This is a genomic window from Streptomyces sp. YIM 130001, assembly GCF_003574445.1.
Taxonomy (GTDB): Bacteria; Actinomycetota; Actinomycetes; order Streptomycetales; family Streptomycetaceae; genus Streptomyces.
In genome coordinates this window covers 229,469-287,139 of the sequence record NZ_KZ984556.1, presented here as the reverse complement: position 1 = coordinate 287,139, position 57,671 = coordinate 229,469, and the positions used below count along the sequence as shown (strand labels likewise).

The window sequence follows — 57,671 nt, the reverse complement described above, 5'->3', positions numbered from 1 at the left end:
AACGGGTCGCGCAGGCCGAGCGCCACCCGGTAGCCGCGCGCCACGAGCAGTGCGTAGAGCAGGAAGATCGCGCTCAGGCCGGTCAGGCCCAGCTCCTCACCGGCCGTGGCGAGGACGAAGTCCGACTTCGCGGCGAAGCCGATGAGCGTCGAGTGGCCGAGCCCGAGGCCCGTGCCGAGCAGCCCGCCGGAGGCGAACGCGTAGAGGGACTGGGTGAGTTGGTTCGGCCCGAGGCCCGCCTCGACGGAGGCCAGGGGGTGCAGCCAGTCGGAGACCCGGCCGGCCACATGCGGCTCGAACGAGCCGACCACCCACGCCCCGGCCGCGGCGAGCAGCAGCCCCGCGGCGATCCACCCGGCCCGCCCGGTCGCGACGTACAGCAGGATCACGAAGAGCCCGAAGAACAGCATCGAGGTGCCGAGATCCCGCTCGAGGGCCAGGCAGCCGACGCTGAGCAGCCAGATCGTGACGACCGGCCCCAGCACCCGCGCGGTCGGCAGCCGCAGCCGCCACAGCCGGCGTCCCGCGTACGTGAGCGCGCTCCGGTTCGCCGCGAGATAGGCGGCGAAGAACACGGCGAGCAGCACCTTCGAGAACTCGGCTGGCTGCAGCGAGAGTCCGCCGATCCGCACCCAGATCCGCGCACCGTTCACCGCGGGGAAGGCGACCGGCGCGGCGAGCAGCAGCAGGGCCGCGACGACCGAGACGTAGGCGTACCGCTGCAGGGTCCGGTGGTCGCGCAGGAAGAAGACCGTCACGATGAACAGGCCCACCCCCGCCGTGGACCACACCAGTTGGGCGAGCGCCGCCTCCTGCCCCGGTGTCTCCAGGTCGAGGCGGTGGATGAGGACCAGGCCGAGCCCGTTGAGCAGCACCGCGATGGGCAGCAGCAGGGGATCGGCGCAGGGGGCCCGCAGCCGTACGGCCAGATGGGCGACGAGGGCCAGGGCGCCGAGCCCGCCGCCGTAACCGAGGGCGTCGGGCGGAACGGCGCCGTCCCGGGCCAGCCCCAGATAGACGTAGCCGAGGAGGCAGATGAGCACCGCGAGGACGAGCAGGGCGAGTTCGGTGCCGCGGCGATGAGGGACGCGGACCGCCGGGACGGGGGTCTCGGGGCGGTCCGCGACATCCACCATCGTTCCGGTCATACCGGGCAAAGTAGCAAGGCTGTCCCGCCCTGCCTCCCAACCACCACGTCGGGCGCGGGCCCGGTGTGCACGGGCCGTCCGGCGTGCGGGCGGTGACGGTGCCTCAGTCGGGCTCGCGGAACCGCACCACCGACACCGTCGCGTGTCGTGTCGCCAGCCGCCGCACCTCCACGAAGACACCCGACGGCACGGTCAGGTACGGGACGTCGCCGAGCCCCACCGCCGTGATCACGCCCCGGCCGTCAGGCGGCGGCAGCACCCGCTGGGCGCGCGCCCGCACCGGCGGAGTGAGCGGACTCGAGAGCACCGGTGCGTCGTCACCGGGCAGGACGAGTACCAGCGCGCGGGCCCGCACGGCTGTGCCGGTGAACCCGACGACCGCCGCCTCCCGGGTGTCGCTGTGCCGCACCTTCTGCCACGCCCAGGCCGCCGCCGTCGAGTACGGCGAGTCCAGAGCCTTCGCCACCACGCCCTCCACACCGACCGTCCGCATGTCCCGGTACCAGGTCAGGGCCGTCTCGTACGCGGTGGTGGCGAGGACCCGCTGGGCGCCGGGAACGCCCGGCGGCAGCAGCTCGTCGAGCCGGTCCCAGCGCTCGCGCAGCGGCAGTGAGCGCAGGTCGCGGCCGGGGGTGGCGAGTGCGTCGAAGGCGATGAAGTACACCGGCACCCCGTCGCGGTCCCGCGCCGCCGGGGAACGCAGCAGTTCTTGGAAGGCGAGCCGTCCGTCCCGGTAGGCGCACAGTTCCCCGTCGAGTACCGCACCCGGCGTGAGCTGCTCGGTGAGCGCCGCCGTGACCTCGGGGAACTCCGGAGCCAGATCGCGCCCCGAGCGCGACTGCAGCACCACCCGCGACTCCAGACGGAAGGCGACCGCACGGAACCCGTCCAGCTTGATCGAGTACTGCGCCCCGCCGGGCAGCCCCCCGGGCCCCGGCACGCTCGGCACCGCGCGCGGCCGCATCACCGGGACGGGCGGCCTCAGGACCACGGCGGGCGACGGTTTCACGGGCATGTACCAAGGGTCCTCCCGGACGCCGCTCCCCGCAGTTCCGCGCGGGGCCGCCCCCGGGTCTCACGGCAGCCGGCCCGCCCGGTTCGGGTTGAGCAGCGGGGCGAGCAGATCGCCGTGCCGGGCGAGCCGGGCCCCCATGTCGCCCGCCAGGAAGGACAGCTCGGACGGCGCCGTGCAGGACTCCACCTCGTCCCAGGTCACCGGCGCCGAGACGGTCGGCTCCGGACGGGCCCGCAGGGTGTACGGGGTGGCGGTGGTCTTGGCGGCGGCGTTCTGGCTGTGGTCGACGAAGACCTTGCCGGGGCGCAGGCTGCGGGTCATCCGGTGCAGGGCGAGACCGGCGAGCTCGCGCTCCGCCTCCACGGCGAGCTCCTTCGCGTACGCCGACACCTTCTCGGACGGGGTCGGCTCGAGCGGGACCAGCAGGTGCAGGCCCTTGGACCCGGAGGTCTTCGCGTACGCCCGCAGTGCGTCGGCGGCCAGGCGCTCGCGCAGCCAGAGCGCGACCCGGCAGCACTCCACGACGGTGGCCGGAGGCCCCGGATCGAGGTCGAGCACCAGCCGGTCGGCGACGCCCGGACGGTCGGTCTGCCACTGCGGCGTGTGGTACTCCGTCACCAGATTGGCCGACCACATCAGGCTCGCCATGTCCTGCACGAGCACCTGGCGCAGCGGGCCCCCCGTCCTGGATCCGTGCCGCCGCGGAACCTCGGCGGTACGGACCCAGGACGGGGTGCCCGGAGGCACGTTCTTGGCGAAGAACCGCTGGCCGTCGGGCCCGTCGGGGAAGCGCAGGAACGAGACGGGCCGGTTGTACAGGTGGCTGAGCAGCGAGCCGGCGGCGACCGCGTAGTAGTGCAGCACCTCGCCCTTGGTGAAGCCGCTCGCGGGATAGAGCACCTTGTCCAGGTTCGAGAGCGCGATCCGTCGCCCCTCCACCTCTGTGATGGGCGTCATACGATGAGAATCCCACGCAAAGAAGAAATTCCACCACGATTCCACCGCAAACGAGACAGGGCGCGATCCGGCCCCGGGGCACCGGAGCGGCAGCCTCCGCAAAGGGGTAACACGTGCGATCGATATGGAACGGCGCGATCTCGTTCGGTCTGGTCAGCATCCCGATCAAGCTGGTCAACGCCACCGAGAACCACTCGATCTCCTTCCGCCAGATCCACACCGCCGACGGCGGCCGCATCCGGTACCGCAAGGTCTGCGAGCTGGAGGAGAAGGAGGTCCCGTCCGCCGAGATCGGCAAGGGCTACGAGGACGCGGACGGCTCGATCCTCCCGATCACCGACGAGGACCTGGCGGCGCTGCCCATCCCGACGGCCAGGACGATCGACATCGTCTCCTTCGTCCCGGAGAACAGCATCGACCCGCTCCAGATGAGCACCGCCTACTACCTGGCGGCGAACGGCGTGCCGGCCGCCAAGCCGTACACCTTGCTGCGGGAGGCCCTCAAGCGGAGCAAGAAGGTGGCCATCGCCAAGTTCGCGCTGCGCGGGCGCGAGCGGCTCGGCATGCTCCGCGTCGTCGACGACACCATCGCCATGCACGGGCTGCTCTGGCCCGACGAGATCCGCGCGCCCGAGTCCGCCGCGCCCGACGAGCACGTCAGCGTCCGCGACGCCGAACTCGATCTCGCCGACGCGCTGATGGACACCCTCGGCGAGGTCGACATCTCGACCCTGCACGACGACTACCGCGAGGCGGTCGAGGACATGCTGGCCGCCAAGACCGACGGCGTCGAACCGGCCCCCGCCGCCGAGAGGCGGGACTCCGGCGGCAAGGTGATCGACCTCATGGCGGCCCTGGAGAGCAGCGTGCGCGCCGCGCAGGAGGCCCGCGGCGAAGGCGGCGACGCGGAGGCGTCCGGTGATGCCGCCGACTCCGGTGAGACCGCCGAGGTGACACAGCTCGCGGGGCGCAAGAAGACGGCCGCCCGCAAGTCCGCGCCGGCCGCCCCCAAACAGGTCGGTGGCAAGAAGTCGACGTCCGGTGCGCCCCGGAAGACGGCGGCGAAGAAGACCGCGAAGTCCACGTCGTCGGCCTCCGGCAGCGGCTCCAAGGCGTCCACGTCGAAGTCGGCCAAGGCGTCCACGTCGTCGGCCGCGGCCTCCGGGGCCAAGGCCTCCACCGCCAGGTCCTCCGGCGCCAAGTCCACCTCGTCCAAGTCGGCGGCCGGCAGGTCGCAGGGGGCCAAGGCCGCGAAGTCCACCTCGACCGCCAAGAAGACGGCCAAGAAGGCGGCGCCGCGCAAGCGGGCATCGGCCTGAACACCGGGGTGACCGGCGCAGGCGCGTCCACTTCACGGCGGACGGCTCCCGCGCAGCGCAACCGTGGCGCATACTGACGGCAATGACAAAGCGATCCGCGCCCCGGCGCCATCTGGCCACCAGTCCCTTCAAAGCCCCCGCGCTTCCTGTGGTGAAGGAGTTCGCGCTGGGGGACCGCGTCTCGCACGACCGTCACGGCCTGGGCAGGATCATCGGGGTCGAGGAGGGCGTGGCCATGCTGGTCGACTTCGGCGCTCGCCAGGCCCGGATCCCTACGCCGTATACGGGGATGGACAAGCTCTGACCTCGGGCCGGTCGGGGGGCGTGTTCCAGCCTTGGCGCTGTGTCCTCGGGCCGGACGGGGTGCGCTGACGGTCGGCCCGGGCCCGCGCGGTGTCCTTGGGGCGGACCGGAGTGTTCTGCCAGCCCGGCGCTGGGCGCCTTGTCCCCAAGCGCCGGACTGGCTTTTTCTTTGTCCTCAAGCGCCGGACGGGCCCAAGGCAGCGCCGGGCGGGCTCGTCGAGTGAGCGCTGAGCGGGCCGGACGGAGGCGCGTCGGGCGGGCTTGTCGAGGGAGCGCCGGGGTGGGCTTGGCGGGTGGGCGTCGGGCGGGCCGGACGGAGGCGCGTCGGGCGGTCGGCCTGCCGAGGGAGCACCGGGCGGGCTTGTAGGTGGGTGTGGTGGAGTTGCGTGGCGCGGCTGGTCATGGGGCAGTGATCTCCGCCGCTGTCGGGTAGGACGCCTGGGCGCCCCTGCGGACGACTGTGGCTGCGGCGACCCGGGTCGCGTAGGCCGCCGCTTGTGGGAGGGCGTCGGCCCGGGCGAGGCGACAGGCGAGCGCCGCGGTGAAGGCGTCGCCCGCGCCGGTGGTGTCGACCGCGTCGACCTGGGGGCTCGGCACGTGGACCGGCGCCACCGAGCCTTCGGCGACCAGCGCACCCCGCTCGCCCAGCGTGACGACGACCGAGCGCGGGCCGAGCGCGAGCAGCGCCGGTGCCCACTCCTCCGGCTTGCCGCCCGCCCCGTCCCCGAGGACGTACCGGGCCTCGTGCTCGTTGACGACCAGGGGGTCGCAGGCCGCGAGCACCTCCGGCGGCAGGGGAGCGGGCGGCGACGGATTCAGCACGAGGCGGGTGCCCGCGGGCAGTGCGCGGACCACCTCGCCGACCGTCTCCAGCGGAATCTCCAGCTGTACGGACACCACCCGGGCCGACGCGAGGAGCCGGCCCGCCGCACGGACATCCGCAGGGGTGAGGCGGGCGTTCGCTCCCGGGGCCACCACGATGCTGTTGTCGCCCGACGGGTCCACCGTGATCAGCGCGACCCCGGTGGGTGCCCCGCCGACCAGCACACCCGAGGTGTCCACCCCGGCAGCCCGCTGCGAGTCGAGCAGCAACCGCCCGTACGCGTCGTCGCCCACCCGCGCGAGCAGTGCCGTCCGCGCCCCGAGCCGGCCTGCCGCACAGGACTGGTTCGCGCCCTTGCCGCCCGGGAGGACCACCAGGTCGCTGCCGAGCACCGTCTCGCCGGCGCCGGGCCGTCGCTCGACCTCCACCACCAGATCGGCGTTGGCCGAGCCCACCACCACCAAGTCGTACGCACGCGAGTCGTCGGCCCCGGACAGGTCCGTCGCCGTCACGAGAAATCGCCCGCGTTCTCCCGGGTGGCCACCTTCACCGGCACCTTGATCATGTTCTTCACGTCCTTGTCGTCGGCGGCCCGGACGGCGTTGCGTACCGCGATCCGGCCGAGCTGCTCGGGCAGTTGTGCCACCGAGGCATACAGCGTGCCCGCCTTCACGGCCTTGATCCCGTCCGGCGTGCCGTCGAATCCGACCACGGCCACGGACTTGCCGGCCCGGTCGCCCAGCGCCTTCGCCGCGCCGAGCGCCATCTCGTCGTTCTCCGCGAACACACCGTCGACGTCCGGATGGGACTGCATCAGGTTCGTCATCACGTCCAGGCCCTTGGTCCGGTCGAACTCGGCGGGCTGCTTGCTGACCACCTCGATGCCCGGATACGCCTTGATCCCCTCGGCGAAGCCCTTGCCCCGCTCGCGGCTCGCCGACGTACCGGCCACGCCCTGCAGCGTCACGATCTCGCCCTTGCCGTCGAGGTGTTCGGCCAGAGCCTTGGCGGCGAGCCTGCCGCCCTCGACGTTGTCCGAGGCGACGAGCGAGTCCGTGGTGGTGCCGGTCACCGCCCGGTCGGCGGCGATCACCGGGACCTCCGCCTTCTTCGCGGCCCGTACGCCGGGGGCCACCGCATCGGAGTCGACCGGGTTCACGACGATCGCGTCCATGCCTTCACCGCTGAAATTCTGCAACTGGTCGGCCTGAACCGAGGCGTCGTCCTGGGCGTCCGTGACCGTCAGATCGACGCCCAGCGACTTGGCCTCCGCCTCGGCGCCCGCCCTCATCTCGACGAAGAACGCATTGCCCAACGTGGACAGCGACATGCCCACCTTCGTCGTACCGCCGCCCGACGAACCCGAGTTGAACAGCGTCATCGCGCCGAGCACCGCCGCCACACACACCGCGACCAAGCCCAGACGCAGCGCCCCGCGCCGCCCGGAGCCGGGCGCTCCGGCACCTGCCGCACCGGTCCCACCGTCGGCCCGGCGCCGCAGCGTGTCGAACAGGACCGCCAGTGCGATCACCGCCCCGATCACCACCTGCTGCCAGAACGAGGACACCGACAGCAGATTGAGACCGTTGCGCAGGACGGCCAGGATCAGCGCACCCACCAGCGTCCCGGAGGCTTTGCCGACCCCGCCCGCCAGGCTCGCCCCGCCGATCACCACGGCGGCGATCGCGTCGAGTTCGTACCCCTGGGCCGCCTGCGGCTGCGCCGAGGCGAGACGGGAGGCGAGCACGATGCCGGCGACCGCGGCGAACAGGCCCGACAGTGCGTAGATCACCAGCTTCTGCCGCCGCACCCGCAGCCCGGACAGGCGTGCCGCCTCCTCGTTGCCGCCGATCGCGTACATCGACCGCCCCAGGTACGTGCGTCCGAGCACCAGGGCCGTCACCAGACCCGCGACCGCCATCACCAGGACCGGGACCGGCAGCCACCCGCCGATGGTGTCCCCGAGCCGCGCCACCGAGTCCGGGAACGCGATCGGAGTGCCGTCGGAGATCACCAGGGACAGACCGCGTCCCACGGACAGCATGGCGAGCGTCGCGATGAACGGCGGGAGCTTCCCGTACGAGATGAGCGCGCCGCTCACGAAACCGCAGGCCAGGCCGGTGGCGAGGGCGAGCAGGACGGCGATCCACACCGGGACGCCCTCGGTGGTCGCCGTCCAGGCGAGCACGGTCGCCGACAGCGCGGCCACCGAACCGACCGAGAGATCGATGCCGGCCGACACGATGACGAAGGTGACACCGAAGGCCAGGATCGCGGTGACGGCCGCCTGCACACCGACGTTGAGGAGATTCTGGGTGGTCAGGAAGTCGTCCGAGAGCAGGGACAGGGCGAGGAGCAGGACGACCAGGGCGCTGAGCGCGCCGTTGTCGAGAAGGAGGCGCCGGAAGTCGAAGGCGCTGCCCGCCCCGGCCGCCTTCTTCTGCGGGTGGGTGCTGCTGTCAGTGGTCACGGGGCTCTTCCTCCTCCTCGTGGCGGGCGGTGGGCGGTGGCGCGGCCTCGTCGGGTTCCGTGGGCGGTGAAGCGGCCTCCCCGGGCGGGGCGGCCGGTGGCGTGTCGGTCGGGGCCGGGCGCGCGGCGACGGCGAGGGACATCACCGCGTCCTGGGTTGCCTCCTCGGCAGGCAGTTCGCCCGCGACTCGGCCCTCGGCCATCACCAGCACCCGGTCGCTCATGCCGAGCACCTCGGGCAGATCGCTGGAGATCATCAGGACCGCGCGGCCCGCCTCCGTCAACTCGTTGATCAGGCCGTAGATCTCGACCTTGGCGCCCACGTCGATGCCCCGCGTCGGCTCGTCGAGAATCAGCACCTGCGCCTCGGCGAGCAGCCACTTGCCGATCGCGACCTTCTGCTGATTGCCGCCCGACAGCGTCCGCACCGGCTGGCCGAGCCCCGCCATCCGTACGCCCAGCTGCCGCGCCACCCCCTCGGCCGCCGTCCGCTGCCTGCGAACGTCCACGAAACCGGCCCGCGTCGCGGAACGCAGCGTGACCAGCGAGAGGTTGTCCTGCACGGAGGCGTCCGGCACCAGACCCTGACCCTTGCGGTCCTCCGGTACGAGGCCGAGGCCCGCACCGAGCGCCGCCGGCACGTCACGCGGCGGCAGCGGGCTGCCGTGCACCTCCACCGTCCCGGCGTCGTAGGCGTCCGCGCCGAACACGGCCCGTGCGACCTCCGTGCGCCCCGCGCCCACCAGGCCCGCCAGGCCCACGACTTCACCCGCCCGCACCTCGAAACTCACATCGTGGAACACCCCGTCACGGGTCAGTCCCGCCACCTTCAGGAGGGCAGGCCCGGCCGGACCGCGCCGTCGCGGGTACTGCTGCTCGATACTCCGTCCGACCATCAGCCGCACCAGCTCGTCCTCGGACGCGGAGGCAGGCAACCGGCCCACGCTGCGGCCGTCCCGCAGCACCGTCACCCTGTCCCCGACCTCGGCGATCTCCTCGAGATGGTGGGTGATCAGGGCCACCGCCACGCCCTCGTCGCGCAGTTGCCGCACGATGGCGAAGAGCCGGGTGACCTCCTGCGAGGTGAGTACGGCCGTCGGCTCGTCCATCACGAGGATCCGTGCGTCGAGGCTGAGTGCCTTCGCGATCTCCACCATCTGCCGCTGTGCCACGCCCAGTTGACGGACCTTCAGGTGCGGATCGAGAGCGAGGCCGACCCGGGCGAGGAGCGCCTCCGCATCAGCCGCCATACGTCCCCGGTCGATCATCCCGAAACGTCGCGGCTGCCGCCCGAGGAACATGTTCTCCCCGACACTCAACTCCGGTACCAGCGTGAACTCCTGATGCACCGTCGCGATCCCCAGCCGCTCCGCGTCCGCCGTCCCCCGGATCCGCACCTCGCGCCCGTCCATCGTGATGCGTCCGGCGTCGGCGCGATGGGCGCCCGAGAGCACCTTGATCAGGGTGCTCTTGCCCGCACCGTTCTCGCCGAGCAGCGCATGGACCTCGCCGCGCCGCAACTCGAAGTCGACGCCGTCCAGGGCGAGTACACCGGGAAACGCCTTACGGATTCCCTCGGTGCGGAGCAGCGGCGGGTCACCGTCCTCGAGCGACGGGGGCGGGTGCGGGCGTCGCTGCCGGTCCGGATCGTCGTCGGTCACGGGGCCTCCTTCGCGTGAGTCTCGGGGGCGCCCGCGGGCGCGGGGCCGTGAGGACCGGGAGGTGTCTACCCGGTGGACCGCCCGGCATCCCCTTCCCGTCGGCCCCGTCGGCCCCGTCGGCGCGGCCGGATACGCGCCGACATCAATCGGTCAAGTCGGCCTGAAACATGACCTGTTCGCAGCCCGTGGAACCTTCTGCAGGGCTCTCGGCGTGAGTACGTACGCTGAACACGATGCGAACTGCGCGGCCGGAGGACGGACGCGCCACGGGGGAGTGGCTGGATCATGACTACGGCGACACGGGCCGGTACGGAACCGGGCGAGCCGACGGACGCGCGCCCAACGGCAGCGGCGGAGAAGAGGCGGCCCGCTCGGCGCAAGGGCGCCGCCCCGCGGCGGCTGCGCTCCAGCACCGTGATCCTCGGCGGTATGGGTGTGCTCGCCGCGGCGCTCACCGCCTGCGGCTCCGAGCCCGACAAGCGCTGCGTGGACCCGCTGACCAAGAAGAAGCTGCCGAGCTACGAGTGCGAGAGCGGCGGCAGCGGCTCGTACTACTACGGCGGCAAGTCCAAGGGCGGCCGCGTCGACGGCGGCAGCTTCGACAAGGCGTCCGTGGACCGCGGCGGCTTCGGCTGCTCGTCCTCCAGCGGCGGCTGACCCGTGCAGCGCCGCACCATCGAGCCCCGCGACGACTGGCAGCGCATCGTCGAGGACCAGGGCTGCGTCTACCCGCTGACCCGGTACCCGGACGACTCCCTGCGCCCCTACTGGGACGAGAGCGCGCACTATGTCTTCTCGCTGCCCGAGATCGAGGCCCTGGAGGAGGTGGTCGAGGAACTGCACGCCATGTGCCTGACCGCCGCCGCGCACATCGTCGAGCACGACCGCTTCGCCGAACTCGGCATCACCGACCCGCGCCTGGCGTCTCTGATCGCCGAAGCCTGGCGCCGCCGCCCCGAACTCCCCTCCGTCTACGGACGGTTCGACCTCCGCTATGACGGTTCGGGTCCGGCCAAGATGCTGGAGTACAACGCGGACACCCCCACCTCACTGGTGGAAGCCGCGAGCCCGCAGTGGTTCTGGATGGAGGACCGCTTCCCGGGCGCCGACCAGTGGAACTCGCTGCACGAACGCCTCGTCGACGCCTGGAAGAAGCAGGCCGCGCTGCTGCCACCGGGCAGTCCGCTGTACTTCGCGCACTCCACCGGCGACGAGATCGGTGAGGACCTGATGACGGTCGCGTACCTGCGCGAGACCGCCCAGCAGGCGGGCATCGACACCGAGGCCATCGCCGTGGAGGACATCGGCTGGGACCGCATCTCGGGCCGTTTCGTCGACGAGAGGCTCCGCTTCATCCGCAGCTGCTTCAAGCTGTACCCGTGGGAATGGCTGGTCACCGACCCCTTCGCCCCGCAGGTCCTGGACACCCTGGACAACGGCGGCGGCACCGGCACCACCCTGTGGATCGAACCCGCCTGGAAGATGCTCCTGTCCAACAAGGCACTCCTGGCGATCCTCTGGGAACTCGACCCGGGCCATCCGAACCTGCTGCCCGCCTACCTGGACGGACCGCGCGAACTCGCCGCGCACGGCGGGTACGTGGCGAAGCCGCTGCTCGGCCGCGAGGGCGCCGGTGTCACCGTGCACGAGCCCGGTGCCGCACCCGTGCTACGTGAAGACCCTTGCTGTTACCAGAAGTTGGCACCGCTGCCGGACTTCGACGGCAACCGTGTGGTGCTCGGCGCGTGGGTCGTCGAGGACGCGGCGGCGGGGCTCGGCATTCGGGAGTCGTCGGGGCTGATCACGGACGAGTACGCGCGGTTCCTGCCGCATGTGATCCTTTAGTGGGTCCCTATCGGCCGGGGGGCTGCTCTCGAACGGCCGGGGGGGCTTGCGTTCGGTCCGGGCTCGCGTTCGCTCGGGGTCTCGTTCGGTCGGGGTCTCGCGATCGGTCGGTGGCCCTCGAGCGGTGCCGGCCGGGAGCGGAAGAGTGCCGCGTGCAGGAACGGGACGCCGAAGTACGGGGAATCGGCCGGCTCCGCCCGCATCGGCCGCAGCTCGACCTCCGTCAGAGCGTCGAAGATGCCGCGCAGCTCGTCGGCGCTGTAGGCGAGACCGCCGTGCAGCCGGCGCGAGCCGTCGTAGAACTCCGCGTCCGGCAGCTCCGAACCCATGCCGCCGGCCGCGAAGCAGCTCAGACCGAAATGCCCGCCGGGCGCCAGGAGCCGGCCGAGGAACGCGAGGTAGCTGATCCGGCGGTGCGGGGGCAGATGGTGGAAGCATCCGGAGTCGAAGACCAGGTCGTACGGGCCGGTGATCCGGTCCGTGGTGAAGGCGTCGGCGCACACGAAGCGGATGCCGGCGCCCGCCTGCCGCGCACGCTCCTCGGCCCAGCCGATCGCCGCCGGTGAGAGGTCCACGGCGTCGACCTGGTAGCCGCGGGCCGCGAGCAGCAGCGCGTTGCGGCCCGGGCCGCAGCCGAGATCGAGGGCGCGTCCGTGCGGCGGTACGAGGCCCCGGTCGAGGTAAGAGGCGAGGTTCTCGTCGGGCTTCTCCGTGAAGAACGGGACCTCCCGGTCGCGGTCGGCGTAGAACTCGTCCCACCACCCCGCCGCGCCTTCGGTCCACCGGTCGGCCTCGGGCGGGAAGAGGCCGTCGAGGAGGGCCAACACGTCTTCCGCGGTGCGGATGTTGCGGGCGGAGGGAGCTGAGGCGGCGGAGGGAGCGGTGTGGGGGGTCGGGGCGGGCGCGCGGCCGGCGGGGGGTGTCGGTTCGAGGGGTGCGTCCGCGGGCGGCAGCGGCATGCGGGCTCCTTGCGGTGGGTCTCCCAGGGGGCTCAGGTACGTGTCCCGGTGCGTCGAACAGTACGGCGGAGGGCATCGAAAGTGCAGGTGGGAGCGTATCTGCGGACCGTACCCCGAGCCTCGGTGGCGCTGTGTGCCGTGCCCGTACGGGAGGGGCGCAGGGGCAGGGGCCCGGGCCGGGGAACGGGCGCGGACGAGGCCCCCGGGGCGGGTGACGGGGGCGATGTGCGGTGCGCGCGGAGAGGTTTTTCCGGCGGTAGGGGGCGGACGGTGGGCGGACGGACGGCGGGCGTGCGCCCCGTGCCCTGCGCGTGGCGACCCGTGCGAGCCGTGCCGTCGCCGGGCGCCCTTGTGAGCGCCGTCGCGGGACTGTTGCGATGGCGGCCCGGGCCCCCGTACGTGCGTTCGCTCCGAGCGTCCGAGCGTCCGAGCGGCGCGGTGACGCGGCACGCACCGGGACCGCGGGACGGAACGGCATCGGCAACGCAATGTGGGAGGAACGATGAGCGAGCTCCGGGTCACTCAGTGGCAGCGCTTCGGCCATGACCGCTGGTACGTGGGTCTGCCGGACGGCACCGCGGTCGGCTGGCTGGACCGCCCCACGGGCCGCATCACGATCACCGACGCCAGATACGGTCACGCGGCGCTGAACGCCCTCGAGCAGACTCTGGCCGACTACCAGTTACCCGCCACGCGCCCGCCGGACGAAGCACGCTCCGGGTCCCGGCCCGACGCCGCCCCGGCGGAAGCCCCCGCCGCGACGACGGGTTCGCCGGTGACGGCGGCCCTGGCCGCGTCGGGACGGGGAGCGGGATCGGGCGCGGGATCGGGATCGGCGGTTCGCGGAGCCGCGGTCGCCGTCGGACGGTCCGGGGGCGAGAGGTCCGGTGGCGGGGACCCCACGCGGACCGCGGGGCGGCTGGCTCCCGACTCCCGCTGGTGGACCACCGCCACGCAGCGACGTGGCCCGCTGGCGCGCGACGCCGAGCCGGACACGCCGTCCGGGAGGTCGGACGACGGGGTGAACCCCTTCACCACTGCGGGGTCTCCGCTCACCAAGTCCGATCTCTTGCAAGGGACTTCGGACTTCTTGGCGGCCCCGCCCCCGGCTCCGCCGCCGTCCCCGGCCCCGCCTCCCATGCCGTACCTGCCCCCTTCGGTGCCGGACGCGCCCGCCACAGCGACGGCACCCGGGTCCACGACCCCAGGGGCCATTCCGGCCACCTCCGCGGAGACGGCGGCACCCGCGGCACCCCGCACGCCCCGCAACGCCGCCGGCGTCTCCCCGGCGCCGGTGTCCCGGGAGGTCGGTCGTACGGAGTCCGGTCGTACGGAGTCCGGTCGTACCGAGGCGAGTCACGCGGAGTCGACCGGACGAACCACGCCGGGTATCCCCACCTCGCCGACGACCCTCACCGAACCGCCCGCCCCCGCTCGGCGCGCACCCGTCGAGCAGCCGGCCGCACCGCCCGCCGCCCCGGAACCGGACAGCGGCCGCGCCGGCGCACCGAAGGCCCGTCCGGGCACCCCCAGCACCCCGACCATCCACCCCGACGCCGGTACCGGCCCCGCAACCCAACCCGCCACCGTCCCGCCCGAGTTCGACCTCGCCACCGCCCGGCCCGGCGGACGAATCCGGGCGTTGCTCGACCAGGTCCGGCAGGAGCGGTCGGAACGGCTCGGGTCACGGCTGCAGCGGCGTTCCGAACAGGAGAAGTCCTGGCGGGTCGACCTCGCGGGCGAGAAGCGCGTCGGCTCCGAGCTGCACCGGCTGAAGCGCCACGGCTGGTACGTCCTGCACTCCATCCCGCTGTCCGGCACCGAGGACATCGACCATCTCCTCGTCGGCCCCGGCGGCGTCTTCGCCATCGCCACCCGCCACCATCCCGGCCAGGCGGTACGCGTCGACGACGACACGGTCCGCATCGGCAGCGGCACCGCGCAGGCGCACCACCTCGCGGACGACACCGACGCCGCACGGGTCCGCGAAGTCATCGCGCGGCACTGTGAGTTCACCTTCCAGGTGCAGCGCGTCGTGGTCTACGTCGGGGTCACCGAGCTGACCGTGGAGGCCACCAGGCTGCCCGCCCGCCTCTACCAGGAGCGGCAGGTCTCCGCGCTCGGCCCGCTGACCGGCGCCCTCACCCCCGCCCAGGTGGCACACGTCCACCGAGTGGCCCGCGACCGCCGCACCTGGACGGCGGCCTCCTGATCCCCGCTCACGGGCGAGGTACGCACCGCGAGGCTCGCCCGTGAGCGGCCCAACTGCCATGCTCCCGGCGGGTGGTGGTCGACTCCGGACGTACCGGCGAACCGGACGTCCCGCATCCGTGGCTGCCCGATTCCCGGCAGGGGATAGGTTGTCGCACAGGCAACCGGCGAGTGTTGGAGGGGAGACCATCATGTCCGGCGAGGTGCGCACCCAGGGTCCCGGCGAGCAGCGTAAGCGTGCGGGTTTCGACAACGGCAAGGCACACCCGGCCCGGGTCTACGACGTCTTCCTCGGCGGCAAGGACAACTACCCCGTCGACCGTTCGGCTGCGGCCGCCGCACTTGCCGCCAACCCGCGCGGCTATCTCGACGTCCGCCACAACCGTGACTTCCTGCGGCGCGCGGTGCAGCGTCTCACCGGCCGGGACGGCATCCGCCAGTACCTGGACATCGGCACCGGACTGCCCACCCAGGAGAACGTCCACGAGATCGCCCAGCGCCTCGCCCCCGAGTCCAGGGTGGTCTACGTCGACAACGACCCGGTCGTCCTCGCCCACGCCCGCGCGCTGCTGACCAGCGGCCCCGAAGGCGTCACGGACTACATCGACGCCGACTTCAAGAACCCGGACACGATCCTCGAAACCGCCGCCGGCACCCTGGACTTCGAGCAGCCGATCGCCCTCGTCCTGGTCGCGATCCTGCATTTCGTGGAGGACGCCGAAGCACACTCGGTGGTGCGCCGACTCGTCGAAACCCTGCCGTCCGGCAGCCGGCTCGTCCTCAGCCACCTCACCGAGGACCTCAATCCGGAGAACGTCCGCGCCGTCCAACGCACCTACACCGAACGCGGATTCACCTTCGTGCTGCGCTCCCGCGCCGAGGTCGAGGAGTTCCTCACCGCCAACGGCCTCGAGATCGACGACCCCGGCGTGGTGCCGGTGCACCACTGGCACCCCGACCACGCCGCCCCGGTGGCCGAGCGGCCCGACGGCGCCCAGTTCGCCGACCTGGACACCATCGGCCAGGTCAAGTACGCGGACATCAACGACGTGACGGACGCCGACATCAACGTGTACGCGGTCACGGGCCGCAAGCCCTGACCCGACGGTCGCGCCCACGGGCGTCCGCGCACCGGCATTCCCGGCCGTCGACCGCGTCCACCCCGCCCCCTATATGATCGTGCAGATCGTGCAAGCCGTATGCAGATCTGAACGAGGAGTGGGCATGGCCGCCGACGTCGGGACCAATCAGAGCGTGGAGCGCTCCGTGGCCGTACTGCGCGCACTCGGCGCGGGCCGCCCCGAGCTACGGGTGTCCGACGTCGCCGAGCTCACCGGCCTCGGCTCCTCCACCGCCTCCCGCCTGCTCTCCACCCTCGAACGCCTGGACATGGTGGAACGCGATCCGGTGAGCAACCTCTACCGCCTGAGCCTGGGCACCCTGCCCCTCGCCGCCACCGCCGTCAACCGCCACCCCGTGCACCGCGCGGCCCGCATGGTCCTCCAGGAACTGGCCGCCCGCACCGGCCTCGGCGCGAACGTCGCCGTACGCCGCGGCGCCGAGCTGATGTTCCTGTGCAACTTCGAGGGCGCCCGCGCACCCAAGTCGTACACCCAGTCCGGCGACACCGCCCCGCTGCACGCCACCGGCATCGGCAAGTGCCTGCTCTCCGGCCTCACGCCCGAGGAGCGCCGCGAGCTGCTCGGCGAGACCCTCGAGGCGCACACCGAGTTCACCACCGTCCGGCACGACCTCCTCGACAAGGCGATCGACGCCGTCCGCCGCGCCGGTTACGCGACCGAGGCCGAGGAGCGAGCACTCGGCCGCGCCTCCCTCGCCGCCCCCGTGCGGGACGGCTCCGGCGACATCGTGGCCGCCGTCTCGCTGTGGGGCCCGGCATCCGTACTCGGCGACGCGGGAACCAGCGACCCGCACGCCCAGGCCGAGCACCACGCCGCCCTGGCCCGCTCCGTGGTCGAGGCGGCCGACGCGGTCAGCCAGGCACTGGGCGCGCTCTAGCCCCGACGCCCGCGTACGGGAAGGCCGTTCACGCCCCGTACGCCTTGAACGCGGTCACATGCGCGTGCCGTGAGCCGTGTGTCGCGTCGACCCGGAGCCGCAACGCCCGCGTGCGCACCGGGCCCGACCCGTCCAGGCGGTGCACCCGGTGCCGGCGCCGGTTGTCCCGGACGGTCAGCAGCGTGTGCCAGGAACCGTCGGCGTCCAGCGCCTCGACACGGTAGTCCCGCACGAGTTCCGGCATCACCTCGAACGGGGTGCGGTGGCGGTGCAGATTGTTCAGGTATTCGTCCACGTCGTCGTCGAACACCAGCCGCACCTCGGCGAGTCGGTGCTCCTCGTGCCAGTCGAGCCGCAGCCACTCGTCAGCCCGCTCGGGGTCCGCGACCCGCGCCGACGACCACATCCGCGGCCCGCCGAAGGGCCGCTGGAACCCGCCGACGGCCTGCTCCGGCGCGAAGGCCCGGGTGGCGGGGGAGGCGCGGAAGGCGAAGCAGTTCCGGCGCAGCCCCCTGGCCTGCCACTCCAGGACCAACTGGCCGTCCTCCTCCGGGATGTCGTGGTCGACTGCGGCATCGCCCGCCGCCCTGCTGCGCAGCGCGAGCACCCCGTCCGTCCGCTCGGGGACGAGGGTCAGGGCCGCGCCCGGGCACGAACGCACCACCACGATCACGTTCTCCGGCCGTGCCGGACGGTGGTCGAAGTGCGCGGTGACCCAGTGCGGTCCCGCCGCCGGCACCCGCAGCACGGTGGTTGCCAGTTGCTCGGCCGGGACGGCGTTCTCCGCACGGCCCGTGCTCCACAGCTCGACCGCCACCTCCCGCCGCCCACCCTCGGGAGCACCGTGGACGAGCAGGTCGACCGAGTCGAGCCCAGGGTCCACCGGCAGCAGCAGCGCCAGATCTCGGTCGAGCGCGTACGGCTCACCCTCGGCGGCGCCGGACGGTTCGGCGGCGAGGCGATCCTGGTGCGAGGAGGCGGTGGAGCGGGCGGTGAGCGCGAGGTTCGCCGGGTCGTCGTCCGGCAGGCCGATCACCGAGGCGTCCTGCCTCACCAGTGTCCGGCGCACCAATTCCGGTTGCTTCACGGCGAGTTGGCGTGGTGTGAGACTCTCCTGCACGCACAGTGCCGCAGCGGTGCCGGCGGCCTCGCCGAGGGTGGCGCAGGTGGCCATCACGCGGGTGGCGCCGAAGGCGATATGGGTGGCGGAGATGTTGCGGCCGGCGAACAGCAGGTTCGTCACGTTCACCGAGTACAGGCAGCGCAGCGGGATGTGGAAGACGCCGTCCGCGTGCCGCTGCCGGGCGCCCGGCTCGTCGGCGTACATGCCCTGCACCGGGTGCAGATCGACCGACCAGCCGCCGAACGCGACCCGGTCGTCGAAGCGTCGCTGCTCCAGGATGTCCTGCTGGGTGAGTACGTGGTCGCCGAGGAAGCGCCGGTACTCGCGCTTGCCGGGGATGCTGCCGACCCACTCCAGGGTCAGGTTGCCCGCGTCGAACTCGCCCGAGTTCTTGATGTGGTCCCAGATGCCCATGATCGCGGCGTGGAGCTCGTCGCGAATGCGCTCGTTGTCCTCGACGGTGTCGAGTTCACCGCCCCACTCGATCCACCAGTAGTCGCAGCCGTTGTCCCCGGTGCGCAGAACTCGGTTGCGCAGGATGGGGGTCGAGGTCAGGTCGCGGGCGTACGAGGGGGGTACGAACTTGACGGGGCGGCCGGCGTCCTTGGTGTAGAAGAGGATCGTCGAGCCGAGCAGCGCTTCGTCGGCCTCCTCGGGTGCCCAGGGCTCGTCGTGCTCGGCACGTGACTCGCGGCCGATCCGGTGCAGGGCGCCGGCCAGGTGTCCCAGCAGTCCGTCCCCCGTGCAGTCCAGGAACTGCTGTGCACGGAAGGTGATCCGCCGCTCGGAACCCATCATCCAGCCCGTGCAGGAGTGCAACTCGCGTGCATCATCCGGGCCGGAAGCCTCCGCCTCGCGCACGTCAGTGTTCAGATACAGGTCGATCAGCGGTTCGGCGAGCACCGCGTCCAGGACGACCTGATCCCAGTAGTACGGGTTGCCCTCGGGGTTGCGGTACTGGTTCTCGGTGTAGAGCTCGCCCATGATCCCGGTCTCCCGGGCCCAGCGGTGCACGCCGTGTGCGGTGGCACCGCAGACCCAGACCCGGACCTCGCTGCTGGAGTTCCCGCCCAGGACAGGGCGGTTGTGGACCAGGGCGACCCGGCGCCCGAGGCGGGCCGCCGCGATCGCCGCGCACGCCCCCGCCAGCCCGCCGCCGATCACGGCGATGTCGTGTGAAGCCTCTTCTTCCCGCACGTGCGGACTCCTTCGGGTGACGCGAACTGTCGCGGACGGTTGCGCGGACAAGTGCCGGCGCCCCGGGCGCCCCGAGGCCACGTCGAACGTACATCACATGCATATCGTGCAACCACTGTTCAGTCTGTGGGATCTGTTGTAGGTTCCCGGCCCAGTGGGACCCCGCACCGAGGACCCCGTGCACAGCCGCACAGGAGGAGCAGTGGACGACACGACCCGGGGGACGGGCGGCCCCCGCGACGCGGAAGAAGAGAGCCGGAACGTGGCGCTCGCGAAGACCCCCCGAGACCCGCAGGACCCGCCGAACGGCACCCCGCCGAACGGCACCCCGCCGAACGGCACCGCACCCGGCGGCACCGGCGAGATCGAACCGGCCGGCCTGCGCAAGGTCCTGGTCGCCGCCGGACTCGGCCACTTCGTCGAATGGTTCGACTTCGGCATCTACGGCACACTCGCCGTGATCCTCGCCCACAACTTCTTCCCCTCGGACAACCCGGAGGCCGAACTCCTCTCCACCTTCGCGGTGTTCGGCGCCGGATTCGTGATGCGACCGCTCGGCGGACTGTTCTTCGGATCACTCGGCGACCGCATCGGCCGGCAGCGCACCCTGGCCATCGTCGTACTCGCCACCTCCGCCGCGACCCTCGCCATGGGTCTGCTGCCCACCCACTCCTCGGTCGGCGTCCTCGCACCGGTCCTGCTCGTCCTGTGCCGCCTGGTGCAGGGCTTCGCGGCCGGCGGCGAGAGCGCAGGCGCCACCACCCTGCTCGCCGAGTACGCGCCGCCGCGCCGCCGCGGATTCATCACCTCGTGGATCGACGCCTCCGGATTCGCCGCCTTCGTGGCCGGCTCCGGCATCGTGCTGCTGCTCTCCGCCGCGCTGCCCGGTGACGCCATGGACGACTGGGGCTGGCGCCTCCCCTTCCTGCTCGCCGCGCCGCTCGGCATAGCCGGCGTCTACCTGCGCACCCGGCTCGAGGACAGCCCGGAGTTCCGCAGGCTCAAGAGCGAGGGCGGCGAGTCCCGTTCACCGCTCAGGGAGAGCTTCGCCATCGCCCGTACGGCCATGCTCCTGTGCACCGGCTTCATGCTGGTCAAGGCGGTCGGGCACTGGGCACTGCAGACGTTCATGCCGGGCTACCTGCAGACCACCCTGGACTTCGGTCGGGTGCCGGCCTTCGCCATCACCACCGCCGGACTGTTCGTGGTGGCCGTCGCCGTGCCGTTCATGGGCATGCTGTCCGACCGCTGGGGCCGCAAGCCGCTCCTGATCGCCGGGTGCGCGGGCTTCGTCGTGCTGTCCTGGCCGGCCTTCTGGCTGCTGAGTCTGGGCGACGCCGTCCTCGCCGCGCTCGCCATGATCGTGCTCGGCATGTGCATCGCCGCCTTCGACGGCGCGATCTCCGCCGCGCTCGCCGAACTCTTCCCGACCCGGGTGCGCTACGGCGCCATGGCGGTCTCGTACAACGTGGCCACCGCGCTCTTCGGCGGCATGACCCCGTACTTCGCGACCTGGCTGATCGGTGCCAGCGGGTACGACCTGTCGCCCGCGTTCTACCTGATGGCGATCGCGCTGGTCTCCGGCCTGGTCATTCTCCGCGCCCGCGAGACAGCACCGGCGCGCCTGCCCTCGTGACCCCGAGCGGTACGCCCCCCCATGACAAAGGAGTCGACATGCGCCGCCCTCTGCACGCCCGCCCCGGTGTCGCCATCGCCATGGCCCTGCTCGCCGGATCAGCACTCGCCCCGACTGCCTCCGCGAGCCACGCCGCACGATCCGCCGGCCCCGAGCCCGCCGACACGACCGTCGAGCAGGTTCCGTACGCCATGGACTCCTCGAACCAGGCCGCCTGGTGGACACCCGCCGCCACCTACAAGGGCCGCGGCCAGTACACCTACTTCGCCTTCAACGAGCCCGGCTCCACCGAGTCGACCCACCGCCCCGCCGTCGCCCGCCGCGACCCGGACGGCGCCTGGAGCAGGCTGCCATTGCTCGAAAAGAACGGAAAACAGGCCGAGTTCACCGACGACCTCGGCCACAACCAGCCCTCGATCGCGCGCGACGGCAGCGGAAGACTGCACGTCTTCACCTCGATGCACACCGACACCTGGCGCTACTACCGCTCCGACTCCGCCGGCGGCAAGCTGACCGACCACGCAACCGAACTGCCCGACCAGGGCGAACGCATCACCTACCCGGTCCTCACCACCGCCCCGAACGGCGACCTCTACCTCGCCGCCCGCGTCGGCGACGGCAACGACCAGCGCCCCGGCAAGCTCTACCACTGGGACGACGGCGCCGCCGAATGGAGCCTCGCCGGCACCTTCGCCTCCGCCGCGAACCGCGCCGTCTACCCGGACGACCTGCAGGTCGACCCCTCCGGCCGGGTCCACATCCTGTACCAGTGGTCCAAGGCTCCGTCCTCCGCGTACCGCCACGCCCTGTCGTATCTGCGCTACGACCCGGCCACCGGGACCTTCGCCGACAGCACCGGCACCCCCGTCACCACGCCGACCACCCCCGCCGGCGCGGACGTCATCCAGGGCCTGACCGCCGGAGAGGAGTGGAGCAGCGACAACGACGGCTACCGAGGGCCGGCCGTACAGAGCGCCAAACTCGCCCTCGACGGCGCCGTCCCCAAGGTCGCCTACCGCTACCGTTCGGCCGACAGCGAGGGCGACTTCCGCGTGTACTACGCCGCCCCGCGCGACGGCGACTGGTCCCGCCGGACCGTGCACGCGGGCGGCCAGACCCGCGCCGCCCTCGGTATCACCTCGGACGGCACCGTGGGCGAACGCGTCTACTACGTCACCGAGTCGGGCTCCGACCGCGTCTTCGCCGCCACCGAGTCCGCCGGCACGTGGACGGCACGGTCGGCCACCCCGGGCCTGACCCCCGACCGCCTGGCCGTACGCCGCGACTCCGACGGCAACGACGTCCTCTATCTTCCCGACACCGAGCACAACAGGCTGTACTACGCCCGGCGTTGACGGTCCGCGGCTCGCAGGCCGGGGCCGGGGCGCCCCCGGCCCCTCACTCGCTCCCGGCCTCACCCGCCCCCGGAGATGCGCAGGACCCCGGTGATCGTGCCCTGCAGATAGACCCCGTCGCGCTGCACCGTCCCGGCCATCTGCAGGGTGTCGAACACGGCGCCGACACCCACCCGGGTGGAGCGCACCACCTCACCGGTGTCCGGGTCGATCTGTGCATAGCGGAAGGGGTCGAGCAGTCCGGTCGCCCGGCTGCCGGGGATCAGCGGGTCCCGGAGCACGGTGTGGATCAGCCCGTCCGCCGTCGACAGCTTCGGCACCGCGGCCGAACGCAGTGTGTTGTCCCACCGGGGTGAGCAGCCCTCGCCGTCGGCGTCGACGTCGACCCGGGTCAGGCCGCCGGCGAAGTCGGCCTTGGCCGGCACGCTCGGGCCCGCGCCGTCGGGGACGGCCGGGTACGGGTAGCCGTAGGTGCCGGCCACGAACACGCTGCGGCCCACGCCCACCGGCGAGTTCTCACTGGCGGGCCCGCCGGAGGCGGTGAGGACCGGGACGGAGCAGACCTGGGAACCGTCGTCGGTGCGGTGGACCTGGAGGTTCGCGGAGTCGTCGGCGTTGTCGACGAGTGCGACGTACTCGGTGCCGGTACGCGGTCCGAAGAACGTCGGTGTGGAGCCGCTGCCGTGGCTCAGGAGGCCGGGCTTGCGGGCGGATCCGCGGTCGTACTCCTTGCGCCAGGCGATTCGCGGAGTGCCGTCGGCCCGGTCGGTGGTGAGCAGGTAGGTGGCGTGCGTGCTGGTGACGGCGGTGCCTTCGGGGGCCGTCGAGATGCTGTTGGCGACGCGCTCGCCGGCCGGCAGGGTCAGGGTGTGCAGGGCGCCGGTCGTGTCGTCGACCGTGCCGACGATTCCGCCGTCGGTCGCGAACCACACGCGGCCCTCCCAGTCCGGCGCGAGCCCCGTCACGGCGTCCGACTCGGGGATCGCCTCGGCCAGCGACAGGCTCCGGTCGACCCGCAACTCCCAGCCGCCGTCGGCCTTCTTGTGGTGCCCGACGCGCAGGAGGCTGCGGCTGCCGTCGGCGACGACCAGCCGGTCCTGCTGGTCCAGGTACGCGTAGACGCCGCCGAGCAACGAGCCCTTGGTGAGCTGCAGGCTGGTGAGCGAGGAGCCGTCGTCGGGATCCAGGAGATGCACGGTGGGCCGCTGGCCGATGATCGGCGTGCACAGCACGACCGGCAGCCCGTCGCCGCCGACCAGGACGGTGGGGCAGGCCGAGGCGAGCCCGGTACGCGACGAGTCGAGCCCTTCGGGCCCCGGGCCGGCCAGCGGGGTGGTGTCGGAGGATGCCGAGTCCCCGTGCATGGTGGCGTTGCCGTCGGGGCCGGTGTGCGGATTGTGCGGCGGCAGAGGACCGAAGCCGGCGGGGCGTACGGAGTCGGGGCGTACGGAATCGTCGTCCTGCGGCCCCGCCGCCGCGGGGCCTGCACAGGCGAGGAGGAGGGCGGCGAGGAGCACGGCGAGAGGGCGGGATCGCAGGCGGCTTCGGGGCACGGGGGGAGGGGTCCTTTCGGGAACGTCTGGGGGCGTCCGGGCGTGTGGCGCGGTGGCACCGGCGGAGCAGTCCTCGGTCGCGCGCACGCGGCGCGGTGAGCGGGGCACGGGCCGGCACAGGTGCGTGCCGGGAGCGGAGTCCGGGCGCGTGACAGCAGGCCGGGAGGGGCTCTGCGGGAATCGGGGGACTCAGGAGCCAGTACGGCTCCGGAGTCTCAACCCGGCACGCTCACCAGCAGAGTCGGGGCGAGAGCCCTCGCGGAACCGTCGTCCTCGCCGATCGGCGGAAGAGGCCGCGACACAGCGCGCCGGCGGTCCGCGCGAGATCGACGTGCCGTCGTCGCGTGAGATCCGGTCGCCTGTGCATGCGCATGATCAAAGCAGTCCGCCGAATACGGGGTCAAGAGCGCCGCCCGTTGGGCTAGGCGGAGCCCCCGGACGCCGCGACCACCGCCGCGAACCGCTCGGTGAACGCACTCCACGCCGCCGAGGCCGCGGGCTCGGCGGCCGTCGCGGCGCGGTGCAACTCGTCGCGGTCGTAGCCCTGTTCCTGCAGCGGGCCCGGGTCCCAGGCGCGGATGCGCTCGGCCGCCGCCTCCGGGTGGAACTGGACACCCCACGCCGCGTCCCCGACCCGGAAAGCCTGGTACGGGCAGTGCTCGCTGTCCGCCAACCAGACGGCTGCGGGCGGGAGTTCGGTGATCCTGTCCACATGGCGCTCGATGGCGGACGTCACGCCGGGAAGCTCCCCGAACAGGACGTCGCCCCGCGCCTCCGCACGCATCCGGATCGGCGTACTGCCGAACTCGGGCCGACCGCACCGCCCCCGTACGGTCCCGCCCGCAACCTCGGCGAGGAGCTGGCCACCCAGGCAGATGCCCAGCATCGGACGGCCGTGCTCGAGAGCCTGCGCGGCGAGGCGGTGGGTGGCCGGCAGCCACGGCGCACGCTCGTCCTCGCTGGGCAGATAGCCGCCACCGAGCACCAACAGGGCTCGCTCGCCCAGGCGTTGGGGCAGAGCCTCACCGGCGTGGGCCTGCACCACCTCGAGATCGAGCCCCGCTCGCCGCAGCCCGTCACCGACCCGGCCCGGCCCACCGGACGGGGTGTTCTGCACGACGAGCACGGACGGCCGCGATCCACTCCCGGGACCGTCGCCCGCCCGCTTGCCGCCGCCCCCGGCACCCGCACTGCCATCCGCACCACCCGCCACGGCCACACCTCCGCCGACCATGGTGCCGTACCGGCCTCACCCCGCTCGGCTCGTGGGCGGCCCCGCGCCACCGTCGGCTCACTTCGCCGCCGTGTCCGCCGCGGCCGCCGTGGCGATGTCCCAGAAGCCGGCGTACCGGCCGCCGCGTCCCAACAGCTCCTCGTGGGTGCCCTGTTCGACGATCCGGCCGCCGTCCAGGAAGACGACGCGGTCGGCGCGCCGCACGGTACGCATCCGGTGCGCGACCATCACCACCGTGCGGCCCGCCATCAGTCGCTCGATCCCCTCGTGGACGGCCGCTTCGTTCACCGGGTCCAGGGCGGAGGTCACCTCGTCGAGCAGGACGACGGGCGCGTCCTTCAGGAGCGCCCGTGCGATCGAGACGCGCTGGCGCTCGCCGCCCGAGAGCAGGGCTCCGCCCTCACCGACATGAGCCGCCCAGCCGCCGGGCAACCGCTCGATCACGTCGTCGAGCCGCGCGGCGGAGGCCGCCGCCCGCACCTCGCTCGCGTCGGCGCCGGGCCGGCCGAGCCGTACGTTCTCCTCGATGGTGCCGTCGAAGAGATAGACGTCCTGGAAGACGATCGCGATCCGCGCCAGCAGGTCCTCGGTGCGCATCGCGCGCACGTCCACGCCACCCATCCGCACCCGGCCCCCGTCCACGTCGTAGAACCGCGCGACCAGTTGGAGCAGCGTGCTCTTGCCGGCACCGGACGGTCCGACCACGGCGATCCGCTGCCCCTGCGGCACGGACAGCGACAGCCCGTCGAGCACCTGCCGGTCGCCGTGCCGGAACGAGACGGTGTCGAACTCGAGTCCATGGGAGGCAGGCAGGGTCGGCTCGGCAGGCTCGGGCAGCGGTTCCGTGCTCAGTACGGCATCGAGACGGGACAACTCCAGGCGTGCGCCCCGGAGTTTGCCGCCGACCTCCGCCAGCGACAGCAGCGGATCCGCACACCGCGCCGCCAGCACCAGCAGCGCCAGGACCTCCGCCGCACCCACGCCGCCGTCCAGTGCCGAGTACGCGCCGAGCACGAGGATCACGGAGAACGCCGCCTGCACCACCAGGGCCAGGCCCACCGTGCCCGGCAGCGCGGCGAACGTGGAGCGCCGGGACACGTCCTGCACGTTCCGCAGCGAGTCGTCAAGGAGCCGGAAGCGTTCACCGCTGCGGCCGCCGGCCCGTAGCACCGGCTGGGCCTGCAGGTACTCGACGACCCGCCCCGTCGCCTCGTGGTCGCGCCGGTGCCGCTCGGTGTCGGTCGCGGCCATCGCGCGCGCCGTCCACGACTGCACCACCGCCACCAGGGGCGCGGCGGCGAGCGCGACGAGCCCCAACTGCCAGTTGTACGCGAGCAGTACGGCCAGCACGGTGAGCGGGGTGACCAGCGCGGAGATGAACGGCGCAAGCAGATGCGCGATCACCCCCATCGCCTGCAGCACCCCCTGGCTGGCCAGCACCGACACCTCCCCGAGCCGCCCGCCGCGGAACCACCCGATGGGCAGCCGCGCCAGATGGTCCCCGAGCCGGTGATACATGCCGCGCAGCAGGGAGGTACCCGCGCGGAACCCGGACAGATCGCTGACGTACCGCAGCACCGCACAGCCCGTGACCGCCGCCCCGAAACCGGCCAGCCACGGCCATGCAGCGTCCGGCGTGCTCCCGAACAGCTCCCGCAGCACCGGCACCAGCAGGGCGTACGACAGTCCTTCGGCGACCGCCGCCGCCGTCATCAGGGCGACGGTGCGGCGCACCGGCCGGGCGTACTCGTGTCCGAGCACCCGCAGCAGCATCTGGATCATCGGGTGTCCTCCTCTCGCTCCGCGTCCAGGTGTCCGTGCGCCACGTCCGGGGCCCCTCGCGTGACGCCGGGGCCGGCCGCACTTCCCGTCACTCCCGCACCCCGCTCACCGCCGGTCCCGGGCGGCCTCCGCTCCTGCCAGAAACGGGTGAACTTCCCGCCCCGCCGCAGGAGTTCGGACGGTGCGCCCTGCTCGGCGACCACCCCGTCCTCGAGGAGTACGACGTTGTCGGCATCGGCCACCGTCTCCAGGCGATGAGCGATCACCAGGACCGTCCGGTCGCCGCCGAGCGACGTCAGGGCCCGCCGTACCGCCTGCTCGGTCGCCGGGTCGGCGAACGCGGTCGCCTCGTCGAGCACGAGCACCGGGGTGTCCGCGAGCAGCGCCCGCGCCACGGCGACCCGCTGCGCCTCCCCGCCGGACAGGCCGGCGTCCTCGCCGATCACCGAGTCGTAGCCGCGTGGCAGTTCGAGGATCCGCTCGTGGACCCCCGCGAGGCGGGCGGCCCGTACGACGTCGGCGTGGTCGGCACGCGGGACGGCGAGTGCGATGTTCTCCGCGAGCGAGGCGCGCAGCAGCGTCACGTCCTGGAAGACGAACGACACCGTGCGGTACAGCTCCCGGCTGCCGATCTCGCGCAGGTCGACCCCACCGAGCAGGACCGCGCCGTCGGTCGGGTCGAAGAACCGCGGCAGCAGTTGGACCAGGGTGGACTTCCCGCTGCCGGACGGACCGACGACCGCGGTCACCGTGCCCGGCTCCAGGGTGAGGTCGATGCCGCGGAGCACCTCGTGCCCCTCGTCGTAGCCGAAGCGCACGTCGCGCACCTCGATCCGGTGCCCGTCCGGCGTGACCGGCTGCGTGGGCTCCGGCAGCGACGGTACGGCGAGCACCTCCCGGATCCGGCCGATCGCACGGCCCGCGGCCTGCAGATCGTCGAAACCGTGGCCGAGCGCCGCCACCGGCGCGGTCAGGCCGAGGCCCAGCAACAGGAACGGCAGGAGATCGGCGGGCGCGAGACCACCACCGGTGATCAGCACAGTGCCGCCGGTCAGGACGACCAGCAGGACGAACGGCGGCGACAGAGCCAGCTGCATCCCCGCGGCCGGCCGCGACATCCCGTGCACCCACCGATTGAACGTCCCGACGAATTCATCCGCTGCCGACAGGAATCGGTGGTGCGCACGCGCCGAGCCCCCGTACGCCTTGACGACCGAGATGCCCTGGACGAACTCCACGACCGAGTCGGCGATCCGGCCCATCGCCGTGTCGAACCTCTCCTGCTCGCGCAGCCGGGCCGGCGTCATCATCAGCGGGACCTGCGCGACCGCGAGGACCACCGGGATCAGCGTGATCAGCGTGAGCCGCCAGTCGACGGTGAACAGATACGCGAGCGACACCAGCGGCACGACGAACGCCGACACCAGCTCGCCCGGCGCATGCGCGATGAACGGATGCACGGCGCTGACGTCGTCCCCCACCACCTTGGCCAGCTCCCCGCTGCGCCGCCGCGAGAACCAGCCGATCGGCACCCGCCCGAGACGCTCGGCCAGCCGCCTGCGGAACGCCAACTGCACGTGGCTGTCGACCAGATGACCGATCCCGGACGAGGCTGCCGTGAACACCAGCCGTACGAGCAGTCCGGCCACGCCCGCCGCCACCACGAACCAGACGTGACCGCGGTCGACCGGACCGGGCGCGAGCAGGGCCCGGCCCAGCTCCACGACCGCGAGCAGCGGCGCCAGTCCGGCGACCGCGCCGACGATCTGCAGGGCGACGACGGCGGCGAAGGCGGGGAGGTGGGGGCGCAGGAGCTGCGGGACGGTCGGGGGCGGTGAGGTGTCGCAAACGCGGCGGCCGGCGGGGCATGCGTCGGTGGCGGCTGCGGTGGCGTCCGGTGCGGTGTCGGTGGTGGTCATCGGTCCTCTGCGTCCCTCGGGTGGCCGGCCGGGCTGACGGGGGTGCGGGGCGTGCGGGGGACGGCCCCGTCGCGGGCGGGGTCGGCCGCCGCAGGCGCTCCCGCAGGTCCGGCCGCTGCCGCCACCGCGAACTCGGCGAGCAGTCGCCCGGTCGTAGCCGGCTCCTCGAGCATCGGGGTGTGCCCCACTCCGGGCAGCAACTCGACGCGTACGTCGGGTATGTGGCGGTACTCGTCGACCGAGGAGGCGCGCCACCTCCGGTCCTCGGCGCCGAACACGACGAGCACCGGCAGACCGAGCGGCGCCAACCGCTCGGGCAGCGGTTGCTGCGCCAGAAAGCCGACGGTCGCCCGGGCCGTACCCGCCACCGCCCGGTGGGTCATCCCGAGCACGGACCCCACCATCGCGTCCATCGGGACCTCGACCGGTCGTGTGAACCCTGTGCTGAAGGCCTTCAGCACGGTCGCCTCACTGCGCATCCGCCACAGCAGCCGCCCGGGAAAGGGCGCCAGCAGGAGCCGGCTCAGCAGACTCTGCGGAATCTGGGCGGCCATGCTCGGACCCATGTCGAGGACCGCGAGCGCGTTCAGCAGCTCCGGCCGTTGCTGTGCGAGCGCCGTCGCCACGACTCCGCCCGTGGAGTGCCCGATCACCGTCGCCCGCCGCACACCGAGTGCGTCGAGCGCGGCGCCGATCCGACCGGCCTGCGCCACCGTCTCGTACCCCGCGGCCGGGCTCGACGACCGCCCGTGCCCGAGCATGTCCACGCGGATGACGCGATGCTTCTCGGCGAGCGCGTCGACCACCGGGTCCCAGCAGTCGGTCGAGGCCGCGAGACCGTGGATGAGCAGCACGGCGGGCGCATCCGGCGGACCGTCCTCCACGACGTGCAGCCGGCCGCCCTCCACGGGGACGAATCGGCCGCCCGGCCTCGGGGTGTTCCTGACCGGGTCCTTCGATCTTCCTGGTCCGTGACCTGCCATGACGTCGCCTCCTGCGTGCCGTCGTTCCGGCCGCTCCTGCCGGGGCGACTCGCTCGCCACCCCGGTCGGAACGTCCCCTGGTCGGTCACCCGGTGGGCTCGGCTCGGGTCCCGACATGGCAGCAGCATCACCGGCGCACGGCTGTCACGTCTTGGAGAAATGTTCCGCCGAGCGCCGAGCGCCGAGCGCCGAGCGCCGAGCGGGGAGAGGGGGGGGGAGGAGGAGCGCAGGCCGGGTACGCGCCGCGCTCAGCCCGCCCGCCCCCGCCCGGCACGCGACCGCGCCCACGCGACATCGTCGACATCCAGCCACTGCGCCGCCGCAGCAGCCGTCGGCGTCAGACCGGCGAACGACCTCACTTCACGGTGCAGATGAGACTGGTCGGCGTACCCGCCCTCGGCCGCCACCAGCGCCGACGCCTGCCCCTCGGCGAGCCGGTGCACCGCATGGTCGAACCGCACCAGCTGAGCGGCCCGTTTCGGCGTCAGACCGACCTGATCCCGGAACCGCGACCACAGCCGCTTACGGCTCCACCCCGCCTCGTCGGCCAGCCGCTCCACCCGTACCCGCCCCCGACAACGCACCATCTGCCCCCAGACGAAGGCCACTTCGGGATCCACGGCACGGCAGGCCGACCGCCGTTCGAGCACCTCCCGCGCGACGGCGAACCGGTCCTCCCACGACCCGGCCTCCCGAAGCCGCTCCTGCGTACGCCCGGCCTCCCGCCCCCACAGAGCGTCGAGCGACACCATCGCCCCGCTCAGGTCCAGGCCCGCACCGAACGCCGCGTACGCGACCACCGGGGAGAGCCGCACCTGCAGACAGTCGATCGACCGCCCCCGCCCGCGCACTCCGCCCGGCACCAGCCCGACGACACCACCGTTCGCCCACTGGCTGCCCGCATCGTCCACCAGCCGCCCGTCACCGAAGTCGATGAACAGCGTCAACGCGGGGTACGGCACCACCTGCATATCGACGAACCGGTCCGCACGGCTCCGGAACCCGGCCATGCTCACACCGGCCATCCGTCCAGCCCGCGCCGGCAGCGCCACGTCCCACAGCCCCGCCACATCCCGCACCGTCTCACCCGGCCGCATGCCCCCATGGTACGAAGCCCCGCGGCCCGAGCAGCCGGCCGCGGAGACCCTGCGCAGGGCCCCCGCCGCCGGAACCTCACCGGCCACGAGGGCTCCACGGGCTCAGGGCTCGTCGTCCGGGATCGGCGGGCGACCGCACCCGCCCCGAGCCCGCGCGCCTCACCGCACCGAGAGCCGCACCACCCCGGCCTGCCCGGGGGACTTCCCGCGCACCGTCACCGCGACGTAGCGCACGGAATCGTCGCAGTTCAGCCCCCGTACGCGCCCACCGCCGCGCAACGATCCCGCGCGCCGGTACCGCACCCCGTCCTTGCTGAACTCGACCGAGGCATCCGGCGCCCCACCGGAGTTCCACTCGGCCTCGACCCGCCGCACCGACCGCCGGGACCCGAGGTCCACGACCATCCGGCCGTCCGGCCCCGGGCGCCACGCGGTCCCGGGATCGCCGTCCACCGCGGCCGCGGGCCGGGACATCCCGGGCGGCAGCGGCGAGGTGGGGAAGGTGGTCCGGCCGAGCGCGTGGTCGTCCTGCCGGTACGCCTTCGCGCCCCGCAGCGTGACCCGGACCTCGCGCCCGCTGCGCACCGTCGCCACCGTGCTGCGCCCCTGCGCCTCCACCCGGACCCGGCACCCGGGCCCCGACAGATGCAGCGTCGCCCCGTCGGACACCCGCACCCGCAGCCCCGACGGCAGCGAACGGCCCGACAACGAGGTCAGCGTGAACCGCGGCGGAAGCAGCAGCGCCGACGCGGCATCGAGTCGCGCCGCGTACCGCACGCCGCCCCGCGTGACCGTCTGCTCACCCTCGTACACCTGCCGCCGCCGGCCCTCCTGCGGCACGGCGACGCCCGAACGGACCGCGCCCGCCGACAAGTTGAACAAGCCCAGATGCCCGTCGACGAGCGCCGCCCGCACCCGCTCGTCGTCCGCCTCCGGCGCGGCACGATCCGCGAGTGCCCGCAGCTCGTCGGGGGAGGCGCCGCAGTGCCCCTCGACGACGAGCGGCTTCTTCGCCCCGTCGGCCGGCGCGATCGTGTCCCCGTACACCGCGATCGGGCTCTCGCCACCGCGTACGACGAGCCCTGCGCGCCCGTCGATGTCCAGCCAGCCGCCGCGGCTGCGCACCGCCGGGGTCGGTCCGGTCACCAGGTCCGTCCACTGCTTCCCGTCGGCCGACCCCTGCACGCGGTAGAGCCGCCCGGCCGCCGACTCCCAGCGCAGCGTGACCCGGTCGACGTCGTGCGCGGCCCCGAGATCCACCGCCCACCAGCTGTCCGCCCGCTTCCGGTCCTCCTTCGAGACCGCCCAGCGGGTGTCCGCGTCACCGTCCACCGCGAGCTCCGGCTCGCTGCCCGCCGCGTGCGACGAAGCCGTCGCCGCGCCGCCGCGCGCCAGATCGTCGCCGTCGGCCCCGTCGCGGACCTCCACGCCGAACAGCGAGTAGCCGTATGCCGGATCGGGCTGTACGCCGAGCATCCGGACATGCCGCACCGAAGTCCGCCCGAAGGTCAGCGCATCGACGCGCCCGCCGCCCGGCGACCCGGCATCCGAGGCCTCGACCTCGGCCGAGCCCTCCGCGAACCGGTACGTACGGCTGCCGTCCAGGCCGGCCACACCCGGCATGCTGAGGTTGTGCACCTCGAGCCGCGAGGCACCCGCCACCGCCGCGTCCGACGCGTACACCACCGCACCCGAGGGCAGCGTCGCGAACCCGGCGTAGGCGTCGCCGAGCCTCAACACCGTTGCGCTGCCGTCGAATCCGTCCCGTACGGCCGTGTGCACGCGCACCGACCGCCCGGTCACCTTCGCCGCGCTCGACGGCAGGAACATCGGCGTACCGCCGCTGAGCCGGAACAGCCAGTCGTCGTGCCCGGGCTGCCACGCGAACTTGACGAACCCCTCCTTCGTCACCGCCCCCGCCCAGGCCGCGGGCGACTGATGCGCCACCAGGCCGGGGCCGGTGCCGAAGTCCGTGACACCCGAGGCGTGCTCGAAGAGCTCCTCGAGCGACATCGGCCGCACCCGGCCGCCCGCGTCCGGCCAGGTGTGCAGCAGATAGCTGATGGCGACCTCGGCACGCGCCTCCGGCTCGTACTTCGGCTCACCGGAGAACTTCGCAAGGCGGTACTCCGGCGGATACTCCTGGTACGCCTCCAGGCGCGCGGCGAGCTCCAACTCCGCACGTGCGGCGGCCCGGTCACCGGCCACCCGGGACAGGAAGGCCAGCGGGAGGACGTCCCTGCCGTACAGATGCTCGCGGTCGTTCACCATCGGCATCAGCGGCTCACCGGCGTCGGACATCACGGCGAGGAGCGTGCGCCACAGCGGCTCGGCGTTCGGCTGCGCGGTCAGGACCTGCGGCAGCGGCTCACCGGCCGCGAGGAAGTGTGCCGCGTTACGCCCCGAGGTGCGCCACAACTCCTCCTGGTAGTGCGGCCCGAACGACCCGTGGTTCTCGACGATGAAGGTGTCGTACGTGTTGTGCGCGGTGTTGCTCGAGACCCGCACGCCGTCCACGCGGGTGGGGTTGGCCAGGTCGGCGGGCGGCAGACCGGCCTCGTTGCGTGACCACGTCCCGTAGCGGGTGGCCCAGTCGGCGCGGCGCCGGTCGTCCGGGGCCCAGGCGAGCGCGGGAGCCAGGGTCTGCGAGTACAGCCCCATCTCCTCGAGCTTGGTGTCACCGACGTACCCGCCGGCCGACCCGTTCGGCGTCCAGTCCCCGGAGTCCGGGTCGTCTCCCGTGCCCAACGACTCGGTGTACGCGGCCTGTTCGCGCGTGATGGTGTCGACGGCGGAACGCGTGGCGGCGTCGAGGTCGTCCCACAGCAGCCGCGCGGCGAGGACGAAGTAGGACTGGAAGGTGGTGTCGAAGAACAGCTTGCGGCCCCACTGGCTGCCGCCGGCGAGCCGGTTCGAGGCGGCGAAGTGCCGCAGCGTCGCGAGCGTCCGCTGCTTCAGCGTGCGCCGGTCGATACCGGCCAGCTCCTCGTCGTACTCCCCGTGCGTCAGCAGTACCGCATGCCCGAGCACGACGGCGAAGCCGAAGTCCTTGTCGGTGTAGATCCCCTTCGCCTCGTCCCACTGCGACTCCGACCAGCGGGTGTGCCGCAGCAGGACGCGGTAGTACGTGGCGGCCACGTCCTCGGCCGAGCCCCCCGCGGCGCCGGCGCCCAGGTCCACGGCCTGCCCTCCTGCGGCCGCGGCGGCGGGGGAGACCAGGACCGAAGGCAGCACGGCCACAGCGCCGGTCGCACCGATACCTTGCAGCAGCCGACGTCGGCCGACCTGACGGGGCGCAGACCTCACAGCGGTTCTCCTCCACGTACGACAACGTTGTCAAGCGTGGCCGATTCTTGGCGCCCCGAGTGGCCCTGTCAACACCCGTGACATGAGGGGCTGCTGGGGCGGCGCGGTCGGCCGGCCGCCGCGCCGGACCCCCGGCCTTTATATGAGCCCTACGCGGAGGGCGGGACCAAGGACCCTAATGTCCAGGCAAAGGCCGGCCCATGGGTCCGTGGAAACGCGCTGGTGGGCGCCTGTGCGGCGGCTTCGGGACCTTTGGACGCGGCACCGGTCACGACAGGAAAGAGTGAAACCGAAGCTGCAGGATGAACCTCATGAAAGGTGCACCGGGGAACAATTCTCCGGCCCCGCAAGGAGGTTCACTCATGCGCAAGGCACTCACCGTCTCGGCGATCGCCGTAGCCGCCTCGATGGCACTCGCCGTTCCGGCGACTGCTTTCGCCGCGGACGCTTCGTCGTCCCCCTCGTCGACTGCCGCGGCCACCGCCCCCTCGTCGCCGGATCCGGACGCTTCGCCGTCCCCCTCCGCGTCCGACGGGTCCGGTGCACCGGTCGACACGTCGGACAGCAGCACGGACCCGGCGCCCGACAAGGCGCAGGCCGACGTCTCGATCACCTCCTCACCCGACGGCGAGAGCGGCTACAAGGCGGGCGAGAAGGTCACGTTCCAGGTGACCACGTCGGACAAGGCCGATGTGTCGGCCGCCTCGGACGCGCTGAGCGACATCTCGGTCACCTCCCAGGACGACACCACCTACATAGGCACGGGCACCGTCAAGGACGGCTACGGCACCGGCACGGGCACGCTCACCGTCACGGCGAACTACCCGGACACCGGCGCCCGGTCCACCGCCACCTTCCCGATCGACACGAGCGACTCCCCGACGCCCGCGCCCGACCCGGTGGGGCCCGCGCTGTCCCTGTCCACCGACGGCGGCAAGGTCGGCGACAAGGTGTCCGTGACCGTGCAGGACGCCGGTTCGGACTCGGTCGCCACCGTCCGCTCCGACGCGTTCGGCGGCACCGTGACGATGGAGCGCGACCCGCAGCACGAGGGCACCTGGCACGGCACCGCCACCGTCGCGGACAGCGTCAAGTCCGGCACCTACGGGGTGGACGCCCTGCTCGACGGCAAGGTCGTCGACTCCGCGAAGTTCGGTGTCCAGGGCAGCGACAAGCCGGCGCCGGCGCCCGCTCCGGGCAGGTCCACGCTCGCGGTGAGCCCGGGCAGCGGCAAGACCGGCGACAAGATCGCTGTCACCGTGGACGCCCCGTCGATCAACCCGAAGAGCAAGGTGTCGACCGACTCCCGCGCCTTCGGAGGCAAGGTCGCCCTGTCCCCGGGCAAGGACGGCAAGTGGCACGGCACCGCGACCGTGGCGAAGGTCAAGGCCGGCGACTACAAGGTCACCACCGGCACGGGTGCGGACCCGGTCACCTTCACCGTCACCGCGAAGAGCCACGTCAAGCCGCTCGCCCCCTCGGAGCACAAGACCCCGAAGGGTTCCGTGAACACCGGCATGGCACCCGCCTCGCACGACCAGGAAGGCCTGAACTCGGCCGCGGTCGTGGGCTTCGCCGCCCTGGGTGCCGGCTCGCTCGCGGGCGCCGGTCTGCTGCGCGGCCGGAGGAACCATGGCTGAGTCCCGCAACCGCCGCACCTCGGCGGCCGTGCTCACGGTGACGGCAGCGCTGTCCGTCGCGCTCACCGCCGGCTGCGCCTCCGCGCACTCGGACGCCTCGGTGGCATCGGCGAAGCGGGTCGCGCACGCCGCGCCGGCCTCCGTCCTGCGGCCCTCGGTCCCCGACCACCTCACGATCCCCGCGATCAAGGTGGACACGAAACTGGACACCGTAGGCCTCGACGGCAGCGGCGTCATGCAGACGCCGCCGTACGACAAGCCGATGGAGGCCAGCTGGTACAAGCAGGGCCCTACCCCCGGCGAGAAGGGCGCGGCGGTGATCGCCGGCCACATGGACACCCCCGAGGCCCCCGAGGCCGTCTTCCACAACCTCAAGGACCTGAAGAAGCACCAGAAGATCGACATCCGCCGCGAGGACGGCACGACCGCCGTCTTCAAGGTCGACGCGGTGCAGACGTACGCGAAGTCCGCCTTCCCGACCGAGAAGGTCTACGGGAAGACGAACAAGGCGGAGCTCCGCCTGATCACCTGCGGCGGCCACCTCACCAAGGACCGCCACTGGGACTCGAACGTCGTGGTGTTCGCCCACCTCACGGGCGACCGCAAGGCTTGATCCGCGTCTGCATCCGCATCCGCAGTTCTGCGATACGGGGATGGAGCACCCGGCCCCATCCCCGTATCCACCGAAGCCTCGAACGACGTACGCCGGCCAGGCCCCCCAGCGGACCGACCGCCCCTGACCTGGGTGACCGCGCGGAACGAAAACCAGCTGAGGCCCAGTCAGATCTTCCTGACTGGGCCTCAGCTGACGAGATACCTCATTGTGTGCCCTGACCTGCAAAAAACTCCGCAGATAAGTGCCCCCGGCAGGATTCGAACCTGCGCACACGGTTCCGGAGGCCTCGCGCCACCGAATCTCCATTGTGGCCTTGACCTGCGGATACGCCGATCCGGGGTCACGCAACACAAAATCCCACGTGTCACTCACTCGTGCGGTGCGCAGTGTGGCCGCGGGCACAAGGCGACGACTACGGCAAGACGCGGCTGAGGGCGTGCGCCACCCCGCCACTTCATCCCTCCTTCGCCTTTGAGCCGCTTGGCTCGAACAGCGCCCTTTCTCCCCCTTGCGGCCTTCGTCACCCTGTCGGTAGTGACTGGCACGGCAGGGAGCAGAGTGCGGGGGTGCTCGTGGTCTACGTTCCGATACTGAAGGGCAGAGCAGGCGAGTTCTACGCCTTGGAGCACGCTTCGGCGAGCGTGCAGGAGCGAATCCGTCCCGTCATGGAGATCGTGCCAGCCGACAGGGTGCGGGACCTGTTGGAAACCTTCTGCGATCACGCAATGCATCACGTACCGAACAACATGGTCCTCACGGTGGATTGTGGGGCGCTTCCGCATACTCGCGTGCTCGAAGGGGACATCGGAGGCCCTGTGGCGCGTGTCAGTGAGTCATTGGGGTATCGAGACCGCCCAATGTGCCCTGTGTTCCGATGCCTTGACGAGGCGGAACTGCTGAGCGAAGTCGCAGATGCGGCTGCGGATCACGGCCAAGGAGCCTGTCTAAGAGTCTCCACCGCTGTGGATACTGCCGAAGTGATTCCAGACCGGAGACAGATGCGCGAGTTGTTCGCGTCCGTGCGTCTGGAGCCGGAAGAAATTGATCTGCTCGTCGACGCTGGTCCAGTGCTGACGAGCCGCACGCGAGAACGACTCAGGGCCGAGGCAGTCGAAGCTCTGGAATCGCTGTCGCGCTGGCCTTGGAGGAGCATCTGCCTGGCTTCCGGGGCATTTCCTGCCAACCTCACAGGGTTCCCCCGAGGTACGGCAACCCCTGTGGTCCGAGAGGATGCAAGGCTTTGGCTGGACGTAGTAGAGAAGTGGCGAGGTCCGCAACTGGACTTCGGTGACTTTGGCGTGACGAACCCACGGATGCCGGCCAAGAGCCGCGGGACACCTCACCCCAACATGCGCTACACGACGGAAGGTGACTGGCAGGTGTTCGTCTATCGAAAGGTCAGGGAGGGCAGCAACGACGACTTCTTTGATCTGAGCAAGGATCTAGTCAACTCCCCCTACTGGCCTGCGTCCGGAGCTGCCACATCCTGGGGCGACAAGAGCTTGCAAGATTGCGCCCAACGCCGACGCCGGAAGGCGGGTGGCGCGACGGAGTGGCGTGCCTGGGCAACGTCGCACCACTTGGCCGTTGTGACGACCCGTCTTGGTCGCGAGGGACGCCCGTAGCGGCGGCCGACGAGGAGTTGGCTGACCCGGATGCCGTTAGGGGACAGCCACCGCGCGAGTTGACGGCCGGCGTCGCTGATCGGGCTCGACAGGAGACGTCGCTGATCTGGCAACCGAAGTCATCAGCGAGTGCCTGCACGAGTTCGGCGCCGAGTCCTCGGCGTCGGTGCGCTCCTGCGATCCAGATCAAGGCGATACGCGGCCGAAGAGTGTTGTCCTTGGTGTCATCTGTCGACCCGTCGGCTGGATTCGCTCGCATGTGCTCACTGGTGTCGGTTCCCACGAGATATTCGATGACGTAATCGTTCGCCCTCAGTAGAAACGCCCGACCTACTGAGGGCTGACACGGTCAAGGCGGGAGACCGCTTCCCCACGGATTCCCCACGGAGAAGCGAGGAGACGTCTTCGTGAAGTAATTAGCAGGTGAACCGCAGCTTGGGCACGTCCACCATGGCTGCCCCCAGCTGTCGGGTGTCCCTTACGGCACCGGATTTCACCCGCTGAGAAGAGTGCGCGATGCAGCGGAGCGAGCCTCCGGCGCATGCCGGCAGCGCTTGCGTGGCCAGGCATCCGGCTGGCGCGGGCCCACGAGCCGGCGCAGTTGGAAGCGCTCCTGGGCCCACTCGCCGCTCACTCGGGATGCGTGCGTGAGAACGACAAGGAGCCGGACTCAGTGAGACTGAGTCCGGCTCCTTGTATGTGGCACTTCGACTGGTCAGCGACTTGATCGCGCTGTTCCGGCTTCTGTGCCCCCGGCAGGATTCGAACCTGCGCACACGGTTCCGGAGACCGTTGCTCTATCCCCTGAGCTACGGGGGCGGGTCGCCGCTCGTGAGCGGCGACGGGTAGAACCCTACCAGCTCGGAAGCGGTGGACAGGAACGGGTTTTGCCGGGGTCGGACCGGGCCCGTGCCGAGGTCGGAAGGCCCGTCGGGGCGCTCTGCGACACCCCGGCCGGTGCTGCGCCCGAGCCGTTGAATGCCCCTGCGTCCCCTTCGCCCCGCGGCTGGAAATAGCGCCCGTCGCCACGCACGGTCACCGGCCTCCTTCCGGTACCGCACCCGTCCCACAGGTATCGGCCACCGGAAGCCCGCGGGCGGTCCGGTCTCTCCCGGGCCGAGGGAGAAGTGGGCAAAACCCGGACGCGGCGGCGGGACCGGCCCTACTCTCGAGTTGTGTCAGGGGCGTCCGGCCGCGTGCTTGTTGTGGACGACAACAAGGTCATCCGGCAGCTGATCAGGGTCAACCTCGAGCTGGAGGGCTTCGAGGTCGTGACCGCGGCCGATGGCGTCGAGTGTCTGGAAATAATCCATCAGGTGCGGCCTGATGTGGTGACCCTCGACGTGGTCATGCCCCGCCTCGACGGTATGCGGACGGCAGCCCGGCTGCGCGCGGACGCGTTCACCCGCTCCGTGCCCGTCGTGATCGTCAGCGCGTGTACGCAGGCAGAGGTCGAGAGCGGCCTGGAGGCCGGCGTGGACGCGTTCCTCGCCAAGCCCTTCGAGCCCAGCGAACTCGTCGCCCTGGTACGCCAGTTCACGACACGGGGCCGCGGCCCGTCGTGCGGCGGCCGCAGGCACACCCCGGACCGCACCGAACGCGCCTCGTCGACCGGCCGCCACGACACCCGCACCGCCGCCCCCCGCGACGCCTACGCCGACGACTACCGCGCCCCGTAACCGCCACCCCGGCAGCCCAGGCAGCCGCATCCCGCCGAACGGGCCCGCGGCCGAACCTCCAGCCCCGGGCTCCCATACGCTGGTCCCGTGACACCCGTCGAGCTCTCCCGCACCGTGCTGCGCGCGGTGCGCCGTGCTGTGGACGACGGGGAGCTGAGTGTGGCCGTGCCGGCACGTGCCGTGGTGGAGCGGCCGCGGCCCGGTGGATGCGGGGACTACGCCACCAATGTCGCGCTGCAGCTGGCCGGGCCCGCCGGACGTCCGCCCCGCGCCGTCGCCGAGGCCGTACGGTCGGCGCTCGTGCGGGAGCCCGCCGTCGCCGAGGTCACCGTCACCGGCCCCGGTTTCCTGAACATCACGCTCGACCCTGCGCAGGGCGACCCGGAGGCCCTGCGGTCGGCGATCGTCCGCGAGATCCGCGCCCGGACGGCACAGAGCGCGCAGTACGGCCACGTGCCCCTGTCCCGGTACGGGCACGGCGACGTGCTCGCGGGGGAGCAGCTCGAACTCCGGGTCCCCCGTGAACTCCGCGCCGAACTCGTCGCCGAGACGCTGTCCCGTATCGCCGCCACCCAGGGTGCGACGTCCACCGTCACCCACTCCGCCCCGCACAACCTCCGCCCCGTACCGGCCCCGACGGACATCCACACCGCCCTGAGCCCGCGCGCCGGCACCGGGGCGCACTCCTTCCGGCCCGCATCCGCACCGGAGTTCACCCGACTCCCCGCCGCCCCGCTGACCGACGCGATCCGCTGGACGCTCCTGCACCCCGCGCCCCACGACCACCCCCGGCCCCTGCACGAGCACCTCGCGCCGCGGGAGGCCAACCCCCTCTTCCGTGTCCAGTACGCCCACGCCGGCACCCGCGCCCTGACGCGCAACGCCACCGCACTCGGCTTCACGTCCACGCCACCCGACTCCGCGCCCGACAGCAGCACCTCGCCCCCCGAGTCTCACCCCCTGGTGGAAGCCCTGGCCGCCCACCCCCAGGCCCTCGCCTCCGCCGCCCGGCACCGCGCGCCCGACCGGCTCGCCCGCCACCTGCTCGCCGTCGCCGACGCGCTGCTCGCGTACCGGCACACCGTGCTGCCGCTCGGCGACGAGAAACCCTCGGCCGCCCACCGCGACCGGCTCGCGCTCGCCGAAGCCGCCGGTACGGTGCTCGCCGGCGGCCTGTCCCTGCTCGGCATCAGCTCACCCGAGCACCTGTGAACCCCGGCACTCCGGTGACCCACCGCACCAAAGCGGCACCGGGTGCCCCAGAACCTGCGAACTCCTGAAAGAGACACCAAGCCATGAGCCGTTCCGCGCACCCCGCCGGCCCCCGCCACGCCGACGTACTGCCCGAGGGCCACTACCAGGCGCCGCCGACCGACCTCAACGCCCTGGACGAGAAGGTCTGGCCGCGCACCGTGACCCGTGACGCCGACGGCGCGGTACGCGTCGGCGGAATCGAAGTGACCCGTCTCGCCGAGGAGTTCGGTACGCCGGCCTACCTCATGGACGAGGCAGACTTCCGCGCCCGCTGCCGCGCATGGCGCGACGCGTTCGGCGACGGCGCCGACGTCTTCTACGCCGGCAAGGCCTTCCTCTCCCGCGCGGTCGTGAAGTGGCTCTACGAGGAGGGCCTCAACCTCGACGTCTGCTCCGGCGGGGAACTGGCCACCGCGCTCGCCGCGGGCATGCCGGCCGACCGCATCGCCTTCCACGGCAACAACAAGACGCCCGCCGAGATCGAGCGGGCGGTCGAGGTCGGCATCGGCCGCATCGTCCTCGACTCCTTCCAGGAGATCGCCCGGGTCGCGCACATCGCCGACCGGCTCGGCCGCCGCCAGCGGGTGCAGATCCGGGTGACGGTCGGCGTCGAGGCCCACACCCACGAGTTCATCGCCACCGCGCACGAGGACCAGAAGTTCGGCATCGCCCTCGCGGACGGCCAGGCCGCCGAGGCGGTACGCCGCGCCCTATCCCTCGACGGCCTCGAACTCGTCGGCATCCACAGCCACATCGGCTCGCAGATCTTCGACATGGCAGGCTTCGAGGTCTCCGCCCGCCGGGTCGTACAGCTGCTCGCCGAGATCCGCGACGAGCACGGCGTCGAACTCCCCGAGATCGACCTCGGCGGCGGTCTCGGCATCGCGTACACCCCGGACGACGACCCGCGCGAACCGCACGAGATCGCCAAGTCGCTGGGCGAGATCGTGAGCCGCGAATGCGCATCGGCCGGCCTCGCGGCGCCGCGCATCTCCGTCGAGCCGGGCCGCGCGATCGTCGGCCCCACCGCGTTCACGCTCTACGAGGTCGGCACCATCAAGCCCCTCGAGGGCCTGCGGACCTACGTGAGTGTCGACGGCGGCATGTCGGACAACATCAGGACCGCGCTCTACGACGCCGAGTACACGGTGGCCCTGGTGTCGCGCCGCTCGGACGCGCCCTCGATGCTGGTACGGGTCGTCGGCAAGCACTGCGAGAGCGGTGACATCGTGGTGAAGGACGCGTTCCTGCCGGCCGACCTGGCACCGGGCGACCTGATCGCGGTGCCGGCGACCGGTGCGTACTGCCGCTCGATGGCGAGCAACTACAACCATGCGCTGCGCCCGCCCGTCGTCTCCGTGGCGGACGGCGCCGCGCGGGTGATCGTCCGACGGGAGACGGAGGAAGATCTCCTGCGGCTCGATGTCGGATAGCTGGAAAAAGAGATCTCACGATCCGGACGAGGGATAGAAACTGCGTTCCGGTGCGTGAGACTGGTCCCACCACAGATGTACGAGAAGTGAGGTCGGATGATGCGTTCGCGTCCGCTGAAGGTGGCGCTGCTTGGCTGCGGGGTTGTCGGCTCCGAGGTGGCGCGCATCATGACGACGCACGCCGAGGACCTCGCAGCGCGTATCGGCGCCCCGGTCGAGCTCGCCGGGGTGGCCGTGCGGCGCCCGGACCGGGTGCGCGAGGGAATCCCCGCCGAGCTGATCACCACCGACGCCACTGCTCTGGTGAAGCGGGGTGACATCGACGTGGTCGTCGAGGTCATCGGCGGCATCGAGCCGGCCCGAGGCCTGATCACCACGGCCTTCGAGCACGGCGCCTCCGTCGTATCGGCCAACAAGGCGCTGCTCGCCCAGGAGGGCGCGTCCCTGCACGAGGCCGCCGAGGAGCACGGTCGCGACCTGTACTACGAGGCCGCCGTGGCCGGTGCGATCCCGCTGATCAGGCCGTTGCGCGAGTCCCTCGCCGGCGACAAGGTCGACCGCGTGCTCGGCATCGTGAACGGCACCACCAACTTCATCCTCGACAAGATGGACTCGACCGGCGCCGGCTACCAGGAGTCCCTGGACGAGGCGACCGCGCTCGGTTACGCGGAGGCCGACCCGACGGCCGACGTCGAGGGCTTCGACGCTGCGGCGAAGGCCGCGATCCTGGCGGGCATCGCCTTCCACACCCGGGTCCGCCTCGACGACGTGTACCGCGAGGGCATGACCGAGGTGACGGCCGCAGACTTCGCCTCGGCCCGCCGGATGGGCTGCACCATCAAGCTCCTGGCGATCTGCGAGCGCGCCGCGGACGGCGCCTCGGTCACGGCCAGGGTGCACCCGGCGATGCTCCCGCTCACCCACCCGCTGGCCTCCGTCCGCGAGGCGTACAACGCGGTGTTCGTCGAGTCGGAGGCGGCCGGCCGCCTGATGTTCTACGGCCCCGGCGCCGGCGGCGCACCGACCGCGTCCGCGGTACTCGGCGACCTGGTCGCGGTCTGCCGCAACAAACTCGCGGGCGCCACCGGACCAGGCGAATCCGCTTACACCCGCCTGCCGGTGAGCCCGATGGGCGAGGTGGTCACGCGCTACCACATCAGCCTGGACGTGGCCGACAAGCCTGGTGTCCTCGCTCAGGTCGCGACGGTTTTCGCCGAGCACGGTGTCTCCATCGACACGGTGCGCCAGCAGGGGAGGGACCAGGGCGGCGTAGCCGCTTCCGTTGAGGGCGGGGAAGCGTCCCTCGTAGTCGTCACCCATCGAGCGTCCGACGCCGCCCTCACCGGGACCGTCGAGGCACTGCGCCGACTCGACACCGTGCGGGGCGTCGCCAGCATCATGCGCGTTGAAGGAGAGTAGGGAACGATGTCCATCCCCCCGGCCCCTCGGAACGGCGCCCACCAGTGGCGCGGGATCATCGAGGAGTACCGAGACCGGCTGCCTGTCAGCGCCGCGACGCCCGTGGTCACGCTCGGTGAGGGCGGTACGCCGCTCGTGCACGCGGGCGTGCTCTCCGAGCTGACGGGCTGCGAGGTGCACCTCAAGGTCGAGGGCGCCAACCCGACCGGTTCCTTCAAGGACCGCGGTATGACGATGGCGATCTCCAAGGCCAAGGAAGAGGGTGCGCAGGCCGTCATCTGCGCCTCCACCGGCAACACCTCGGCCTCGGCGGCGGCCTACGGCGGCAAGGCCGGCATGGTCAGCGCCGTGCTCGTACCGCAGGGCAAGATCGCGATGGGCAAGCTCGGCCAGGCCCTGGTGCACGGCGCCAAGATCCTCCAGGTCGACGGCAACTTCGACGACTGCCTGGTACTGGCTCGAAACTTGTCCGAGAACTACCCGGTGGCCCTGGTCAATTCGGTCAACCCGGTCCGCATCGAGGGCCAGAAGACCGCCGCCTTCGAGATCGTCGACCGCCTCGGCGACGCTCCCGACCTCCATGTCCTGCCGGTCGGCAACGCGGGCAACATCACCGCGTATTGGAAGGGCTACCGCGAGTACGCGGCGGACGGCCCGGCCACGCACACGCCGCGGATGTGGGGCTTCCAGGCCTCCGGTGCGGCGCCGATCGTGCGCGGTGAGGTGGTCAAGGACCCGTCGACGATCGCCACCGCGATCCGCATCGGCAACCCGGCGTCCTGGTCGCTCGCGGAGGCCGCCCGGGACGAGTCGGGCGGCTTCATCGACGAGGTGACCGACCGTCAGATCCTGCGTGCGTACCGCCTGTTGGCCGCTCGCGAGGGCGTGTTCGTGGAGCCCGCGTCGGCGGCTTCGGTGGCCGGTCTGCTCAAGGCCGTGGAAGAGGGCAAGGTCGACAAGGGGCAGCGCATCGTCTGCACCGTGACGGGCAACGGCCTCAAGGACCCGGACTGGGCCGTCGCGGGCGCTCCGCAGCCGGTCACCGTCCCGGTCGACGCGGCGGCCGCAGCCGAGCGTCTCGGTCTCGCCTGATCCAGGGCGCTCCAGGCATACGGAAGCACTCTCCGGACGGGCCGATTCCGCTCGGCTCGGAGAGTGCTTGCGGTGCCGGCCGGCCCCGGTCGTGGCCGGCGTCCCCGGATTGGCCGAATCCCGTCGGTCACATCCTCTGGAGCGGCCGGAATGGGGTGGTTCTGCACTGCAGGGACGCCGGATGCCGGGCCTACGCGGAAATACTCCAAGGAATTACCGAAGCCCCTGGCCGCGCGAAAAGCGGACATAGGGCGCGTGCCGGACCGGGTAAATCCCCTCAATTCGCAGCAGGGGGTGCACAGGGGGCTTGCGACACGCATCGTGCGCCTCCTGTGCGCCCTATGTCGCCACAGAACCTTCCTTCGATAGGCTGTACCGAATCCGCCCCGCCGCCTTTGCCGCGGTGCCGCAGGCAGCGGCCTTCGGGCATTCGTCACCTCTTGCGAAATCAGTAGATCCTCTTGCGAAACGCTCACGTCTCGCAGTTCAACAAGGAGAGTCATCGAGCGATGGCCGGTCCCGCATTCCGCGCCGCCGCCGTCCGGGTGCGCGTCCCCGCCACCAGCGCCAATCTGGGCCCGGGCTTCGACGCCCTGGGCCTGTCGCTGGGCCTCTACGACGACGTCGTAGTCCGGGTGGCCGATTCCGGTCTGCACATCGACATCGCAGGTGAGGGCTCCGACTCCCTCCCGCGCGACGAGAACCACCTGCTCGTACGCTCCCTGCGCACCACCTTCGACCTGCTCGGCGGGCAGCCCCGCGGCCTCGAGATCGTCTGTGCCAACCGCATCCCGCACGGCAGGGGCCTCGGCTCGTCGTCCGCCGCCATCTGCGCCGGAATTCTCGCCGCGCGCGCGGTGACGATAGGCGGCGACGGCAAGCTCGACGACGCCGCGCTGCTCGAGCTCGCCACCGAGATCGAGGGCCATCCGGACAACGTCGCGGCCTGTCTGCTCGGCGGGTTCACGCTCTCCTGGATGGACGCGGGTGCGGCGCGGGCGATCAGGATGGACCCCGCAGATTCCATCGTTCCGGTGGTTTTCGTACCGGCCAAGGCGGTACTCACCGCGACGGCCCGCGGACTGCTGCCGCGCAGCGTCCCGCACGTCGACGCCGCCACCAACGCCGGTCGAGCCGCGCTCCTCGTCGAGGCCATGACCCGACGCCCCGAGCTGCTGCTTCCGGCCACCGAAGACCGACTGCACCAGGAGTACCGCGCCCCGGCCATGCCGGAGAGCGCCACCCTGGTCGAGCGACTGCGGGCGGACGGCGTCCCCGCGGTGATCTCAGGCGCGGGACCCACGGTCCTCGCGCTTGCCGAGGACAGCGAGGCCGACAAGGTCGCGCAGCTCGCGGGCGAAGGCTGGGCGGCGAACCGCCTGGAACTCGACTCCGCGGGAGCGAGTGTGCTGCCGCTGGCGCAGTAGGACGCTCATGCCGGACGAGAGAGGGGGAATGTTTGTTGGATCCGGTAGTGTTAACCTCAAGTCAGCACCCGACGTCCGAATGGCGTGGTGCTTCTTGTCCCCGATCGGCAGCCAGCAGGGGACAGACTTTCTTCCGGGAGCCCCCCAAACTGTTCGATGCCACGCGTCGAGCGGTGCCGAGCATGCTCCGGAACCGGCGTGACCGAGCCGAGTGACACAGCACCACGGGTGGCACCACATCGGACCTCGTCGTCATCAATGAACTCTTCCGCCGCTGTGGCGGACCACCGCCCCCGGCACGGCCCTGACACACAGGACCACAGCCGGACAGCACAACCGGTCGCCGAGCCAGACAGGCCGACGCCCGCTCCAGGGAAGGACCCTTCGTGAGCGACTCCACCGATCTGATGGGCGCACGTGTCGACGAGACCGCCGCCGCGCCCGCCACGGACGCATCAGCTGCGCCTGCCACCGGTGCATCGGCCGGCACGCGGCGGCGCCGCGGAACCGGCCTCGAGGGCATGGTGCTGGCAGAGCTTCAGCAGGTGGCCTCCGGCCTCGGTATCAGGGGCACCGCGCGGATGCGCAAGAGCCAGCTGATCGAGGTCATCAAGGAAGCGCAGGCAGGTGGCGCCGCGAGCGGCTCCGCGCCGTCGAAGAGCGCCCCCGCCGCCGAGAGCGGCGAGACCAAGCCGAAGCGCCGCACCACCTCCAAGACCCGCACCGGCGAGACGGAGGGCGCGGACGCCGCGCCGGCCGCCGCCGAGAAGGCCGCCAAGACTGCGGACAAGGACGCCAAGTCCCAGGCCCAGCAGCAGATTGACATCCCGGGCCAGCCCGCGAACGACGGTGCACCGACCGCTGAGCGCCGCAGGCGCCGCGCCACCGCCGACGCGGGCAGCCCCGACAGCGCCGGCGCCAAGAACGAGGCCAAGGCGGAGCCCAGGGCCGAGCGCGGCGAGAAGTCCGACCGCAACGACAAGGGCGGCGACAAGTCCGACAACCGCTCCGACGAGGGCCGTTCCGAGGGCCGCTCCGAGGGTGGCGACAACTCCGACGGCAACCGCAACCGCGACCGCGGAGACCGTGGCAACAACAACCGCCGCGGCCGCGACCGTGACCGCCGCAACAAGGGTGACGACCAGGGCAACCAGGGCGGCAACCAGGGCGGTAACCAGCAGGGCCGCAAGGACGGCGGCCGTCAGGACCGTCGCGATGACGACGACGACTTCGAGGGCGGCCGGCGCGGACGCCGTGGCCGCTACCGCGATCGTCGTGGCCGCCGCGGCCGTGACGACGTCGGCGGCGAGCCGCAGATCTCCGAGGACGACGTCCTGATCCCCGTCGCGGGCATCCTCGACATCCTCGACAACTACGCGTTCATCCGGACCTCGGGCTACCTGCCCGGCCCGAACGACGTGTACGTCTCGCTCGCCCAGGTCCGTAAGAACGGCCTGCGCAAGGGTGACCACGTCACCGGTGCGGTGCGCCAGCCCAAGGACGGCGAGCGGCGCGAGAAGTTCAACGCCCTGGTGCGTCTCGACTCGGTGAACGGCATGGCGCCCGAAACCGGCCGCGGCCGCTCGGAGTTCAACAAGCTCACGCCCCTGTACCCGCAGGAGCGACTGCGCCTCGAGACCGACCCGGGCATCCTGACCACCCGCATCATCGACCTCGTGTCGCCGATCGGTAAGGGTCAGCGAGGCCTGATCGTGGCCCCGCCGAAGACCGGTAAGACCATGATCCTGCAGGCGGTCGCCAACGCGATCACGGTCAACAGCCCCGAGTGCCACCTGATGGTCGTCCTGGTCGACGAGCGTCCGGAAGAGGTCACCGACATGCAGCGGTCGGTGAAGGGCGAGGTCATCTCCTCGACCTTCGACCGTCCCGCCGAGGACCACACCACCGTCGCCGAGCTGGCCATCGAGCGCGCCAAGCGTCTCGTCGAGCTGGGTCACGACGTGGTCGTCCTGCTCGACTCCATCACCCGCCTCGGCCGTGCGTACAACCTCGCGGCACCGGCCTCCGGGCGCATCCTGTCCGGTGGTGTCGACTCGACCGCGCTCTACCCGCCGAAGCGGTTCTTCGGTGCGGCGCGCAACATCGAGGACGGCGGCTCGCTGACCATCCTGGCCACCGCGCTCGTCGACACCGGCTCGCGCATGGACGAGGTGATCTTCGAGGAGTTCAAGGGCACCGGCAACATGGAGCTCAAGCTCGACCGGAAGCTCTCGGACAAGCGCATCTTCCCGGCGGTGGACGTCGACGCGTCCTCCACCCGTAAGGAAGAGATCCTCCTCAACAGCGAAGAGCTGGCGATCGTCTGGAAGCTGCGCCGGGTGCTGCACGCGCTCGACTCGCAGCAGGCCATCGAGCTGCTCCTCGACAAGATGAAGAAGACGAAGTCGAACGCCGAGTTCCTGATGCAGATCGCGAAGACGGCACCGACCCCGGGCAACGGCAACGACTGACGTCGCCCCGGCACCGCGAACGGCGCCCCCTCACCTTCCGAGGTGACGGGGCGCCGTCGTGCGTATCGGCCCAACTCCCGTGTGTGCAGGGCGTGTTGGGCTGTACGTACGGGAGTGGCGTGCGTCACGCCCGAGGTGGGGCCGACAGAGATCTTGACCACAACGCGCCGTTCCGTGTGCCTCGCGGTCGAGGTGGGTGTGCGCGATGAACTCCCAGGTGGACAGGGCGGGAAGAGGGAGGGCGGGGCACTGTGCGGCGTACTCGGGACCGGTCCCGCGCACGGCTTGCGCTGACGGGGCGCTTAGGTGGCTGTGCAACCCTTTCTGCGGTTTCCACGTCTGACACATGGCCGGACCGAGCACGGACCCGGCCGCCGCGGACGACGGAACACAGTTGGCCCTGAGAGCAGGGGGTACCCGACCACCGAGGACTGAGGAGCGCATGACGCCCGACGAGAGCGAGCCCGAGAGCAGCACGTCCCCGCGCCGCAGCGGCAAGGGACGACGCCGCAAGCCGCGCAGCAAGCGGAGGAAGGCCCTGGTCGTCTCGGCCTGGGTCGCGGCCTCCGTGGTGGTGCTCGGTGGCACCGGCCTCGGCTACCTCTACTTCAAGCTCAACGGCAACATCGACGGCGTCGACATCAACGCAGCGCTCGGCAAGGACCGCCCGGAGAACGTGGACAACGGCTCCATGGACATCCTGGTGCTCGGCTCCGACTCCCGTGAGGGCAAGAACGGCCACCTCGGCGGCGGAGGCGACGAAGGCGCCCGTTCGGACACGGCGATGGTCGTGCACGTCTACAAGGGCCACAAGAAGGCCAGCGTCGTCTCCATACCGAGGGACACCCTGATCACCCGCCCCGAGTGCGCCACCGAGGACGGCGGCAACGATCCGGGCGGCGCCCGGGTGATGTTCAACGAGTCGTACTCGGTCGGCGGGCCGGCCTGCGCGGTGAAGACCGTCGAGAAGATGTCCGGGATCCGCATGGACCACTACATGGAGGTCGACTTCAGCGGCTTCCAGAAGCTGATCGACAAGCTCGGCGGCGTGGAGATCACCACCAAGAAGCCGATCAAGGACCCCGACAGCCACCTCGACCTGCAGGCCGGCGACCACCGGCTCGACGGCGAGCAGGCGCTCGGCCTGGTCCGCACCCGGCACGCGGTCGGCGACGGCGGCGACCTCGGCCGAATACAACTGCAGCAGGCCTTCATCAAGGCGCTGATCAACCAGGTCAAGGACGTCGGCCTGTTCTCCAGCCCCAAGAAGCTGGTGGGTGTCGCGGACACCGCCACCAAGGCCCTGACCACCGACTCCGAGCTCGACTCGGTGGACAGCCTGATGGGCTTCGCGAACAGCCTCAAGGGCATCGGCCCGAACGACATGAACATGGTCACGCTGCCCGTCACGTACGACACCACCGACCCCAACCGTGTGGTGCCGATGGAGCGCCAGAACAAGCTGGTCTGGGACGCCCTGCAGCGCGACAAGGCCATCCCGGCGGCCGCCACCAAGGAGTCGGCCGGCGACAAGGGCGACGCGGGAAGTGTCGTGGGCAGCAACTGACGCCCGCGTGAGGCGGCCGTCGGCGGGCGGGGAATAGTTCGGCCCGCACCCCGGTTTTGGGAGATACGGCCGGTCCTGGCAGACTGGTACGTCGGCCCCGGTTCACGCACGAGCATCCCGCCATGCGACCCGGTGCCCTCCCGAAACTAGGAGACACCTTGAAGCGCGACATTCACCCCGATTACGTCGAGACCCAGGTCAGCTGCACCTGTGGCGCCTCGTTCGTCACCCGTAGCACGATCGAATCCGGCACCGTCCGTGCCGAGGTCTGCTCCGAGTGCCACCCGTTCTACACCGGCAAGCAGAAGATCCTCGACACCGGTGGCCGCGTCGCCCGGTTCGAGGCCCGCTTCGGCAAGGCCGCCGGCTCCGCCAACAAGTAGCGAGCCACAGCGCCGGTCCTGGCCGCTCCCGCACGGGGGCGCCCGGGACCGGCGTTCTTTTCGTCCGCCCGGGACGGCCGTTCGGCGTGGACCCGGCGGCGCTCGCTCACCACATCCATGTAGTACGAAATCCAGGAGCCCGGAGATGTTCGAGGCCGTCGAGGACTTGATCGGCGAGCAGGCCGATCTCGAGAAGCAGCTCGCGGACCCCTCGGTCCATTCCGACCAGGCCAACGCGCGCAGGCTCAACAAGCGCTACGCCGAGCTCAGCCCGATCGTCGCGACGTACCGCTCCTGGAAGCAGACCGGGGACGACATCGAGACCGCGCGTGAACTCGGCGCGGACGACCCGGACTTCGCCGCAGAGGTCAAGGACCTCGAGCAGCAGCGCGAGGAGCTCACCGAGAAGCTGCGCCTGCTGCTCGTCCCGCGGGACCCGAGCGACGACAAGGACGTACTCCTGGAGATCAAGGCGGGCGCGGGCGGCGACGAGTCCGCCCTGTTCGCCGGTGACCTGCTGCGGATGTATCTGCGGTACGCGGAGCGGATCGGCTGGAAGGCCGAGATCATCGACTCCACCGAGTCCGAGCTGGGCGGCTACAAGGATGTCCAGGTCGCCGTCAAGACCAAGGGCGGCCAGGGCGCGACCGAGCCCGGCAACGGCGTCTGGGCGCGGATGAAGTACGAGGGCGGCGTGCACCGCGTGCAGCGGGTGCCGGCCACCGAGTCGCAGGGCCGTATCCACACTTCAGCGGCCGGTGTGCTCGTCACGCCCGAGGCCGAGGAGATCGACGTCGAGATCAACCCCAACGATCTGCGGATCGACGTCTACCGCTCTTCGGGACCCGGCGGGCAGTCCGTCAACACCACCGACTCCGCGGTGCGCATCACCCACGTCCCCACCGGTGTCGTGGCCTCCTGCCAGAACGAGAAGAGCCAGCTTCAGAACAAGGAGCAGGCACTGCGTATCCTGCGTTCCAGGCTGCTCGCCGCAGCGCAGGAGGAGGCCGAGAGCAAGGCAGCGGATGCTCGCCGCAGCCAGGTTCGTACGGTCGACCGGTCCGAGAAGATCCGTACGTACAACTTCCCGGAAAACCGCATCTCCGACCACCGTGTCGGGTTCAAGGCGTACAACTTGGACCAGGTGCTCGACGGGGACCTGGGCGCGGTGATCCAGGCCTGCGTCGACGCGGACTCCGCGGCGAAGCTCGCAGCCGCCCAGTAAGGGGTGCAGTGAAACCCCCGAATCCGCACCAGGACCAGAGCCGGAGGACCCAGTGAATCTGCTGCTCGCCGAGGTGGCGCAGGCCACCCAGCGGCTGGCCGATGCCGGCGTTCCCTCGCCGCGCTTCGATGCCGAGGAGCTTGCCGCCTTCGTGCACGCGGTGGGGCGCGGGGAGCTGCACTCGGTCAAGGACGCGGACTTCGACGCCCGCTACTGGGAGACGATCGCGCGCCGCGAGGCCCGTGAGCCGCTGCAGCACATCACCGGACGCGCCTTCTTCCGCTATCTGGAACTGCAGGTCGGGCCGGGGGTGTTCGTGCCCAGGCCGGAGACCGAGTCCGTGGTCGGCTGGGCCATAGACGCGGTGCGGGCCATGGACGTGGTCGAGCCGCTGATCGTCGACCTGTGCACCGGGTCGGGCGCCATCGCGCTCGCGCTCGCCCAGGAGGTGCCCCGCTCGCGGGTGCACGCCGTGGAGCTGTCCGAGGACGCCATGGTCTGGACCCGCAAGAACGTCGAGGGCTCCAGGGTGGACCTGCGCCAGGGCGACGCACTGAGCGCGTTCCCCGAGCTGAACGGCCAGGTGGACCTGGTCATCTCCAACCCGCCGTACATCCCGCTCACCGAGTGGGAGTACGTGGCGCCCGAGGCCCGTGACTACGACCCGCAGCTCGCCCTCTTCTCCGGCGAGGACGGGCTCGACACCATCCGTGGTCTGGAGCGCACCGCGCACCGCCTGCTGAGGCCCGGCGGTCTCGTCGTCATCGAGCACGCCGACACCCAGGGCGGCCAGGTCCCGTGGATCTTCACCGAGGAACTCGGCTGGTCGGACGCCGCGGACCACCCCGATCTCAACAACCGCCCGCGCTTCGCCACGGCCCGCAGGGCCACCCCGTGACGGCCGCGGCCGCCGGCACCGGCCGGAACACCCAGACGCTTGACGTGCCCGAGGAGGCTCGCTAGATGGCCAGGCGATACGACACGAACGACGCGACCGACCGCACCACGGGTCTGCGCGAGGCCGCGTCCGCCGTACGCCGCGGCGAACTGGTCGTGCTGCCCACCGACACGGTGTACGGCATCGGCGCCGACGCCTTCGGCTCCGAGCCGGTCGCCGATCTGCTCGCCGCCAAGGGCCGGGGCCGCAACATGCCCACGCCCGTGCTGATCGGCTCGCCGAACACCCTGCACGGCCTGGTCACCGACTTCTCGGAGCAGGCCTGGGAGCTCGTCGACGCCTTCTGGCCGGGCGCCCTCACCCTGATCACCAAGCACCAGCCGTCGCTGCAGTGGGACCTGGGGGACACCCGAGGGACCGTCGCGGTACGGATGCCGCTGCACCCCGTCGCCATCGAACTGCTCACCGAGGTGGGACCGATGGCGGTGTCGTCGGCGAACCTCACCGGACACCCGGCACCGGAGACCTGCGACGCCGCTCAGGAGATGCTCGGCGACTCGGTCTCCGTGTACTTGGACGGCGGCCCGACGCCGGGCATCGTGCCGTCGTCGATCGTCGACGTGTCGGGCTCGACTCCGGTGCTGCTGCGGGCCGGTGCGGTCGACGCGGACGAGCTCCGGAAGGTGGTCCCCGACCTCGAGGTGGCCAATTGACGGCCCCCGAGGGGCGTGGCATAGCGGGCCTGACCGACTCCTTCCGCATCCTCCACGTCAGCACCGGCAACGTCTGCCGCTCACCGATCACCGAGCGGCTGACGCGGCATGCCCTGGCGCACCGGCTCGACGACCCCGGTATCGGCGGAATGATCGTGGAGAGCGCCGGTACGTGGGGCCACGAGGGCGCCAACATGGAGGCCAACGCGGCTGCCGTACTCGCCGACTTCGGTGCCGATGCCAGCGGCTTCCTCGGACGTGAGCTCCTCGACGAGCATGTGATCCGGGCCGATCTGGTGCTCACAGCGACGCGCGACCACCGGGCGCAGGTCATCTCCATGGGGCATTCGGCGGGGCTGCGGACGTTCACGCTCAAGGAGTTCACCCGCCTGGTGCGGGCCATAGATCCGGCTACGCTGCCCGATCCGCTCGGCGAGGGGGTCGTGGAGCGGGCGCGGGCGTTGGTCCGTGCGGCCGCGGCGCTGCGGGGCTGGCTCCTCGCGCCCAGCGTCGAAGCGGACGAGGTCTACGACCCGTACGGTGCGCCGATGCCGTTCTTCCGGGCGGTCGGCGGCGAGATCCACGACGCGCTCGACCCGGTGGTCACCGCGCTGACCGGGCTGCCTGCCCGGGCGTAGGGGCACGGTCGGGACAGGGGCGTCACCCACCGGCTCCGACGGCAGGCGGGATCCAGGGCTCCGTCCTACATTGGAGGGGCCGCAGCCCACCTCGATGCCCGGAGCCCGCCATGGCGCTCAGCATGGACGTAGAACCCCCTGACGCCCTCGCCACGCGAGGCCTCGCGGGGGACCCCGAGATCGCCGACATCCTGCTCGGCGAGGCCGCCCGGCAGGCCGAGTCCCTGCAGCTCATCGCCGCGGAGAACTTCGTCTCGCCCGCCGTGCTCACCGCGCTCGGCTCCTCGCTGGCCAACAAGTACGCCGAGGGCTATCCCGGCTCCCGCCACCACGGCGGATGCGAGCTCGTCGACGCCGCCGAACGCCTCACGATCGACCGCGCCGAGCGTCTCTTCGAGGCCGAACACGCCAATGTGCAGCCGCACTCGGGCTCCTCCGCGGTCCTCGCCACGTACGCCGCGCTGCTGCGCCCCGGCGACACGGTGCTCGCCATGGGGCTCCCGTACGGCGGTCATCTCACCCACGGATCGCCGGTCAACTTCTCGGGCCGCTGGTTCACCTTCGTCGGGTACGGCGTGGACGCGGAGAGCGGCCTGATCGACTACGAGCAGGTACGCGAACTCGCCCGCACGCACCGGCCGAAGGCCGTGGTCTGCGGCTCCATCGCGTACCCCCGGCACATCGACTACGCGGCCTTCCGCGACATCGCCGACGAGGCCGGTGCCTACCTCATCGCGGACGCCGCCCACCCGATGGGCCTGGTCGCCGGAGGAGCGGCGCCGAGCCCGGTGCCGTACGCCGACGTGGTGTGTGCGACGACGCACAAGGTGCTGCGCGGGCCACGCGGCGGGATGATCCTGTGCGGCGAGGAGCTCGCGGAGCGGGTGGACCGGGCGGTGTTCCCGTTCAGCCAGGGCGGGGCGCAGATGAACGCGATCGCGGCGAAGGCGGTCGCCTTCCGGGAGGCGTCGACGCCGGCCTTCACGGCGTACGCGCACCAGGTGGTGGCCAATGCGCGGACCCTGGCCGAAGGGCTGGCCGCCGAGGGCCTGACCGTCACCACCGGCGGCACCGACACCCACCTGCTGACCGTCGATCCCACACCGCTGCGCATCGACGCGGCCACCGCCCGCGGCCGGCTCGGCGCCGCCGGCCTGGTCCTGGACACCTGCGCGCTGCCCTGGAGCGACGCACGCGGACTACGGCTCGGAAGCGCGGCGGTGACGACGCAGGGGATGGGGGAGAAGGAGATGGACCTGATCGCCGGACTGTTCGCATCCGCGATCCGCGGTGCGGACGCGGAGCGGCGGGTGCGGGACGAAGTCAGGGATCTGGTGCGGGGATTCCCGCCCGGAGGTGTCACGCCCACGGACCCCGTGTCCGGTCTCACGGTCTGAGTCCGAGTTCGCGACCGGAGGTTCTGGGAGTCCTGACCGGAGGGACGGGGCGGCGAGAGCAGGTCTCGAGCACCGCAGACGGGGTAGGCGAGCGGAACCAGGCAGCCTTCGTGCAACCGTCGGCGCTACCCGGAATTCCTCAACGTCATGCACGCAAAGCTAGGGTGTGGGGCTGAGGTAGCCGGCGACATCTGTGGGGAAGCCCGTGCGTGAATACTTGCTGACGCTCTGCGTCACGGCCGCGGTGACCTATCTGCTCACCGGGCCGGTGCGGAAGTTCGCCATCGTCGCAGGGGCGATGCCGGAGATCCGCGCGCGCGACGTGCACCGGGAGCCGACCCCGCGCCTCGGCGGTATCGCCATGTTCTTCGGACTCTGCGCGGGACTGCTCGTCGCGGACAACCTGGACAATCTCAACGGTGTCTTCGAGAGTTCGAGCGAACCCCAGGCACTGCTCTCCGGCGCCGCCCTGATCTGGCTGATCGGCGTCCTGGACGACAAGTTCGAGATCGACGCTCTGCTCAAGCTCGGCGGCCAGATGATCGCCGCCGGCGTGATGGTCATGCAGGGCCTGACCATCCTGTGGCTGCCGGTGCCCGGCGTCGGCACGGTCTCGCTCACCCAGTGGCAGGGCAACCTGCTCACCGTCGCCCTGGTCCTGATCACCATCAACGCGGTCAACTTCGTGGACGGCCTGGACGGCCTCGCCTCCGGCATGGTCTGCATCGCGGCGGCCGCGTTCTTCATGTACGCCTACCGCATCTGGTACGGCTACGGCCTGGAGGCGGCCGCCCCGGCGACGCTGTTCGCGGCGATCCTGATGGGCATGTGCCTCGGCTTCCTGCCGCACAACATGCATCCCGCCCGGATCTTCATGGGCGACTCCGGTTCGATGCTGATCGGTCTGGTGCTCGCCGCAGGTGCGATCTCGATCACGGGTCAGGTGGACCCGGACGCGATGAACCTGTTCGCCGGGTCCGAGCGTTCGGCCGTGCACCAGACGGTGCCTGTGTACATCCCGCTGCTGCTGCCGCTGACGATCATCGCGGTGCCGGCCGCCGACCTGATCCTCGCGATCGTCCGGCGCACCTGGCGCGGTCAGTCGCCGTTCGCGGCGGACCGCGGGCATCTGCACCACCGGCTCCTGGAGATCGGCCACTCGCACAGCCGGGCCGTCCTCATCATGTACTTCTGGTCGGCCCTGATCGCCTTCGGTGCGCTGGCCTACTCGGTGCACTCGGCGTCCATGTGGATCGTGCTGTGCATCGTGGCGCTGAGCGCGGTCGGGCTCGTGCTGCTGCTGCTCCCGCGCTTCACGCCGCGGTTGCCGAGCTGGGCGGAGAGTGTGCTGCCGCCGCGCTACCGCCGTGGCCGGCACTACTCGGCCGACTCGGCCGCGTCCGGCACGGGCGGGAGCAGTGACGCCGACGAGGCGTCAACTGCCTCTGAGGAGCACGAGGAAGCGGTCGGCGCAGGGCTGCACGGAGCGACCGCGATCGGTGGACGATCACGTCACATCGAGCCGCGTGAGGCTGGAACGCCCCGATGAAACCGGTGCATTACCAGACATCTCCACCACCGAAACGCACAGACGCGCGCATTAACCCTCATGTGTGACGGTGGGCACACCGAACAGGTAAAGACCTCATCAAATAGTTTGTGATACCGTTCACGAGTTCTCGGGAAGAGGCCGAAAGACCGTGGTGCGACGGTCGTTGGCCTGGGAGATTCGCTCTCGTCCCGAGGCCTTACGCTCGTCCGTGACGACTCGTCCTTTTCCTCAGTACGTAAGTGGAGCCGCCGCATGCCGTCTCTCGACGCCCGGACTCTCCTTCCCATTGCGGTGCCCACGGCCGCGGTCGGCGCAGTCGCCGCCGTAGTCAGTGCGATCGTCGCCGGCGGGGAAGGTGCTCTCGGGGCTGTCATCGGCACGGCGATCGTCATCGTGTTCATGGGGGCGGGAATCCTCGGCCTGCAGTACACGGCCAAGCACTGGCCGTATCTGTTCCAGGCGGCGGGGCTGATGCTCTATGTGGTGCAGCTGCTCGTGCTGTTCCTTTTCGTCGCCCTTTTCAAGGACACCACTCTCTTCAACCCGAAGGCGTTCGCTGCCGCGATCGTCGTCGGGACTCTGACCTGGGTTGTTTCGATGGCCCGTGCGCACATGAAGACGAAGATTTTCTACATCGATCCGGACTCCTCGGACGCGACGAAGGACCACAAAACGGGGTCGTCGTCGTGAAGGGTAGGGCCGGGATAAAGGCTCCTTCGGGATCCTGC

The 57,671-nt window shown here is 71.5% G+C and carries 43 protein-coding genes, 1 tRNA gene and 1 pseudogene (1 of these 45 cut by a window edge); 28 read left to right on the top strand and 17 right to left on the bottom strand.

Annotated features, from left to right (window positions below):
• From DSC45_RS18505 to ligD, 3 genes are all read right to left on the bottom strand, one after another.
• Positions 1 to 1,148, bottom strand: partial view of an FtsW/RodA/SpoVE family cell cycle protein gene (locus DSC45_RS18505; RefSeq protein WP_119292304.1) — the 5' portion only. 226 nt of this gene lie to the left of the window's left edge; only the first 1,148 of its 1,374 coding nucleotides appear in the window; the start codon lies at positions 1,146 to 1,148; the stop codon falls past the left edge of the window.
• 103 nt (positions 1,149 to 1,251) lie between these two features.
• Positions 1,252 to 2,163: an ATP-dependent DNA ligase gene (locus tag DSC45_RS18500; protein WP_240434711.1), complete on the bottom strand. Its 912-nt coding sequence runs from the start codon at positions 2,161 to 2,163 to the stop codon at positions 1,252 to 1,254.
• A 60-nt stretch (positions 2,164 to 2,223) separates the two neighbouring features.
• On the bottom strand, positions 2,224 to 3,120 hold the full coding sequence (gene ligD, locus DSC45_RS18495) for a non-homologous end-joining DNA ligase (protein WP_119292301.1): 897 nt from the start codon (positions 3,118 to 3,120) through the stop codon (positions 2,224 to 2,226).
• A 113-nt stretch (positions 3,121 to 3,233) separates the two neighbouring features.
• On the opposite strand from ligD, the gene DSC45_RS18490 reads away from it, so the two are divergent.
• Positions 3,234 to 4,439, top strand: coding sequence for a non-homologous end joining protein Ku (locus tag DSC45_RS18490; RefSeq protein ID WP_119292299.1), 1,206 nt, complete (start codon positions 3,234 to 3,236; stop codon positions 4,437 to 4,439).
• Positions 4,440 to 4,521: 82 nt separating this feature from the next.
• Entirely contained in the window at positions 4,522 to 4,743 is a 222-nt protein-coding gene (locus DSC45_RS18485; RefSeq protein WP_119292297.1) for a hypothetical protein, read from the top strand.
• Between the two features lie 398 nt (positions 4,744 to 5,141).
• On the opposite strand, the gene DSC45_RS18480 is transcribed toward DSC45_RS18485, so the two are convergent.
• From DSC45_RS18480 to DSC45_RS18470, 3 genes are read right to left on the bottom strand one after another with little or no spacing between them, the layout of a single operon-like run.
• Complete coding sequence (locus tag DSC45_RS18480) at positions 5,142 to 6,077, bottom strand: ribokinase (protein WP_240434710.1); 936 nt, start codon at positions 6,075 to 6,077, stop codon at positions 5,142 to 5,144.
• Positions 6,074 to 8,035 (bottom strand): ABC transporter permease/substrate-binding protein, encoded by a 1,962-nt coding sequence (locus DSC45_RS18475; RefSeq protein WP_119292296.1) that lies wholly within the window; start codon positions 8,033 to 8,035, stop codon positions 6,074 to 6,076. The genes DSC45_RS18480 and DSC45_RS18475 overlap by 4 nt, the downstream gene beginning before the upstream one ends.
• Entirely contained in the window at positions 8,025 to 9,623 is a 1,599-nt protein-coding gene (locus tag DSC45_RS18470; protein WP_119292373.1) for a sugar ABC transporter ATP-binding protein, read from the bottom strand. Before DSC45_RS18470 ends, DSC45_RS18475 begins: the two co-directional genes overlap by 11 nt.
• A gap of 501 nt (positions 9,624 to 10,124) precedes the next feature.
• On the opposite strand from DSC45_RS18470, the gene DSC45_RS18465 reads away from it, so the two are divergent.
• Complete coding sequence (locus DSC45_RS18465; RefSeq protein WP_119292371.1) at positions 10,125 to 10,352, top strand: hypothetical protein; 228 nt, start codon at positions 10,125 to 10,127, stop codon at positions 10,350 to 10,352.
• Positions 10,353 to 10,355: 3 nt separating this feature from the next.
• Positions 10,356 to 11,540, top strand: a complete 1,185-nt coding sequence (locus DSC45_RS18460) for a glutathionylspermidine synthase family protein (RefSeq protein WP_119292294.1) — start codon at positions 10,356 to 10,358, stop codon at positions 11,538 to 11,540.
• Positions 11,541 to 11,677: 137 nt separating this feature from the next.
• Here the strand turns inward: DSC45_RS18460 and DSC45_RS18455 are convergent.
• A pseudogene (locus tag DSC45_RS18455) lies at positions 11,678 to 12,385 on the bottom strand (class I SAM-dependent methyltransferase); the annotation flags it as partial.
• Between the two features lie 616 nt (positions 12,386 to 13,001).
• On the opposite strand from DSC45_RS18455, the gene DSC45_RS36925 reads away from it, so the two are divergent.
• The 3 genes from DSC45_RS36925 to DSC45_RS18440 all read left to right on the top strand — a co-directional run bounded on the left by DSC45_RS36925 (position 13,002) and on the right by DSC45_RS18440 (position 16,729).
• Complete coding sequence (locus DSC45_RS36925) at positions 13,002 to 14,711, top strand: nuclease-related domain-containing protein (protein ID WP_119292290.1); 1,710 nt, start codon at positions 13,002 to 13,004, stop codon at positions 14,709 to 14,711.
• 190 nt (positions 14,712 to 14,901) lie between these two features.
• Complete coding sequence (locus tag DSC45_RS18445) at positions 14,902 to 15,810, top strand: SAM-dependent methyltransferase (RefSeq protein WP_119292288.1); 909 nt, start codon at positions 14,902 to 14,904, stop codon at positions 15,808 to 15,810.
• A 124-nt stretch (positions 15,811 to 15,934) separates the two neighbouring features.
• Positions 15,935 to 16,729 (top strand): IclR family transcriptional regulator, encoded by a 795-nt coding sequence (locus tag DSC45_RS18440; RefSeq protein WP_119292286.1) that lies wholly within the window; start codon positions 15,935 to 15,937, stop codon positions 16,727 to 16,729.
• 28 nt (positions 16,730 to 16,757) lie between these two features.
• On the opposite strand, the gene DSC45_RS18435 is transcribed toward DSC45_RS18440, so the two are convergent.
• On the bottom strand, positions 16,758 to 19,049 hold the full coding sequence (locus tag DSC45_RS18435) for an FAD-dependent oxidoreductase (RefSeq protein WP_119292285.1): 2,292 nt from the start codon (positions 19,047 to 19,049) through the stop codon (positions 16,758 to 16,760).
• 202 nt (positions 19,050 to 19,251) lie between these two features.
• On the opposite strand from DSC45_RS18435, the gene DSC45_RS18430 reads away from it, so the two are divergent.
• Positions 19,252 to 20,685, top strand: a complete 1,434-nt coding sequence (locus tag DSC45_RS18430) for an MFS transporter (protein ID WP_240434709.1) — start codon at positions 19,252 to 19,254, stop codon at positions 20,683 to 20,685.
• A 38-nt stretch (positions 20,686 to 20,723) separates the two neighbouring features.
• Positions 20,724 to 22,040, top strand: coding sequence for a BNR-4 repeat-containing protein (locus DSC45_RS18425; RefSeq protein WP_276145465.1), 1,317 nt, complete (start codon positions 20,724 to 20,726; stop codon positions 22,038 to 22,040).
• 59 nt (positions 22,041 to 22,099) lie between these two features.
• Here the strand turns inward: DSC45_RS18425 and DSC45_RS18420 are convergent, their stop codons facing one another.
• The 8 genes from DSC45_RS18420 to DSC45_RS18390 all read right to left on the bottom strand — a co-directional run bounded on the left by DSC45_RS18420 (position 22,100) and on the right by DSC45_RS18390 (position 33,914).
• The gene (locus tag DSC45_RS18420) at positions 22,100 to 23,593 is read right to left on the bottom strand and encodes a hypothetical protein (protein WP_119292283.1); all 1,494 of its coding nucleotides are present in this window, start codon (positions 23,591 to 23,593) and stop codon (positions 22,100 to 22,102) included.
• 229 nt (positions 23,594 to 23,822) lie between these two features.
• Positions 23,823 to 23,960 carry a putative leader peptide gene (locus tag DSC45_RS36920; protein WP_346426665.1) on the bottom strand — a complete coding sequence of 46 codons (138 nt, stop codon included), beginning with the start codon at positions 23,958 to 23,960 and terminating at the stop codon, positions 23,823 to 23,825.
• Positions 23,961 to 24,014: 54 nt separating this feature from the next.
• On the bottom strand, positions 24,015 to 24,719 hold the full coding sequence (locus DSC45_RS18415; RefSeq protein WP_240434708.1) for a type 1 glutamine amidotransferase: 705 nt from the start codon (positions 24,717 to 24,719) through the stop codon (positions 24,015 to 24,017).
• Between the two features lie 165 nt (positions 24,720 to 24,884).
• Entirely contained in the window at positions 24,885 to 26,609 is a 1,725-nt protein-coding gene (locus DSC45_RS18410) for an ABC transporter ATP-binding protein (RefSeq protein ID WP_119292279.1), read from the bottom strand.
• A complete protein-coding gene (locus DSC45_RS18405) occupies positions 26,606 to 28,528 on the bottom strand; it encodes an ABC transporter ATP-binding protein (protein ID WP_119292277.1) in 1,923 nt (640 codons plus the stop codon). The genes DSC45_RS18410 and DSC45_RS18405 overlap by 4 nt, the downstream gene beginning before the upstream one ends.
• A complete protein-coding gene (locus tag DSC45_RS18400) occupies positions 28,525 to 29,511 on the bottom strand; it encodes an alpha/beta fold hydrolase (protein WP_119292276.1) in 987 nt (328 codons plus the stop codon). The genes DSC45_RS18405 and DSC45_RS18400 overlap by 4 nt, the downstream gene beginning before the upstream one ends.
• Positions 29,512 to 29,759: 248 nt before the next feature.
• Positions 29,760 to 30,608, bottom strand: a complete 849-nt coding sequence (locus tag DSC45_RS18395; RefSeq protein WP_119292365.1) for a helix-turn-helix domain-containing protein — start codon at positions 30,606 to 30,608, stop codon at positions 29,760 to 29,762.
• A gap of 159 nt (positions 30,609 to 30,767) precedes the next feature.
• Positions 30,768 to 33,914, bottom strand: a complete 3,147-nt coding sequence (locus DSC45_RS18390; protein ID WP_119292274.1) for a discoidin domain-containing protein — start codon at positions 33,912 to 33,914, stop codon at positions 30,768 to 30,770.
• A gap of 362 nt (positions 33,915 to 34,276) precedes the next feature.
• Here DSC45_RS18390 and DSC45_RS18380 point away from each other — a divergent pair, with 362 nt between their 5' ends.
• From DSC45_RS18380 to DSC45_RS18370, 3 genes are all read left to right on the top strand, one after another.
• A complete protein-coding gene (locus DSC45_RS18380; protein ID WP_162929268.1) occupies positions 34,277 to 35,554 on the top strand; it encodes a hypothetical protein in 1,278 nt (425 codons plus the stop codon).
• Positions 35,547 to 36,167 (top strand): class F sortase, encoded by a 621-nt coding sequence (locus DSC45_RS18375; RefSeq protein ID WP_119292267.1) that lies wholly within the window; start codon positions 35,547 to 35,549, stop codon positions 36,165 to 36,167. The genes DSC45_RS18380 and DSC45_RS18375 overlap by 8 nt, the downstream gene beginning before the upstream one ends.
• Before the next feature lie 569 nt (positions 36,168 to 36,736).
• Positions 36,737 to 37,795 carry a beta family protein gene (locus tag DSC45_RS18370; RefSeq protein WP_119292265.1) on the top strand — a complete coding sequence of 353 codons (1,059 nt, stop codon included), beginning with the start codon at positions 36,737 to 36,739 and terminating at the stop codon, positions 37,793 to 37,795.
• 747 nt (positions 37,796 to 38,542) lie between these two features.
• Here the strand turns inward: DSC45_RS18370 and DSC45_RS18360 are convergent.
• Positions 38,543 to 38,614 (bottom strand) — tRNA-Arg (locus tag DSC45_RS18360).
• Positions 38,615 to 38,970: 356 nt separating this feature from the next.
• Here DSC45_RS18360 and DSC45_RS18355 point away from each other — a divergent pair.
• The 16 genes from DSC45_RS18355 to DSC45_RS18280 all read left to right on the top strand — a co-directional run bounded on the left by DSC45_RS18355 (position 38,971) and on the right by DSC45_RS18280 (position 57,633).
• Positions 38,971 to 39,474 carry a response regulator gene (locus tag DSC45_RS18355; protein ID WP_240434707.1) on the top strand — a complete coding sequence of 168 codons (504 nt, stop codon included), beginning with the start codon at positions 38,971 to 38,973 and terminating at the stop codon, positions 39,472 to 39,474.
• Positions 39,475 to 39,561: 87 nt separating this feature from the next.
• On the top strand, positions 39,562 to 40,686 hold the full coding sequence (gene nrtL / locus DSC45_RS18350) for an ArgS-related anticodon-binding protein NrtL (protein WP_119292259.1): 1,125 nt from the start codon (positions 39,562 to 39,564) through the stop codon (positions 40,684 to 40,686).
• A gap of 83 nt (positions 40,687 to 40,769) precedes the next feature.
• Positions 40,770 to 42,161 (top strand): diaminopimelate decarboxylase, encoded by a 1,392-nt coding sequence (gene lysA, locus DSC45_RS18345; RefSeq protein ID WP_119292257.1) that lies wholly within the window; start codon positions 40,770 to 40,772, stop codon positions 42,159 to 42,161.
• A gap of 99 nt (positions 42,162 to 42,260) precedes the next feature.
• The gene (locus DSC45_RS18340) at positions 42,261 to 43,580 is read left to right on the top strand and encodes a homoserine dehydrogenase (protein WP_119292363.1); all 1,320 of its coding nucleotides are present in this window, start codon (positions 42,261 to 42,263) and stop codon (positions 43,578 to 43,580) included.
• A 6-nt stretch (positions 43,581 to 43,586) separates the two neighbouring features.
• Complete coding sequence (thrC, locus tag DSC45_RS18335) at positions 43,587 to 44,672, top strand: threonine synthase (RefSeq protein WP_119292255.1); 1,086 nt, start codon at positions 43,587 to 43,589, stop codon at positions 44,670 to 44,672.
• 509 nt (positions 44,673 to 45,181) lie between these two features.
• A complete protein-coding gene (thrB, locus tag DSC45_RS18330) occupies positions 45,182 to 46,099 on the top strand; it encodes a homoserine kinase (RefSeq protein ID WP_119292254.1) in 918 nt (305 codons plus the stop codon).
• 386 nt (positions 46,100 to 46,485) lie between these two features.
• The gene (rho, locus tag DSC45_RS18325) at positions 46,486 to 48,570 is read left to right on the top strand and encodes a transcription termination factor Rho (protein ID WP_119292252.1); all 2,085 of its coding nucleotides are present in this window, start codon (positions 46,486 to 46,488) and stop codon (positions 48,568 to 48,570) included.
• A 442-nt stretch (positions 48,571 to 49,012) separates the two neighbouring features.
• Positions 49,013 to 50,137 (top strand): LCP family protein, encoded by a 1,125-nt coding sequence (locus tag DSC45_RS18320; RefSeq protein WP_119292250.1) that lies wholly within the window; start codon positions 49,013 to 49,015, stop codon positions 50,135 to 50,137.
• Between the two features lie 158 nt (positions 50,138 to 50,295).
• Complete coding sequence (gene rpmE, locus DSC45_RS18315; protein ID WP_119292248.1) at positions 50,296 to 50,520, top strand: 50S ribosomal protein L31; 225 nt, start codon at positions 50,296 to 50,298, stop codon at positions 50,518 to 50,520.
• A gap of 145 nt (positions 50,521 to 50,665) precedes the next feature.
• Complete coding sequence (gene prfA / locus DSC45_RS18310) at positions 50,666 to 51,745, top strand: peptide chain release factor 1 (RefSeq protein ID WP_119292246.1); 1,080 nt, start codon at positions 50,666 to 50,668, stop codon at positions 51,743 to 51,745.
• Between the two features lie 52 nt (positions 51,746 to 51,797).
• Complete coding sequence (prmC, locus tag DSC45_RS18305) at positions 51,798 to 52,643, top strand: peptide chain release factor N(5)-glutamine methyltransferase (protein ID WP_119292244.1); 846 nt, start codon at positions 51,798 to 51,800, stop codon at positions 52,641 to 52,643.
• 65 nt (positions 52,644 to 52,708) lie between these two features.
• Positions 52,709 to 53,356 (top strand): L-threonylcarbamoyladenylate synthase, encoded by a 648-nt coding sequence (locus DSC45_RS18300; RefSeq protein ID WP_119292242.1) that lies wholly within the window; start codon positions 52,709 to 52,711, stop codon positions 53,354 to 53,356.
• Entirely contained in the window at positions 53,353 to 53,994 is a 642-nt protein-coding gene (locus DSC45_RS18295) for an arsenate reductase/protein-tyrosine-phosphatase family protein (RefSeq protein WP_119292241.1), read from the top strand. Before DSC45_RS18300 ends, DSC45_RS18295 begins: the two co-directional genes overlap by 4 nt.
• Positions 53,995 to 54,104: 110 nt before the next feature.
• Positions 54,105 to 55,391, top strand: coding sequence for a serine hydroxymethyltransferase (gene glyA / locus DSC45_RS18290; protein WP_119292239.1), 1,287 nt, complete (start codon positions 54,105 to 54,107; stop codon positions 55,389 to 55,391).
• Positions 55,392 to 55,596: 205 nt separating this feature from the next.
• Positions 55,597 to 56,940: an MraY family glycosyltransferase gene (locus tag DSC45_RS18285; protein ID WP_119292361.1), complete on the top strand. Its 1,344-nt coding sequence runs from the start codon at positions 55,597 to 55,599 to the stop codon at positions 56,938 to 56,940.
• A 255-nt stretch (positions 56,941 to 57,195) separates the two neighbouring features.
• Positions 57,196 to 57,633 carry a Cg1360 family ATP-synthase-associated protein gene (locus DSC45_RS18280; RefSeq protein ID WP_119292237.1) on the top strand — a complete coding sequence of 146 codons (438 nt, stop codon included), beginning with the start codon at positions 57,196 to 57,198 and terminating at the stop codon, positions 57,631 to 57,633.
• The last annotated feature ends 38 nt before the right edge of the window (positions 57,634 to 57,671 follow it).

Bases quoted from the DNA above. Each gene is read 5' to 3' on its own strand.
- DSC45_RS18500 (WP_240434711.1), bottom strand. From the start codon at position 2,163: ATGCCCGTGAAACCGTCGCCCGCCGTGGTCCTGAGGCCGCCCGTCCCG.
- ligD (WP_119292301.1), bottom strand. From the start codon at position 3,120: ATGACGCCCATCACAGAGGTGGAGGGGCGACGGATCGCGCTCTCGAAC.
- DSC45_RS18485 (WP_119292297.1), top strand. From the start codon at position 4,522: ATGACAAAGCGATCCGCGCCCCGGCGCCATCTGGCCACCAGTCCCTTC.
- DSC45_RS18465 (WP_119292371.1), top strand. From the start codon at position 10,125: ATGGGTGTGCTCGCCGCGGCGCTCACCGCCTGCGGCTCCGAGCCCGAC.
- DSC45_RS36925 (WP_119292290.1), top strand. From the start codon at position 13,002: ATGAGCGAGCTCCGGGTCACTCAGTGGCAGCGCTTCGGCCATGACCGC.
- DSC45_RS18445 (WP_119292288.1), top strand. From the start codon at position 14,902: ATGTCCGGCGAGGTGCGCACCCAGGGTCCCGGCGAGCAGCGTAAGCGT.
- DSC45_RS18440 (WP_119292286.1), top strand. From the start codon at position 15,935: ATGGCCGCCGACGTCGGGACCAATCAGAGCGTGGAGCGCTCCGTGGCC.
- DSC45_RS18425 (WP_276145465.1), top strand. From the start codon at position 20,724: ATGCGCCGCCCTCTGCACGCCCGCCCCGGTGTCGCCATCGCCATGGCC.
- DSC45_RS36920 (WP_346426665.1), bottom strand. From the start codon at position 23,960: ATGCACAGGCGACCGGATCTCACGCGACGACGGCACGTCGATCTCGCG.
- DSC45_RS18410 (WP_119292279.1), bottom strand. From the start codon at position 26,609: ATGATCCAGATGCTGCTGCGGGTGCTCGGACACGAGTACGCCCGGCCG.
- DSC45_RS18405 (WP_119292277.1), bottom strand. From the start codon at position 28,528: ATGACCACCACCGACACCGCACCGGACGCCACCGCAGCCGCCACCGAC.
- DSC45_RS18400 (WP_119292276.1), bottom strand. From the start codon at position 29,511: ATGGCAGGTCACGGACCAGGAAGATCGAAGGACCCGGTCAGGAACACC.
- DSC45_RS18395 (WP_119292365.1), bottom strand. From the start codon at position 30,608: ATGCGGCCGGGTGAGACGGTGCGGGATGTGGCGGGGCTGTGGGACGTG.
- DSC45_RS18380 (WP_162929268.1), top strand. From the start codon at position 34,277: ATGCGCAAGGCACTCACCGTCTCGGCGATCGCCGTAGCCGCCTCGATG.
- DSC45_RS18375 (WP_119292267.1), top strand. From the start codon at position 35,547: ATGGCTGAGTCCCGCAACCGCCGCACCTCGGCGGCCGTGCTCACGGTG.
- lysA (WP_119292257.1), top strand. From the start codon at position 40,770: ATGAGCCGTTCCGCGCACCCCGCCGGCCCCCGCCACGCCGACGTACTG.
- DSC45_RS18340 (WP_119292363.1), top strand. From the start codon at position 42,261: ATGCGTTCGCGTCCGCTGAAGGTGGCGCTGCTTGGCTGCGGGGTTGTC.
- thrC (WP_119292255.1), top strand. From the start codon at position 43,587: ATGTCCATCCCCCCGGCCCCTCGGAACGGCGCCCACCAGTGGCGCGGG.
- thrB (WP_119292254.1), top strand. From the start codon at position 45,182: ATGGCCGGTCCCGCATTCCGCGCCGCCGCCGTCCGGGTGCGCGTCCCC.
- DSC45_RS18320 (WP_119292250.1), top strand. From the start codon at position 49,013: ATGACGCCCGACGAGAGCGAGCCCGAGAGCAGCACGTCCCCGCGCCGC.
- prfA (WP_119292246.1), top strand. From the start codon at position 50,666: ATGTTCGAGGCCGTCGAGGACTTGATCGGCGAGCAGGCCGATCTCGAG.
- DSC45_RS18300 (WP_119292242.1), top strand. From the start codon at position 52,709: ATGGCCAGGCGATACGACACGAACGACGCGACCGACCGCACCACGGGT.
- glyA (WP_119292239.1), top strand. From the start codon at position 54,105: ATGGCGCTCAGCATGGACGTAGAACCCCCTGACGCCCTCGCCACGCGA.
- DSC45_RS18280 (WP_119292237.1), top strand. From the start codon at position 57,196: ATGCCGTCTCTCGACGCCCGGACTCTCCTTCCCATTGCGGTGCCCACG.